General features: G+C 38.6%; 49 protein-coding genes (2 of these 49 cut by a window edge). 38 read left to right on the forward strand and 11 right to left on the reverse strand.

The annotated features are described in order from the left end of the window. The 3 genes in view from ACPWSO_RS11195 to ACPWSO_RS11205 are tightly spaced (at most 17 nt apart) and all read left to right on the forward strand, a layout consistent with a single transcriptional unit that may run on beyond the window. Positions 1–771, forward strand: partial view of a carbohydrate ABC transporter permease gene (locus tag ACPWSO_RS11195; protein WP_426083345.1) — the 3' portion only. Its footprint begins 144 nt before the window's first position; 771 of the gene's 915 nt are visible here — the last part of the coding sequence; its start codon lies off the left edge, out of view; it ends in the stop codon at positions 769–771. A gap of 2 nt (positions 772–773) precedes the next feature. Then, positions 774–1,610, forward strand: a complete 837-nt coding sequence (locus ACPWSO_RS11200) for a carbohydrate ABC transporter permease (protein WP_426083347.1) — start codon at positions 774–776, stop codon at positions 1,608–1,610. A gap of 17 nt (positions 1,611–1,627) precedes the next feature. Further along, a complete protein-coding gene (locus tag ACPWSO_RS11205; protein WP_426083349.1) occupies positions 1,628–2,953 on the forward strand; it encodes an ABC transporter substrate-binding protein in 1,326 nt (441 codons plus the stop codon). A gap of 139 nt (positions 2,954–3,092) precedes the next feature. Here ACPWSO_RS11205 and ACPWSO_RS11210 read toward each other — a convergent pair whose 3' ends face one another. Further along, complete coding sequence (locus ACPWSO_RS11210; protein ID WP_426083351.1) at positions 3,093–3,527, reverse strand: VOC family protein; 435 nt, start codon at positions 3,525–3,527, stop codon at positions 3,093–3,095. A gap of 359 nt (positions 3,528–3,886) precedes the next feature. Here ACPWSO_RS11210 and ACPWSO_RS11215 point away from each other — a divergent pair, with 359 nt between their 5' ends. Next, positions 3,887–4,432: a helix-turn-helix domain-containing protein gene (locus ACPWSO_RS11215; protein WP_426083353.1), complete on the forward strand. Its 546-nt coding sequence runs from the start codon at positions 3,887–3,889 to the stop codon at positions 4,430–4,432. A gap of 132 nt (positions 4,433–4,564) precedes the next feature. Here the strand turns inward: ACPWSO_RS11215 and ACPWSO_RS11220 are convergent, their stop codons facing one another. After that, positions 4,565–5,665: a mandelate racemase/muconate lactonizing enzyme family protein gene (locus ACPWSO_RS11220; RefSeq protein WP_426083355.1), complete on the reverse strand. Its 1,101-nt coding sequence runs from the start codon at positions 5,663–5,665 to the stop codon at positions 4,565–4,567. 152 nt (positions 5,666–5,817) lie between these two features. Next, the gene (locus tag ACPWSO_RS11225) at positions 5,818–6,249 is read right to left on the reverse strand and encodes a GNAT family N-acetyltransferase (RefSeq protein WP_426083357.1); all 432 of its coding nucleotides are present in this window, start codon (positions 6,247–6,249) and stop codon (positions 5,818–5,820) included. A 592-nt stretch (positions 6,250–6,841) separates the two neighbouring features. Here ACPWSO_RS11225 and ACPWSO_RS11230 point away from each other — a divergent pair. From ACPWSO_RS11230 to ACPWSO_RS11240, 3 genes are all read left to right on the forward strand, one after another. Continuing rightward, positions 6,842–8,140, forward strand: a complete 1,299-nt coding sequence (locus ACPWSO_RS11230; RefSeq protein ID WP_426083359.1) for a hypothetical protein — start codon at positions 6,842–6,844, stop codon at positions 8,138–8,140. A gap of 284 nt (positions 8,141–8,424) precedes the next feature. Continuing rightward, entirely contained in the window at positions 8,425–9,537 is a 1,113-nt protein-coding gene (locus tag ACPWSO_RS11235; RefSeq protein WP_426083491.1) for an AI-2E family transporter, read from the forward strand. A 361-nt stretch (positions 9,538–9,898) separates the two neighbouring features. Then, the gene (locus ACPWSO_RS11240) at positions 9,899–11,278 is read left to right on the forward strand and encodes a hemolysin family protein (RefSeq protein WP_426083361.1); all 1,380 of its coding nucleotides are present in this window, start codon (positions 9,899–9,901) and stop codon (positions 11,276–11,278) included. A 162-nt stretch (positions 11,279–11,440) separates the two neighbouring features. Here the strand turns inward: ACPWSO_RS11240 and ACPWSO_RS11245 are convergent, their stop codons facing one another. Next, positions 11,441–12,907 carry a helix-turn-helix domain-containing protein gene (locus ACPWSO_RS11245; protein ID WP_426083363.1) on the reverse strand — a complete coding sequence of 489 codons (1,467 nt, stop codon included), beginning with the start codon at positions 12,905–12,907 and terminating at the stop codon, positions 11,441–11,443. Between the two features lie 314 nt (positions 12,908–13,221). On the opposite strand from ACPWSO_RS11245, the gene ACPWSO_RS11250 reads away from it, so the two are divergent. Continuing rightward, positions 13,222–14,799 (forward strand): peptide chain release factor 3, encoded by a 1,578-nt coding sequence (locus ACPWSO_RS11250; RefSeq protein ID WP_426083365.1) that lies wholly within the window; start codon positions 13,222–13,224, stop codon positions 14,797–14,799. A 55-nt stretch (positions 14,800–14,854) separates the two neighbouring features. Here ACPWSO_RS11250 and ACPWSO_RS11255 read toward each other — a convergent pair whose 3' ends face one another. Both ACPWSO_RS11255 and ACPWSO_RS11260 read right to left on the reverse strand, forming a co-directional pair. Beyond that, positions 14,855–15,172, reverse strand: a complete 318-nt coding sequence (locus ACPWSO_RS11255; protein ID WP_426083367.1) for a DUF1827 family protein — start codon at positions 15,170–15,172, stop codon at positions 14,855–14,857. 263 nt (positions 15,173–15,435) lie between these two features. Then, positions 15,436–17,685 carry an AAA family ATPase gene (locus ACPWSO_RS11260; protein WP_426083369.1) on the reverse strand — a complete coding sequence of 750 codons (2,250 nt, stop codon included), beginning with the start codon at positions 17,683–17,685 and terminating at the stop codon, positions 15,436–15,438. A gap of 230 nt (positions 17,686–17,915) precedes the next feature. On the opposite strand from ACPWSO_RS11260, the gene ACPWSO_RS11265 reads away from it, so the two are divergent. The 11 genes from ACPWSO_RS11265 to ACPWSO_RS11315 all read left to right on the forward strand — a co-directional run bounded on the left by ACPWSO_RS11265 (position 17,916) and on the right by ACPWSO_RS11315 (position 28,801). Beyond that, complete coding sequence (locus ACPWSO_RS11265; RefSeq protein ID WP_426083371.1) at positions 17,916–18,098, forward strand: hypothetical protein; 183 nt, start codon at positions 17,916–17,918, stop codon at positions 18,096–18,098. Between the two features lie 167 nt (positions 18,099–18,265). Next, positions 18,266–18,532: a phosphocarrier protein HPr gene (locus ACPWSO_RS11270; RefSeq protein ID WP_086349025.1), complete on the forward strand. Its 267-nt coding sequence runs from the start codon at positions 18,266–18,268 to the stop codon at positions 18,530–18,532. Next, complete coding sequence (gene ptsP / locus ACPWSO_RS11275) at positions 18,532–20,259, forward strand: phosphoenolpyruvate--protein phosphotransferase (RefSeq protein WP_426083373.1); 1,728 nt, start codon at positions 18,532–18,534, stop codon at positions 20,257–20,259. Before ACPWSO_RS11270 ends, ptsP begins: the two co-directional genes overlap by 1 nt. Positions 20,260–20,439: 180 nt before the next feature. Beyond that, positions 20,440–21,408: a DUF1002 domain-containing protein gene (locus tag ACPWSO_RS11280; RefSeq protein WP_426083375.1), complete on the forward strand. Its 969-nt coding sequence runs from the start codon at positions 20,440–20,442 to the stop codon at positions 21,406–21,408. 264 nt (positions 21,409–21,672) lie between these two features. Beyond that, the gene (locus ACPWSO_RS11285; RefSeq protein ID WP_426083376.1) at positions 21,673–22,074 is read left to right on the forward strand and encodes a DUF1398 family protein; all 402 of its coding nucleotides are present in this window, start codon (positions 21,673–21,675) and stop codon (positions 22,072–22,074) included. 149 nt (positions 22,075–22,223) lie between these two features. Beyond that, positions 22,224–23,507 (forward strand): trigger factor, encoded by a 1,284-nt coding sequence (gene tig / locus ACPWSO_RS11290; protein ID WP_426083378.1) that lies wholly within the window; start codon positions 22,224–22,226, stop codon positions 23,505–23,507. A 274-nt stretch (positions 23,508–23,781) separates the two neighbouring features. Continuing rightward, on the forward strand, positions 23,782–25,116 hold the full coding sequence (locus tag ACPWSO_RS11295; protein ID WP_426083380.1) for a hypothetical protein: 1,335 nt from the start codon (positions 23,782–23,784) through the stop codon (positions 25,114–25,116). A gap of 360 nt (positions 25,117–25,476) precedes the next feature. After that, the gene (locus tag ACPWSO_RS11300) at positions 25,477–26,169 is read left to right on the forward strand and encodes a response regulator transcription factor (RefSeq protein ID WP_426083382.1); all 693 of its coding nucleotides are present in this window, start codon (positions 25,477–25,479) and stop codon (positions 26,167–26,169) included. Positions 26,170–26,171: 2 nt separating this feature from the next. Next, positions 26,172–27,089 carry a sensor histidine kinase gene (locus ACPWSO_RS11305; RefSeq protein WP_426083384.1) on the forward strand — a complete coding sequence of 306 codons (918 nt, stop codon included), beginning with the start codon at positions 26,172–26,174 and terminating at the stop codon, positions 27,087–27,089. Between the two features lie 61 nt (positions 27,090–27,150). Further along, positions 27,151–28,077, forward strand: coding sequence for an ATP-binding cassette domain-containing protein (locus tag ACPWSO_RS11310; RefSeq protein WP_426083386.1), 927 nt, complete (start codon positions 27,151–27,153; stop codon positions 28,075–28,077). Beyond that, on the forward strand, positions 28,070–28,801 hold the full coding sequence (locus ACPWSO_RS11315; RefSeq protein ID WP_426083388.1) for an ABC transporter permease: 732 nt from the start codon (positions 28,070–28,072) through the stop codon (positions 28,799–28,801). Before ACPWSO_RS11310 ends, ACPWSO_RS11315 begins: the two co-directional genes overlap by 8 nt. 440 nt (positions 28,802–29,241) lie before the next feature. Here ACPWSO_RS11315 and ACPWSO_RS11320 read toward each other — a convergent pair whose 3' ends face one another. The 3 genes from ACPWSO_RS11320 to ACPWSO_RS11330 are packed head-to-tail and all read right to left on the reverse strand — an operon-like array spanning position 29,242 to position 32,840. After that, entirely contained in the window at positions 29,242–31,167 is a 1,926-nt protein-coding gene (locus tag ACPWSO_RS11320) for a PTS fructose transporter subunit IIABC (protein WP_426083390.1), read from the reverse strand. A gap of 12 nt (positions 31,168–31,179) precedes the next feature. Further along, positions 31,180–32,091 carry a 1-phosphofructokinase gene (gene pfkB / locus ACPWSO_RS11325; protein ID WP_426083391.1) on the reverse strand — a complete coding sequence of 304 codons (912 nt, stop codon included), beginning with the start codon at positions 32,089–32,091 and terminating at the stop codon, positions 31,180–31,182. After that, positions 32,088–32,840, reverse strand: coding sequence for a DeoR/GlpR family DNA-binding transcription regulator (locus ACPWSO_RS11330; RefSeq protein ID WP_426083393.1), 753 nt, complete (start codon positions 32,838–32,840; stop codon positions 32,088–32,090). The genes pfkB and ACPWSO_RS11330 overlap by 4 nt, the downstream gene beginning before the upstream one ends. A gap of 310 nt (positions 32,841–33,150) precedes the next feature. Here ACPWSO_RS11330 and ACPWSO_RS11335 point away from each other — a divergent pair, with 310 nt between their 5' ends. From ACPWSO_RS11335 to ACPWSO_RS11425, 19 genes are all read left to right on the forward strand, one after another. Next, a complete protein-coding gene (locus ACPWSO_RS11335) occupies positions 33,151–34,347 on the forward strand; it encodes an EpaQ family protein (RefSeq protein WP_426083395.1) in 1,197 nt (398 codons plus the stop codon). A 183-nt stretch (positions 34,348–34,530) separates the two neighbouring features. Continuing rightward, the gene (gene pcrA / locus ACPWSO_RS11340; RefSeq protein ID WP_426083396.1) at positions 34,531–36,774 is read left to right on the forward strand and encodes a DNA helicase PcrA; all 2,244 of its coding nucleotides are present in this window, start codon (positions 34,531–34,533) and stop codon (positions 36,772–36,774) included. 12 nt (positions 36,775–36,786) lie between these two features. Continuing rightward, positions 36,787–38,823, forward strand: coding sequence for an NAD-dependent DNA ligase LigA (gene ligA, locus ACPWSO_RS11345; RefSeq protein WP_426083398.1), 2,037 nt, complete (start codon positions 36,787–36,789; stop codon positions 38,821–38,823). Between the two features lie 174 nt (positions 38,824–38,997). Continuing rightward, complete coding sequence (gatC, locus tag ACPWSO_RS11350) at positions 38,998–39,303, forward strand: Asp-tRNA(Asn)/Glu-tRNA(Gln) amidotransferase subunit GatC (protein WP_426083400.1); 306 nt, start codon at positions 38,998–39,000, stop codon at positions 39,301–39,303. Then, positions 39,303–40,772: an Asp-tRNA(Asn)/Glu-tRNA(Gln) amidotransferase subunit GatA gene (gatA, locus tag ACPWSO_RS11355; RefSeq protein WP_426083402.1), complete on the forward strand. Its 1,470-nt coding sequence runs from the start codon at positions 39,303–39,305 to the stop codon at positions 40,770–40,772. The genes gatC and gatA overlap by 1 nt, the downstream gene beginning before the upstream one ends. Continuing rightward, positions 40,772–42,202 carry an Asp-tRNA(Asn)/Glu-tRNA(Gln) amidotransferase subunit GatB gene (gatB, locus tag ACPWSO_RS11360; protein ID WP_426083404.1) on the forward strand — a complete coding sequence of 477 codons (1,431 nt, stop codon included), beginning with the start codon at positions 40,772–40,774 and terminating at the stop codon, positions 42,200–42,202. The genes gatA and gatB overlap by 1 nt, the downstream gene beginning before the upstream one ends. Before the next feature lie 18 nt (positions 42,203–42,220). Next, positions 42,221–43,294 (forward strand): diacylglycerol kinase, encoded by a 1,074-nt coding sequence (locus tag ACPWSO_RS11365; RefSeq protein ID WP_426083406.1) that lies wholly within the window; start codon positions 42,221–42,223, stop codon positions 43,292–43,294. 463 nt (positions 43,295–43,757) lie between these two features. Further along, positions 43,758–45,122: a 23S rRNA (uracil(1939)-C(5))-methyltransferase RlmD gene (rlmD, locus tag ACPWSO_RS11370; protein WP_426083408.1), complete on the forward strand. Its 1,365-nt coding sequence runs from the start codon at positions 43,758–43,760 to the stop codon at positions 45,120–45,122. 368 nt (positions 45,123–45,490) lie between these two features. Continuing rightward, on the forward strand, positions 45,491–46,165 hold the full coding sequence (locus tag ACPWSO_RS11375) for a response regulator transcription factor (protein ID WP_426083410.1): 675 nt from the start codon (positions 45,491–45,493) through the stop codon (positions 46,163–46,165). Beyond that, a complete protein-coding gene (locus tag ACPWSO_RS11380) occupies positions 46,150–47,061 on the forward strand; it encodes a sensor histidine kinase (RefSeq protein ID WP_426083412.1) in 912 nt (303 codons plus the stop codon). The genes ACPWSO_RS11375 and ACPWSO_RS11380 overlap by 16 nt, the downstream gene beginning before the upstream one ends. A 115-nt stretch (positions 47,062–47,176) precedes the next feature. After that, complete coding sequence (locus ACPWSO_RS11385) at positions 47,177–47,887, forward strand: ABC transporter ATP-binding protein (protein WP_426083414.1); 711 nt, start codon at positions 47,177–47,179, stop codon at positions 47,885–47,887. Then, positions 47,868–50,456: an ABC transporter permease gene (locus tag ACPWSO_RS11390; RefSeq protein ID WP_426083416.1), complete on the forward strand. Its 2,589-nt coding sequence runs from the start codon at positions 47,868–47,870 to the stop codon at positions 50,454–50,456. Before ACPWSO_RS11385 ends, ACPWSO_RS11390 begins: the two co-directional genes overlap by 20 nt. 213 nt (positions 50,457–50,669) lie before the next feature. Next, positions 50,670–51,074: an SRPBCC family protein gene (locus ACPWSO_RS11395; RefSeq protein WP_426083418.1), complete on the forward strand. Its 405-nt coding sequence runs from the start codon at positions 50,670–50,672 to the stop codon at positions 51,072–51,074. A 557-nt stretch (positions 51,075–51,631) separates the two neighbouring features. Further along, positions 51,632–52,456 carry an HAD-IIB family hydrolase gene (locus ACPWSO_RS11400; RefSeq protein WP_426083420.1) on the forward strand — a complete coding sequence of 275 codons (825 nt, stop codon included), beginning with the start codon at positions 51,632–51,634 and terminating at the stop codon, positions 52,454–52,456. A gap of 112 nt (positions 52,457–52,568) precedes the next feature. Beyond that, positions 52,569–53,651 (forward strand): endonuclease/exonuclease/phosphatase family protein, encoded by a 1,083-nt coding sequence (locus ACPWSO_RS11405; protein WP_426083422.1) that lies wholly within the window; start codon positions 52,569–52,571, stop codon positions 53,649–53,651. A 148-nt stretch (positions 53,652–53,799) separates the two neighbouring features. Continuing rightward, the gene (locus ACPWSO_RS11410; RefSeq protein WP_426083424.1) at positions 53,800–54,114 is read left to right on the forward strand and encodes a rhodanese-like domain-containing protein; all 315 of its coding nucleotides are present in this window, start codon (positions 53,800–53,802) and stop codon (positions 54,112–54,114) included. Continuing rightward, entirely contained in the window at positions 54,114–55,766 is a 1,653-nt protein-coding gene (locus tag ACPWSO_RS11415; RefSeq protein ID WP_426083426.1) for an FAD-dependent oxidoreductase, read from the forward strand. The genes ACPWSO_RS11410 and ACPWSO_RS11415 overlap by 1 nt, the downstream gene beginning before the upstream one ends. Then, on the forward strand, positions 55,766–56,065 hold the full coding sequence (locus tag ACPWSO_RS11420; RefSeq protein WP_426083428.1) for a rhodanese-like domain-containing protein: 300 nt from the start codon (positions 55,766–55,768) through the stop codon (positions 56,063–56,065). The genes ACPWSO_RS11415 and ACPWSO_RS11420 overlap by 1 nt, the downstream gene beginning before the upstream one ends. Then, complete coding sequence (locus ACPWSO_RS11425) at positions 56,062–56,316, forward strand: metal-sensitive transcriptional regulator (RefSeq protein WP_426083430.1); 255 nt, start codon at positions 56,062–56,064, stop codon at positions 56,314–56,316. Before ACPWSO_RS11420 ends, ACPWSO_RS11425 begins: the two co-directional genes overlap by 4 nt. A gap of 399 nt (positions 56,317–56,715) precedes the next feature. On the opposite strand, the gene ACPWSO_RS11430 is transcribed toward ACPWSO_RS11425, so the two are convergent. Beyond that, positions 56,716–57,510, reverse strand: coding sequence for an ABC-2 family transporter protein (locus ACPWSO_RS11430; RefSeq protein WP_426083432.1), 795 nt, complete (start codon positions 57,508–57,510; stop codon positions 56,716–56,718). Next, positions 57,510–57,671, reverse strand: the 3' portion of a protein-coding gene (locus tag ACPWSO_RS11435; RefSeq protein WP_426083433.1) for an ABC transporter permease. Its footprint extends 624 nt past the window's final position; the window shows 162 of its 786 coding nt (coding positions 625–786); its start codon lies off the right edge, out of view; its stop codon occupies positions 57,510–57,512. The genes ACPWSO_RS11430 and ACPWSO_RS11435 overlap by 1 nt, the downstream gene beginning before the upstream one ends.

Here is a 57,671-nt window from a genome sequence, read left to right on the forward strand (position 1 = left end):
CAAAATTATGATATTTCGGCACCTTTTTACGATTCATTTGCCGGTTTCGATAATTTTGTGAAGATTTTTACAGAAGACAAATATTTTATTCCCAGTTTGATTAATAGCTTGAAATGGGTTGTATCTCAGGTAGCCTTGCAGTTAGGTCTGGGAATGGGTGTTGCCTTGCTTTTAAACAAAAAATTTAAGTTTAGAGGACTGACAAGAGGGTTTGTCTTTGTGCCTTGGGCAATTTCCGGAGTACTTACCTCTGTAATGTGGAGTTTGATGTACAACGAGCATATGGGGGTTTTCAACGATATACTGATGAATTTGGGAATCATTAGTGAACCTCATGCTTTTCTGGCTAGTACCAATAGTGCGTTTATTTCAGTAGTTGTTGCAGAGCTGTGGCGGGGGGTTCCGTTCTTCGCTGTTACTATTCTGGCTTCCCTGCAAAGTATTCCAGATGAGCTTTATGAAGCAGCCGCAATGGATGGATCAAACCGCTGGACATCATTTTTAAACATCACTTTACCCCAGCTGAAAAGAACTATCGTACTAACGACGCTGTTGAGAACAGTTTGGGAATTCAACAATGTGGATTTGATGTACAACTTGACTAACGGCGGACCAGCCAATTCGACAATGACCTATGCCATGTATATCGCAAAAACAGCGGTACATGGAAGTGATTTCGGTTACGGTTCTGCATTAACTGTTGTTGCATTTCTGATTTTAACCATCATTGCCTTAGTTTATCTGAAAATTTCTAAATTCGAGGAGGAATAGTCTTGTATAATAGACAGGGGAAACTAGACAAAACATTAACTTTTTATATTCCATTGGCCTTGATGTTGGTATGGACATTATTTCCAATCTATTGGACATTGAATACTGCATTGAAGCCAGAGGGCGATATCATCAAAACACCACTGCAGTATCTGCCTTCCAGTCCGACTTTCCAGAATTTTATTAATGCTTGGAATGATGTTGGTTTTGAAAAGTACTTTTCAAATAGTGTGCTGGTTGGTGTAGGAACAGTTCTGCTAACGCTGGTCTTGTCTGTATTAGCAGGCTATGCATTAGCTCGATATAATTTTAAAGGAAAAAGAATTTTCATGTTGATTCTTTTAATGACACAATTTATTCCACGCTCTATGCTGATTATCCCATTGTTCGTTATGTTTAGTAATATTGGGATGATTAGTAATCCGATTTCTTTAATGCTGGTATATTCAGCAGTGCAGATTCCGTTTTCAGCTATTTTGATGAGCGGATTCATCTCGGGAATTCCTTCGGAGCTGGAGGAAGCGGCTGCGATTGATGGGGCAACAAGAATGCAGGCGATTCGCCAGGTAATCGTTCCATTGCTGCTGCCGGGAGTAGTAGCTACAGGAATTAATATCTTTGTATATGCATGGAATGAGTTTTTGTTAGCGCTGATGTTGACAAATAATCAGGCGAAGTTTACTTTGCCGGTTGGATTGAGTTTCATGATGGGTGAGTTTAACGTTAATTACGGAGCATTGGCGGCAGGCAGTATTATTGCTTTGATTCCATCAATTATTCTCTTTATGTTTGCACAAAAACATTTAGTGAACGGTATGGGCGGAGCTGTTAAAGGATAAATTAGGAGGAATAGAAAATGTCAAAGAAGTTTCTTAAAGTGGCAAGTGCGCTGGCACTTACTGGACTATTGGTTGCTGGATGCGGTTCAGGAAAAAGCTCTTCAGGAGCAGCGAAAAGTGGATCATCCGAAGGAAAAGAAGTTAAATTAATCTTCTGGGATGAAAACTCAGGACCAGATAGAACACCGATATGGGAAAAACTAATCGATGATTTTGAAAAGGAAAATCCTACTATTAAAGTTGAATATGTAGGATTGCCAAAAGATGAAGCGAAATCAAAACTCGATGCAGCGATTGCAGCCAATGATACACCGGATGTAGCCTCCCTTCAGTCAAGCTGGCTGCCAGAGTTTTCAATTCGCGGAGCACTGCTGCCGCTGGATGATTATTTAAAAGATTCTGATTTAAATGATTTAATCAACGAAGGAGCTATTGAGTTCAATAAAGAAATTGTACAAGATGGGAAGCTATATGGTATTCCGTATACACAAAATTTAGACATTCTATGGATTAGAGAAGATGTATTTGCAGAAAAAAACTTGAACGCACCTGAGACATGGGATGATTTCTTTACAGATGTGGATAAACTGACAACTGATGACATGTATGGTTATACAATTCGTGGTGGGGCGGGCGGCTCACTACAGCTGCAGCGTTTAATGTATGCGTACTCAGGTCTGACAGAGTATGTGGATAAGGATGGCAAAGCAACTGTAAATGATCCAAAGCACGTTGAATTTTTAGAAAAATACTTTGCATTGTATCAAAATAATACACCGAAGAGTGATATCACGAACGGCTATAAAGAAATGGTTGCTGTATTTGATACAGGAAAAGCGGCAATCCTGCACCATAACATTGGTTCTTTTGGGGAACACAGTAAATCGTTGGAGGCAGATCAATTTGAAGCAGTACCGCTGCCTAAATCAGAAAACGGAAACTATGTTGCAGAAGGCGGTAATACGATTGGTATCTCAGCATTTGCTAATTCTGATCATCCAGAAGAAGCATGGAAGCTGGTTGAATATTTGAATTCTGCATCCAGTCAAAGCTACTGGAATCAAAATATCGGACAAATTCCAACGAACTCCGATGTTTTAAACGAAGATTGGATTAAGGATGCGCAGCACATTAAAGCCGCCTTCGAAGTATATGACAACCCGGAAACAGAACTGTATCAACCACCATTCTACTTACCTGATTATCGTTCAATTCTGGATAATAAAGTGGATCCTGGAATTCAGGCAGTAATGAGCGGGGATACAACAGTTAAGGCATTTCTTGATGAATGGGCAAAGGCCATTGAAGATTCTAAAGTGAAGTATGACGAGGCTATGAATTAAGCCAAATCAGGAAATGAAGAGTGAGCTATAGTTTGACAAAATATATGGTGAAGTGAAGATAAAAAGCTGCTGGCTATCTGTAAGAAGATGGCCAGCAGCTTTTTAAGCCTCTTATAGAGCGGGGACTTGATAAATTAACTTATTCATTTGGATAATGAAATATTTCAAAGCGAATACCATCTGGGGCTTCAAAAAATAGTGCATAATAGTTTGGTGCAATTCTTTCTGTATATTCTTTAGGTTTGCCATGAAGTATTTTAACGTCTAAATGACTAATTTTATTGAATATTTCGTCAACCTCTGCTCTAGAATCTGCTTTGAAAGCGATGTGCTGTATAGCACCTGGTTTTCGTGGATGTATTTCTTCGTTTTGAAAAGCGGCGGCTGGGGAGCAGATACCAAAATCAAAGCCATCACCAAGATACTCCACAACATGCATATTCGCATGTTCCAAATACCCTTTGTACTTTTTCTTAAGATCATAGCCAAGAAAAGAAAATAACTGATCATAAAATATTTCTGATTCTGCAATATTAGCAACAGTGACTTGAACATGATGAAAATGATAACTCACTGACGCCCCCTCCTTTCGATAAATTTATTCTACTATATCAAGCTGTTCAAAGAAACTATCTGTTGGTTCATACTATTTAGAGCAACGAAAGTAAACATATTTTGTTTTAGCTTCAAAGCTGTCGAACGGCTACGTGCTATACTAATGGTACCAGTCAGAACTGTCAGGGCTCGATTGCTGATTTTCACAGGATTTAAAAAGTAGCTGTTATTTCTTGAAAAGCTTTAATTCTACTGCAATGCAACGATAAGTTGCTTTTGAAAAGGCAAGCGGGCAACGAAAAAGTGACAAGAAATTTAGATTTTACAATTGATAAAAAATAAAAAAAAGTTATGGTTGATTTATGGGAGGAAGCTATTATGACAGATATTGGCGCCAATATCCAAGTATATCGAAAATTGAAAAAAATGACTCAAAATGATTTAGCGGAGAAAATGCATGTCTCAAGACAAACGATTTCCAAATGGGAGTTAAACAAAAGTACCCCAACTATCGATTATCTTATCCAGCTAAGTCAGGAGCTGAAGGTTACTTTGGATCAGCTGATTACGAGTCAAAAAATAGTTGAAAAAGATAGGAAGGAGAATATCATGAAAAAAGGACTTCTATTCGTTCAAAATTATACACCGTCTAATGACACTACCTGGGGAAATGAAGCGAAAGACTATGGAACCAGGGACTTTCTTGCCAATCTGGCACATGATTACCCTGAAATTTCCTGGCGTCCGGTAAGATTCAATGAGCTGGATGCCGTTTTAGCAAAGGCGCAAATAGACTTTATTGTTGTTACTCCTGCAGTAGAAAGATTATTAAACCAGCTGCAAGAAAAATATTCAGGAAAAATTAGAGTACTAAAACCAAATGAATATGCTCAAATCACACTAAACCGTATTTTAGAGAAATAATTTTAGAAAAGATAGGTAGACATTGGGGAATAACGAAGTAGCATCTGTGAATATAAACAAACTAATTGAATAGTTAAACAAGCTAGAAAGCGGCAGTAATACCAGTTTTCTAGCTTGTTCAGCAGTCTGTAATTAGAAGTTCATTTTATGAGGAGCCAGCTTCTCCCAGTCAAAGGTCACACCAATACCTGCCTCTTCTGATGCAACAGCAAGTCCGTCTGCCTTATCAATGACCAGAGGGCGCATAGTATACTGATCGATTGGGAAGCTGTGCATTTCGAGATAGCCTGCATTAGGCATAGCTGCTAAAAGACTTACATGAAGCTCCTGCATACCATGAGTGGACACACTAAGATTGTGAGCCTGAGCTAAATAAGCCACCTTTAGCCAGCCGGTAATACCACCAACATTCGAAGCATCCGGTTGTGGAAAGTCTACATGACCATACTGTAGCATGTGTCGAAATTCAGTCAGGGTCCTTAGATTTTCTCCTCCGGCTACAGCAATATGCCCTTCTTCTGCAATTCGCGCGTACCCTTCATAGTCTTCAGGGATTGTCGGTTCTTCCAAGAAGAAAATATCATAGGGCGCCATTGCCTTAGCTGCTTTAATGGCTTTTTCGACTGACCAGCTCATATTGGCATCTACCATAAATGTTGTTTCGGCACCAATCAAGTTGCGGACCGCAGCGATTCGTTCAATATCTTCTGTCAGTGTTGGCTGTCCCAATTTGATTTTGACAGCTTTTAGTCCCATATCCAAATACTTTTGATTATTACTTAGCAGCTTTGTCAAAGGAAAATTTAAATCAATCGCTCCTCCATAGCACTTCACTTTGTTGCTGATACCGCCCAGCAGCTTGTAAAGAGGTTCGTCTGCTTTTTTTGTACGTAAGTCCCATAAGGCAATATCACAGGCTGCAATGGCGAAGCTTGCCAATCCTCCCCGGGCGACATAGTGAATTCCCCAGTTCATCTCATCCCAAAGAGCCTCCACACAGCTAGCATCTTTTCCGAGAAGAATCGGTTTTAGTTCGTTTTCAATCAGCGAGCAGATTGCCCGGCCGCCAAATCCGCCTGTATATGTGTAGCCAACACCTTCACGACCATCATTTGCCTGGATTTTGACGATAGGTACCTCAAAATGAGTATGCAGACCATGTTTCGCATCTTCCATCAGTTCAGGTAAAGGGATACGATAATATTCAGTAGTAACAGCAGCAATTTTGGACATGATAATTCCTCCTAATTCAATAAATGTTAACGTGTGCATTTTTTCGTGTAAAAAGAATTCGCTTACATATAGTGTAACAGAATCTAGAAAAGGGGTCAACAGAACACGATAAGGCTTTGGTATTCTGTTGACTAAAAGACTAAAAATAACGTCTAAAAATGTTTTTCCATCTGGAAATGGGGAATATTTGCGTCCATGAATTGTTCGCCATGTTTGATATAGCCAAGTTTTTGATAAAATTCTACAGCGGTGAGCTGTGCCCCCAGCGTAATCGTATTATAGCCCTGCTTTTTAGCTAAATCCTCTACAGCATCAATTAGTAGTTTGCCATAATTTTTCCCTCTATATTGACTTAAAACAGCCATTCTCTGCAGTTTGAACACACCATCAGTTAATGGCAGCAGTCTACAGGTTGCTACGGGATCCTTATTCTCATAGAGCACAAAATGAATACAGGCGGCTTCATTTTTATCGATTTCGATATCTTTTGGAACGCCCTGTTCAATCATAAATACTTGATGACGAATACGAAGAGCATCCAAATAAATATCACTCATTGTGTCTTTTGTATGAACAATTTTCATATAATTCCTCCTAATGCAATTTCTATGTGATTGATTAATTATACTATAAATTTAAGTAACAACTAAAAGCAAACAATTAGTGTTGTTTTAAATAGTTTTCGAATTGTCATTTTCACTGTTAAACAGAGCAGATAATTTCAGAAATTAGTAAAAATATAAAATTTTTATTTAGAATAATTGTAATTTGTCTGAATTTTCTATTTTCAGAATAAAGAACAGAAGTAAATAATTAATTTGATGGTATAAATAAAAATAAATTAGGTAGAAATATAATTAAAAAAATATAACGAATGTAATTTTATGCGTATATCATTCTATAGATATGAATTTTGGAAAGTATATATATTAAGATTTTAACGATATAGAACAAGTGAAAATAATAATTTTAAATGCTCTTTTGTCCATAAAATAAAGATTGAAAGTGTAGATATTATCTGTTTGATATCTGTTTTTTATAGAGTTTACACCTTCTATCATTTTTTTAAGATTCTACATGAAAAAGTTGATAAAAAGAAAAAAATAAAGGTGGTATCATTAGTAGTGACCAATCAAATAAAAAACAAATAAAGAAAGAAAAGAGGGCTTAGGAAAAATGAAAACTTGGACAAAGACAGTGATGTTTTCTGCAGCAGTTTTAGGATTTAGTTTATTGGGCGCTGTTGAAGGAGAGGCTGCATCAGTTTTGACGTCTAGTACAGACTTGAAGGGCTACGATACAAAGATTACAACAAAGAGCGATGGAACGAATGTTTTGACGAACAAATTAGGTGAGTTCATTTTAAATGAGGATTCAGCAATTTATAGTTCAAAGTCAATCAAAGTTACGCTTAACAATTCTGTACCAGTGACAATCAATTCCATTAATGCTAAAAAGTCATTAGAGTTTGTTGGTAAAGGTGAAATAAACGTTGAAACAAATGGCGATGTCGGAATTAATGTGGGAAATCATTTTAAAGCTTTTAAAACAACAAAATACGGTGTTGGTAAAGTAACAACAGAAGGGTCTAAAATTGGACTACGTGTTCATAACGAGATTCAAATGGAAGGCGGTTCTGTGGAAGCAGAGGGAGCTGAGTACGGTATTTATTGTGAAAATGATATCAAACCTTACTACAGTTCTGTTTTGAGAGGGATTAGTTCTAATGGTACTGGTATCTGGGCATACCGTGATATTTATTCTTGCAAAGGCGCTACAGTATACGGTGAAGGAAAAGTTTCTGGTGCCCGTTCAATCATTGCGCATATTCAGGCGGATGGTGCTGGAAGTTCTATTACAGGAGTTTCATATGATATTAACAGTTCATTGTCTGCATTACATGCCGATAAGGAAATGCTAAGAGCATATTCAGGTGCTGTAGTACGTGAAGAATACAAAAACCCTGGTTTTGTAGTTACAGATGACGACCCGCTAAACCTAGTTAAAAACTATAAGACAGTTGCCCGTAATATGAGCAACATGGCAAATTACTCTTGGTCATCTAATCCGGAAAGCGTATTTTATGGTAATAATGGATTACTGGGTAATGTTGAAAATCCATTTAAAGATGGAACAATCAGAGGGGTACGTGTTGATAAATCTGTCAGAAAAGATGAAGTAACACAGCTGAAGAAAAATGGCATGCATGAAGTTCTTTTCTCTGGCGTAGACAGCTACTTTATGGTTCCAGTTATTACTCGTCACTATGTAAATAACTACGAAGGTAATGAGTATCCATTGTATGAAGAAAAAATTCATATGATCGAAGTTGGTAGCTTACTGAAAGTGGATGACTTGCAAATTGATTTGTCATTTACAGAATATGAGTACAAAGGCGCTGATAAAGAAGATTTTGTAGTTGTAAAAGATGGAAACGACATTGTTATTAATTACTACTACAGAGCAGATATCTAATATCTAATTAAATTAGTAGAGCATTACAAGGCTAGTGAAGCAGTGGTCTTGTAGTGCTCTTTTATTTTGAAAAGTGAAAATAGATATTTCTGCATCAAGTGTAGATAATAAACAAGTAAGACAATAGCCATACATAGGAATAATTGGAGTAATTATTCAGTATTTTATAACATAGTCAAAATGATATTGCTATCCTTAGGAATAAAAGATATGCTAAAATCTAAAAACAAGCTTTATTGTAGGGAGGGAATGTATTGTTTGATAAATTAAAGGAGTCAAAATTGATGTTCTGGTCTGTTGAGCTATTGGTTTTAGCAACGTTGATTTTTGTTTCCACAAAGATAAATTTTCTGTTTGAGCCAATCGGGACGTTTTTCTCAACGCTGTTTGCACCAGTTTTAGTTGCAGGTTTTCTTTATTATATTTTGAACCCGTTAGTTAAACTGCTGACCAAACTGAAACTCAAAAGAATTTATGCTATTATGCTGGTTTTCATATTATTGATAGCTTCATTAATTCTAATTTTAGTTAGTGTGATACCAAGCTTAGCAAATCAGCTGGCTAGTTTGGCAGCCAGTATGCCTACCGTGTTCAAAAATATCGAAACATGGGTATACCAAATGGCTGAGCTACCAATTTTTAAAGATTTAGATTTAACAAGCTATGTTGATCAGCTGGATATTTCATATGGCAATATCATTCAGCAGTTTCTGAGCGGGCTGTCAAGCAGTTTGGGCTCATTAGTGTCTACGGTTGCTTCAACAACAATTGTGATTGTTACAGCACCGTTTATTCTGTTCTATATGTTAAAGGATGGAGACCGGCTGGTTCCGGGAATTCAACGCTTTATGCCGGAAAAACGTAAAGCGGATATTGTTACACTGCTGGATAAGCTGGATAAAACCTTATCGAATTACATTAGCGGACAGGCAATTGAGTGTTTATTCGTCGGCACATTTACAATTATCGGCTATTCATTAATTGGTGTACGCTATGCCTTCCTTTTCGGTGTTATCGCTGGATTGACCAACCTTATTCCATATTTGGGACCCTATCTTGGCTTGGCACCAGCAGTTTTAGTAACCGTTTTTGATGAACCATTCAAGGCGTTGCTATGCTGTGTGGTGGTTTTAATTGTACAGCAGCTGGATGGAAACATTATTTATCCTAATGTAATCGGGAAAACATTGAAGATTCATCCACTAACAATTATTTTGATTTTACTTGTTGCTGGAAATATCGCAGGTTTATTAGGAATTTTTCTAGGGGTACCTTTTTATGCGATTTGCCGGACAATTGTTCTGTATGTCATAGAAATGGTTCGAAAGAGCAAAACAGAAGAGCGGACAGCCTTAGTTTTGGAGAATTCAAATGAGACGAAAAACAGTGGACAATGATTGAAATAATTGTCCACTTATGATACGCTTTTATCGTGACTACTGGGAAAAGTAGTCACGTTTTTTATCATCTTTTCCAGGGTTGGTATTTTCAGTGAGTTGGACATAAACGACCTCGGAAATAGTGATAAGAAAGTAAGCCCTTATGATTGGAAGAAGTTTGGTATTCCGGTTGATTTCACAACCTAGGATTAACAAGCAGCGGACCAGGAAGAAGGAGAGCCGCTATTCTAGCTGCTTTAGCAGTATAGAGATAGAGGACATCGGACCACGAAGAAGAAGGAGAGCCGTTATTCTAGCTGCTTTAGCAGTGTAGAGATAAGGGACATCGGACCATGAAGAAGAAGGAGAGAACACAATTATGAACAATGCTGACCCCGAGAGTCAGTCGCTTATCGCACAAATTTTATTGCTTGTCGTACTAACATTAATCAATGCATTTCTAGCGGCGGCTGAAATTGCAGCGGTTTCTGTAAATAAGAACCGCTTGGAACAAAAATCAGAAGAAGGAGATACAAAGGCTAAGAAGCTGTTGAAAATTTTGGAAGATCCCAATAATTTTCTTTCAACAATTCAGGTAGGGATTACACTGGTAAACATTTTATCAGGGGCCTCTCTAGCAGATAACTTAGCAACCAAACTAGCACCAATTCTAGGTGGTGGTGCCTTTGCTAAAAATCTGGCGAGCATCATTGTTTTAGCTTTACTGACCTATGTATCGATTGTATTTGGTGAATTGTATCCGAAACGAATTGCCATGAATAAGTCGGAAGAAGTAGCGAAGTTTACTTCTGGACCCGTTCGTTTTCTGGGAATGATTGCCCGGCCATTTGTTTGGCTGCTTTCTGCTTCTACAGATTTAATTTCACGACTGACACCAATGAAATTTGATGATGGAGATTCTAAAATGACAAGGGACGAGATGCGCTATATGCTTGAAACAGAGGGCGTCTTGGAAAATGATGAGTTGGAAATGCTGCAGGGAGTTTTCTCATTGGATACAAAAGTAGCCCGTGAAGTAATGGTTCCCCGAACAGATGCGTTTATGATTAACATTGAAGACAGCGTAACTGACAACATCAACCTTATTCTTTCAGAGAATTACTCCAGAATACCTGTTTATAATGATGATAAAGATAAAATTGTTGGTGTCCTTCACACAAAGAATCTTTTAAAGGCTGCTCACAGCCAGGGGTTTGATCATCTTGATTTATTAGATATTGTGCAGGAGCCATTATTTGTCCCGGAAACTATTTTTATTGATGATCTACTGTATGAATTGAAGCGAACACAAAATCAAATGGCTATCTTATTGGATGAGTATGGTGGCGTTGTGGGTCTAGCAACATTGGAAGATTTGCTGGAAGAAATTGTTGGAGAAATCGATGATGAATCCGATGAGATTGAAAATCTCTATTCTAAAGTCAACGACCACGAATATCTGGTTCAGGGACGGATGCTGATTGATGAGTTTAATGAAGCCTTTGATACAGATCTTCACATGAGTGATGTAGACACGATGGCTGGTTATCTGATTACTGCTCTTGGAACAATTCCTGATGAAGGCGAGAAGCTTTCTTTTGACATTGGAAATATCACGCTTATTTCTGAAGAAATGGAAGGTGCAAGAATATTGATTCTGCGGGTGATTTTCCATGATGAAGAAGTGGTAGATGAAGAACCGGAAGAAGGGCGCCGTCTTTTCCGAAAAGATGTAGAAGACGATGAGCCAAGAAGATAAATAGGCATAAAAAGAGAGAGCCAGCAATTGTGGCTCTCTTTTCTTATGTAGTCAACGAGCATAGAAATAAAATGTTGCAAGACATGTGTGAAATAAACTGTTGCGCCAATAGATGTCACCGATTAAGGACTATAGCTTCTTCAACAAAAAAGATTACTTTGTTCATTCATTTTTTGTTTGCTGGACTTCTTTTAATGTTTGATACAGCTCAGTAAATTGCTTTTGATTATCAAGAGAGTATCTAAAAACAAAAGCTGGCAGTGAACAGTTTGGCGGCAAAAGATAAGAAGATGTGGCGATAATTAAATCAAAATCCGTACAATTATCGTTCAATGCATCTAGTTCAACAAATACCAGTTCATCAAGAAAATTAATCAGCTGCTGTGTTAGTAAATAATTGGACTCAGCAATCAAACCAATTTTTATAACTTTATTTTTCGTCATTGTTTCCCATGACGGGAATAAGAGCAGTGCAAGAGTGATTGATAAGGGTTTGACTTGCTCATTAAGCCAGCTAAAATGTTTTCTTTTGGCTATTTTTCTGAAAAAAGCTTTAAATGATTTATGCAGATCAAGAAAATATTTATTCTGCAGCAGACTGGAGCTCTTATTTAGTGTGAGAATTCCCGGCATTGATTTTTTTAAGACAGCAATTGGGAAGATGATATTTGCCACATTACCATAAAGAATTTTATGTTTTTTTTGAGTGAATCCGTAAACATCGGATAAATAGTCCCAGAACTCATTCAGCAATGTAGCAGCCTGATTATTTTCCCGCTTAAGATAATTTTCCAGAAACCTAAAACGTATATCCTCCTCATCATAATAATTTGGTGTGATTACAAGTAATAGTGCTGAAAACTGTGATTCTGCTTCAAGGACTTTTGCATCTGTAACAATTGGTTCTAGAAAGTCCTTTCCTAGTTCGACATCTGTGGGAACGTAAGAAGAGATTTTTGTTTTTTCCGTTAGGAAATAGCCATTAGTAATCCGCAAATAAATGATGTCCAGCATTAATTTAATTTGGATAGTGCCGGAATAGCTGTGGTGTTTTGGAAAGCATGAGCTTATATTATTTCGAATTTTTTCATAATCCAAGCGGATATCGGTATTCGGCAGATTCATACTTTGAGAGGTAAACCAAATTAGCGCATACAAAACAATGCGAATCAGCCGCTCTTCTCCAGTCAGCTTTAACTGAGAAATGTTTAGTTTAATATTGAACTGCTTAAAGTAGTCATTAAGCGGTTTCGCCTTTCTGATGACTGAGGCTTTACTCAAAAAATTTTTCCTGCAGAAATCATCCAAATTGTCTTTAGGATAGTAGACAACGGATAGAATGAGTAAATATGGAATACTTTGTGTTATTAAATACTGGTAATACTGATCGTAAGAAACTGAACGATCATAGTGAATCCCCTGATCAGTGATAAACTCGGCAGAGGTCTGTGTAAGATCATCAAGATCTTGTTGAATTAGTTCTAGAAGATACGAGACCCGGCTATAAGAATAATCCAGATTGCTTTCAAGGAAATTAATACTGTAATAATCATCCGGCAGCTTTGCCAGAAGATTAAACAAGGTCAGCTTCCTTTTCGTTATATCTTCCAGAATTAGCTCTTCAAACATGAAAAGTCCCTCCTTGTATTGTGTTATTCCAAAAATAATTCTGACAATTCGATTGGCTTTGTGTTGTCAAATAACTACTCCCCATACAAGTAACATGTCTAAAACAACTATGTGATATAACGATTATATATTATTTTGAAAGAAATTGCTTCACAAAATAAGTTTTTTATAATTTTGAAATTATGCCCTGTTCCATGATATACTACACTAGTTGAAATTTATTTATAGGAGAAACGCGATGTAAATCATAATTATTACTGCTGAAAAACAGAAAACATAGACAATTTTTGAAGAAGAATGGAGTTAAAATGTATATGAACAATCCAAATTTAGAAGAGCAGGTGGATAGCCGCCGTACGTTTGCGATTATTTCCCATCCGGATGCCGGAAAAACGACAATTACAGAGCAGCTGCTGCTCTTTGGCGGAGCGATTCGTCAAGCAGGAACAGTTAAAGGAAAGAAAACTGGGAATTTTGCGAAATCAGACTGGATGGAAATTGAAAAGCAGCGGGGAATTTCTGTAACAAGCTCTGTTATGCAGTTTGATTATGATGGAAAAAGAGTAAATATTTTGGATACACCTGGCCATGAGGACTTCTCTGAAGATACTTACCGGACATTGATGGCAGTGGATAGTGCAGTGATGGTTATTGATAGTGCGAAAGGGATTGAGGCACAGACCAAGAAGCTGTTTCAGGTTGTAAAAAAAAGAGGAATTCCGATTTTTACATTTATTAATAAGCTGGATAGAGATGGACGTGAACCTCTTGATTTGCTGGAAGAGCTTGAAGAAGTTTTGGAGATTGAATCTTACCCGATGAACTGGCCGATTGGCATGGGTAAAGGTCTAGAAGGACTGTATGATATCTATAATGAACGGGTAGAGCTGTACCGTTCAGAAGCACATGGGCAAGACAAATTTATCCCGCTAAAAGACGGTGAAATTCCTGATAATCACCCATTGAATGAAAATAATCTATATCATCAGGCATTAGAAGATGTGGAACTGCTTTTGGAAGCAGGGGATGCATTTGATGAAGGAAAAATCGCTCAGGGAAATCAAACGCCGGTTTTCTTTGGATCAGCCTTAACAAATTTTGGTGTTCAGACTTTCCTGGAAACATTTTTGCAGTTTGCGCCTGCACCCTATGCACATCGAACAGAGGATGGGGAAGAAGTCAGTCCTTATGAAGAAGAATTCTCTGGTTTTGTTTTTAAAATTCAGGCGAATATGAATCCGGCCCATCGGGATCGGATTGCTTTTGTACGTATTTGCTCAGGTACGTTTGAACGGGGAATGGATGTTACTCTTGAAAGAACCAGTAAAAAAATTAAGCTTAGCAATGTGACTCAGTTTATGGCAGATGCCAGAGAAAACGTTGAAGAAGCGGTTGCTGGAGACATCATTGGGGTCTATGACACTGGGAATTACCAGATTGGAGACAGTCTTTACGAAGGTAAGCTAAAGGTTAAGTACGAAGAACTGCCGTCATTTACGCCAGAGCTGTTTATGAAGGTTACAGCAAAAAATGTCATGAAGCAAAAATCATTTCATAAAGGCATGTATCAGCTTGTTCAAGAAGGAGCTATTCAGTTATACAAGACATATCTGACAGAAGAATATATCATCGGGGCAGTCGGACAACTGCAGTTTGAGGTTTTCCAGCATCGAATGATGAATGAATACAATTCTGAGGTGATAATGACACCAATGGGATCGAAAATCGCCCGGTGGATTAAACCAGAAGATTTGGATGAACGCATGAGCTCAAGTCGGAATATTCTGGCCAAGGACCGTTTTGATCAGCCGCTGTTCTTATTTGAAAATCAGTTTGCTATGCGTTGGTTTGCGGACAAATATCCAGAGGTCGAGTTAAGTAGTCTATTATAAGCAAAAACATCCGGCAGCTGTTGAGCTGCTGGATGCTTTTTTGTTTTAGTTCATTTCAGGAGCTTCTGATTAAAGCACCGGCTAAAGGAATTGAAATTTCTGTGATGCCCTTCAGTTCAATAACTTCTATCTTATCATTTTGAACCAATTCTTTCGGCAAGCGTTTCAAAAAGAATTTCAAGATTTCGTTGGCCTCGGCTTTTCTAATTGCCCGCTTTTGGTTCAAAATTAGAATCTCTACATGGCTTTCTGCTTCAGAGTAGACTACTGTAGTATTCCCTGCGGAATATACTTTGACAAATTGAGCGTCTGTATTTTCCAGCTGCTTATTTACCAAGTTTCTGTGACTGTTGGTAACATTAACTAATTTCATACATCTCACCTCTATTTCTTTCCTATTTTTCTTCGAAATATGTAAACTATAACGCACGTTAATTATAAATGGCTTTTTTTCAAATAAAAAGAATTATGCTTAAATTTTACCATAAAACTTGGGTCAGGTATAAAAAATTGGTTTATTTTTTTGTTTTTTTATCCATTTCCTTTAATTTGTAAAAAAACCCCAATCAGTCTTGTTTATGGACAGGTTGGGGCTTAGTATATTCTTTTCTAATAAACGGAGCTGTTATTCTTTATTTACTCAGTTTTTGTATCGACAGCATCATCTGCTTTAAGTTCTTCAGCAGCAGACTTTTGTGTTGTCACAATAATCTTGTCTTCATCTGTTAATTCAGCTGCTAGAGCTGTATCTTCGGGATGGTCCAAATAGTACTCTGCGATACCATCTTCTATTTGTTCCTGAATGGTCCGTCTTAATGGTCTAGCACCCATTGCAGGATCATAGCCAAGGTCAACGAGTTTTTCCTTCACCTCGATTGGCACCTCAATATGAAGCTTTTGCGGAGCCAATAGCTGGTTCACTTCGTTCAGCATTAATGTGACAATTTTCAACAGGTCTTCTTTGCTCAATGCACTGAATTCTACAATGCCGTCAAATCTGTTTAAAAATTCTGGTGTAAAGAAATTATTCAGCTGACCAAGAATAGAGCGGGTTACGCCTTCACGGGCAGCACCAAAACCGACATTAGCTTCAATTTTTCCGCTTCCGGCATTACTAGTCATAATGATGATAGTATCCTTGAAACTGACTGTTCGTCCCTGAGCATCTGTCAAACGGCCATCATCCAAAATCTGTAAGAACATATGCAGAACATCCGGATGGGCTTTTTCAATTTCATCCAATAGAATCAGACTGTAAGGATTCCGACGGACTTTTTCAGTCAGCTGACCGGCTTCATCATAGCCGACATAACCTGGAGGAGAACCAATCAGTTTTGATACACTGTGTTTCTCCATGTATTCACTCATGTCAAAGCGGACCATCGTATCTTCTGAACCGAATAATTCAAAGGCTAACTGTTTAGCCAGCTCAGTTTTACCCACACCAGTTGGTCCAACAAAAAGGAAGGAGCCAATTGGACGGTTCTTTTTGCCTAAGCCTACCCGATTTCTACGAATCGCTTTCGCTACTTTATCAACAGCCGCATCTTGCCCGATTACATTTGCTTTCAAATCATCAGACAGATTTTTCAGCTGTGTTTGCTCTTTTTCTTTCAGCTCGCCGACTGGAATTCCTGTCCGCTGCTCAACAATCGCTTCAATAACTTTTTCTGTGATAACCGGCATTTCATCATCGCTGACTTGTTTTTCCTTCATAACCTGCAGCTTGTTAATCTGATCACGGTAGTAAGCAGCTTTTTCAAAATCTTCTTCGGCAGAGGCTTGTTGTTTTTGCTGTTCTGCTTCCGCTAATTTCCGCTCAATGGTTTTTGGATCAGCAATCTGAATTGTTAGGTTCATTTTTGAACCAGACTCATCAAGCAAGTCAATTGCTTTATCAGGTAGAAAACGATCTTGAATGTAACGGTTGGAAAGATAAGCAGCAGCCTTAATCGCTTCATCAGTGTATTTCACATGATGATAATCTTCATAGCGCTTTTGAAGTCCTTGCAAAATTGCAATAGTTTCCTCTACTGAAGGCTCGTCTACACGAACTGGCTGCATTCTACGTTCTAATGCGGCATCTTTTTCAATAATCCGATATTCGGTTAATGTAGTAGCTCCGACCATCTGCAGCTCACCTCTAGCAAGTGCCGGCTTCAGGATATTTCCTGCATCCATATTTCCATCACCAGCTGCTCCGGCACCAACTAATTCATGAACTTCATCAATAAACAGGATAACATTTTCCGCTTGTTTGATTTCCTCAATCAATTTTTGCATTCTTTCTTCAAACTGACCTCTGATACCTGTTCCTTGAACAAGAGAAGCAACATCTAAGCGAATCACTTCTTTTTCAAGCAGCTTTTGAGGAACATCGCCATCGATTATTTTTTGGGCTAGTCCTTCTACAACTGCAGTTTTACCAACACCAGGCTCACCAATCAAAACAGGGTTATTTTTGGTTCTTCTGTTTAGGATTTCAATTACACGTTTGATTTCGTCATCACGTCCGACTACGGGGTCGATGTCGCCTTTTCTGGCAGCTTCAGTTATATTGATGCCATACTCGCCTAGTAAGCCGGAAGCTTGTCCTCCTCCTCGCGGCGGTTGTCCGTTAAAGCCGTTGCCATCGCCAAATTGTGTTGGCGGCGTCTGCTGACCTAAGCGGTCTCCCTGCTGCATTTGCTGAGAAAGAGAGCGGTATAAATCATCTAAGCTTCCAAAGCCAAACGGGTCCTGAGACATCGTAGGGGAAGTATTATTTGCTTGTGCTTTTAATTTTTGATAGCAGCTTTGGCAATAGTCCAGCTGTTTCCTTTGACCATTGACATTTGCATATAAGTGAATCGTAGCTTCATTTTGCTTACAGTTTTGACAAATCATCTACTAAAACACGTCCTTTCACTTTTAAAAGAAATCAGTCAAATAAAAGGTCAAAAAAACAACTGACCTTTATTGACCTTTGAGATTATTATAGCATGTTTTATTGAAGAATCAAGTATTTCAACTCGTTATGTATAAGTAATAAACCTTGCTAGAATCTCAAGTTTAGACAAATCAGCGGCTTTCATTTAAAATAATAGAGATTTCAAAAAGGGAGGTGGAAATTTCCTATGTTCGAAAACCCGTTTGAGGAACGAATTCAGCAGCTGAAAGAGGGGGAAATCAGCGAAATAGTCGTTGAGAGAAACGATTTCAATCTATTCAGAGAGGCCTGGAAAGTTCTTCCTGATCGGACTAAAATTATCGGGGAAGCTGGGCTGAACGGAGAAATTATTTACCGATTCGTTAAATAGTTTGAAAAGGTTTACGTGATTCCTTAAAAAATCGTTGAAAACAGTTGTAACAATATCAAAAAAATGGTAATCTTAAAAATTGAAAGGGTTGTTCCAAAGGCGCTTTTGTGTTGTTAAGAAAACCCTAACATAAAAAAATATTTTACTTACGAAGGAGACCGATTCATATGGAAAAGAAAGACTTTCACGTTGTAGCAGAAACAGGGATTCACGCACGTCCAGCTACATTACTAGTACAAACTGCAAGCAAATTTAACTCTGATATTAACTTAGAGTACAAAGGTAAATCAGTTAACCTTAAGTCAATCATGGGAGTTATGTCTCTTGGTGTAGGCCAAGGCTCTGACGTAACTATCACTGTAGACGGTGTTGACGAAGCGGACGCAATTGCTGCAATCGTTGAAACAATGAAAAAAGAAGGATTGTCTGAATAATGTCTGAGATGCTTAAGGGAATTGCCGCAAGTGATGGTGTTGCAATTGCTAAAGCCTATCTTCTTGTACAACCAGACCTTTCTTTCAGCAAAACTTCTGTAGAAGATACTGCAGCTGAAGAAGCTCGTTTAGATGATGCATTAGCAAAATCTACAGTAGAACTTCAGGCTATCAGAGAAAAGGCAGCACAAAGTCTTGGTGAAGAAGAAGCACAGGTTTTTGATGCACACTTAATGGTTTTGGCTGATCCGGAAATGATCGGACAGATCAAACAAAATATTCAAGATAACAAAGTAAATGCTGAAGCCGGTTTGAAAGAAGTTACTGATATGTATATCGGTATGTTCGAAGCAATGGACGATAATGCGTACATGCAGGAACGTGCTGCTGATATCCGCGACGTAGCAAAACGTGTTTTAGCACATTTACTAGGGGTAACTTTACCAAACCCTTCAATGATCAACGAAGAAGTAATCGTCGTTGCTCATGACTTAACTCCAAGTGATACAGCTCAGTTGGATAGAACGTATGTAAAAGCCTTTGTTACCGACATTGGCGGACGTACATCGCATTCAGCGATTATGGCTCGTTCACTGGAAATCCCTGCAATCGTGGGAACAATGGAAATCACTGCTAAAGTTAAAGCCGGCGACATTTTAGCTGTTAACGGTATTGATGGAGATGTGATTTTAGATCCTACAGATGCAGAAAAGGCTGACTTTGAAGCTAAAGGGAAAGCATACGCTGACCTGAAAGCCGAGTGGGAAAAGCTGAAAAATGCAAAAACAGAAACTGCTGACGGCAAACATTTTGAGTTAGCTGCCAACATTGGTACACCAAAAGATTTAGAAGGTGTTCATAATAATGGCGGTGAAGCGATTGGTTTATACCGTACAGAATTCTTGTATATGGATTCACCTGATTTCCCAACAGAGGAGGATCAGTACGAAGCATATAAAGCTGTTCTTGAAGGCATGGATGGCAAGCCAGTTGTTGTTCGTACGATGGATATCGGCGGAGACAAAGAGCTTCCTTACCTGCAGCTGCCTCATGAAATGAATCCATTCTTAGGTTACCGTGCATTGCGTATCAGCTTATCTGAACAAGGAGACGATATGTTCCGTACACAAATGCGTGCGTTGCTTCGTGCTTCAGTTCATGGTAATCTGCGAATCATGTTCCCAATGGTTGCTACTCTGAAAGAATTCAGAGCAGCGAAAAAAATCTTTGATGAAGAAAAACAAAAATTAGTAAGTGAAGGAAGCACAGTTTCTGATACGATTCAAGTTGGTATCATGATTGAGATTCCTGCAGCAGCAGTGATTGCTGACAAATTTGCTAAAGAAGTTGACTTCTTCAGTGTTGGAACAAATGATTTGATTCAGTATACAATGGCTGCTGACCGTATGAATGAACGAGTTTCTTACTTGTACCAACCATATAACCCATCAATTCTACGTTTGATTAAAAACGTTATTGATGCAGCACACGCTGAAGGAAAATGGGCTGGTATGTGTGGAGAGATGGCAGGAGATCAAACAGCTGTACCTCTATTAGTTGGTATGGGACTGGATGAATTCTCTATGAGCGCAACATCAATCCTGAAAACTCGCAGTTTGATGAAACGTTTGGATACTACTAAGATGGCTGAACTAGCGGATCGTGCTCTTAACGAGTGTGATACTATGGAAGAAGTCGTTGAATTGGTTGAAGAATACACAAAATAAGTCATATTTAAATCATTACCTAGACAGATTCACTCTGACTAGGTAATGATTTTTTGTATTCAATTAGAGCGATTTTTAAGATTCAACACAATAAAATTTTATTAAAATGATTTATTCTTAACAAATAACTAATCTTCTTGCTGTATAGTGAAAGCCAGTAAAATTTTTAGGAGGACTACTATGAAACGTAAACAAAAAATCAGTGCAATCGCTTTGGCGATGCTTTTATTATCTGTCGGTTTATATAACGGAAAAACGGCTTTAGCAACAGAAGAAAGTACTGGAGCAGCAACAGAGAGCTCAAGTACGACTGAGACCTCCAGCAGCTCTGAAGAAGCGCTGCAGATTAATGCTGTTGCATTGGGAAATGCTCTGACAAAGGAACAGCAGGACTACACACTGGAGAAGCTTGGTATAAAAGGAGAAACCCCAATCTATACAACTAATGGTCAGGATTTGATGAGCTTTATTCCCGATGGGGGATTCAATGCGGAATGGGCTGTTTATAGTTCTGTGCGTATGGAGACGGAGCAGAAGGGCTCGGGGATTACTGTGGATATTGCCACACCTGAGAATATCACTAGAATTACTGCTGCACAGTATCAAAATGCCGCTTTAACAGCAGGAATTTCTGATGCGAAACTGACAGTTGCTTCGGCCGTGCCAATCGACGGTTCCGGCGCGTTAGCCGGCGTCTATAAGATTGTTGAAGAATCAGGCGGAATAATCAACAGAGACCGTGTAGAGGTCGCTCAGGACGAAATGGACGTACTCTCTAAAATCACTGAAGAAAATAAAGAAAAGGACGGCTATACAGATGAAGCGTTAAATGCTGCACAGGAACAAGCCAAAACGGAATTGGCAGCTAAAACAGCCGATGGTCAGACGTTAACTCAAAAAGATATCCAGGAAGCTGTAGAAAAGGCTTTGAAGAGTCAAGGAATAGAAGATGTGATGACCTCAGATCAGGTAACTGAGTTGACTACCTTAATGAGCGACATGAAAGACAAGAATATTTTTGAGGATTTCGTAGGAGAACTGGACTTAACCAAAGCTAAGGAACAGCTCCAAGAGAAATCAAAAGGTGTGTGGGAGCATATTAAGAGCTTCTTTACTGGGATTTGGAACGCTATTACTGGCGGGGAATAGCAAGCCTAATTAAGCTCAATGAAGTGAAGAACAAAGTAGATATATGGCTGCAGAGGTTGTTACAAAAGTGTTCAGCTCCGAGAAAGCTGCTTTTGGAATACCGTTTATTCGGTTTTAGGGATGTCAAAAGTCTGGGATTTTGTTTATGTCCCGGACTCTTTTTTTCGGATAAAACGGCAGCTGGATAATTGGTTTTAATACGGAATAATTGCTGACAAAATCAAAATATGCTTCAATAGGATGAAAAGCATCGGAGGAGTAGCAATGACATTGAATTATCAAGATATTGAAAATGCTGTGAATCAAGAGGAAAATGCAGGAGGTTTTGCTTTGTTGATTCAGCGCTTTAAGAATCTAGGGGTCAAGCGATATGATTACTTTGTAGAAGAAGGAGTCTACCGCTACTATGATGAAAATTCAACTATTGATTTGCGAATGAACGGTGTTGCTAAAACTGTTGCAGAACAGCCTTCAGCTTCAGGCATAAAGGCAGCTGTGACAAAGGCTCAGGCAGGTATGATTGATTTTGAGGGCTTCTGTCAGCTCGCCGGAAAAGCGGGGATTAGTTATTGGATAACTGATTTAGAGCAGATGGTAGTTTCTTATCGGGATGTTAAAAAAAATGAGATACTAGCTGAGCCGATTCCGCTGATTACTGAACAATAATTGAAGAATTGTCTTGAATCATAAAAAAACAGAAATTCTTCTGATGGATATCATCTAAAATATTTACATTTATCCAGTGATAGTGTACTATTTAAAGGTATGCATAAAGCAAATATGATGTATAAATAATGTTATTCGGAGGGAATTTAATGTCTGCGAAATGGGAAAAAAAGGGCACGAATGATGGTGTGTTAACTTTTTCAATCGATAGCCAAACAATCGAAAAAGGCTTAGTACAAGCTTTTAACAAAGTAAAGAAAAACCTGAATGTTCCAGGTTTCCGTAAAGGGAAAGTATCTCGTCAAGTATTTAACCGTATGTATGGTGAAGAAGCATTGTACGAAGATGCATTGAATGCTGTTTTACCAGAGTCATATGAAGCAGCGGTAAAAGAAGCAGCTATCGAACCAGTTTCTCAACCTAAAATTGACGTTGAAAGCATGAATAAAGGTGAAGACTGGGTTATCACTGCAGAAGTAACTGTAAAACCAGAAGTAAAACTTGGTGAATACAAAAATCTGACAGTTGAAAAACAAGACCGTGAAGTAACAGAGGAAGATGTTGATGCACGTTTGAAGCGTGAACAGGAATCTTTAGCTGAACTGGTTATTAAAGAAGATGAAGCAGCTGTAGACGGCGATACTGTAGTTATTGACTTTGAAGGCTTCAAAGATGGTGAAGCATTTGAAGGCGGAAAAGGTGAAAATTACGCTCTTGAGTTGGGTTCAAACTCATTTATTCCTGGCTTTGAAGCACAGCTGGTAGGTAAAAAAGCCGGTGAAGAAACAGAAGTAAAGGTTACTTTCCCAGAAGATTACCAAGCTGAAGATTTAGCTGGTCAAGATGCTGTATTCAATGTTAAAATCCATGAAGTGAAAGCAAAAGAATTACCTGAACTGGATGATGATTTTGCAAAAGATGTAGATGATTCAATTGAAACATTAGCTGAGTTGAAAGAAAAATACCGTACAGAGCTGACTGATGCTAAAGTAGCAGCTGCTGAAGAAGCGAAAGATGAAGCAGCTATTCGTTTAGCCGTTGAAAATGCTGAAATCGTTGATTTACCACATGTGATGGTGCACGATGAAGTTCACCGTTCGATGGATGAATTCCTAAACAACATGCAGCGTCAAGGAATCGCTCCTGATATGTACTACCAGTTAACTGGTACAACTGAAGCAGACCTGCATAAGCAGTTTGAAGGGGAAGCGGAAACTCGTACAAAAACCAATCTTGTGATTGAAGCAATTGCAGATGCAGAAGCTATTGAAGTATCTGAAGCAGATATTGAAGCTGAAATCAAAGATTTGGCTGAACAATACAATATGCCGGAAGATCAAGTTCGCCGTGTGCTGACTGAAGATATGCTGAAACATGATATCCGCATGAAGAAGGCTGTTGAAGTAGTAACTGAAACAGCGACTGAAAAATAAACCAGGTATGCTGAATTGAAAATGAGGTCGGGCTTCGTCCGGTCTCATTTTTTGTTTCATTCATACAAGTCAGCATAAATAGCATAATCGATAACCGTATGCTATAGTTTAATTATGTAGTTTTGCTTGTACAAGTTGTTTCGGCACATTTAATTATTTGTTATAGTACTTTTTTGAAACAGATTGATAGACTAAACAAAACCAATGAGATAGTCACTGTCTGATAGAGATTGCTATCGATAATTTACTAACTAATGATGAAGGAGGGGATAGAATGAAAAAAACTGGAAAAATGTACATGATGGCTCAATTGAGAAGCAGCTCTTCTGAAGAATTAACAGAGCTGTTGAAAGACTGGCTAAGTTTTATAAGAATTCTGACAGATCCCCAATACTATCGGATAGACGATGATGATACACAGCCGTTTGATTTATTCGCAATCAAGGATCGATTTGAACAATTGACAGAAAAGGATAATCTCTGGCTGAAGCTCCACGCAGATGGTGGAGAATTTCAAATACATGTTTCCGGTTTATCTATCATGGAGCGAAATATTCTTGATGCTGAGGTATTCTCAAAGTATCAAGGAATGATAGAGAACTATTGTGACACTAGAATGGAAAAATGTGGTATTTACGGGTATGTACGCTCTTTGGATGAGTATCTTTACAATAATGTAGAACGTCCGGATAAACGTGATTTTGAGACTGCAGACGAGCTTAGGCAGCTGCCGAAAAGATACAACAATAACAAAGAAGTGGTTGTTGACTGCAATCAGCTAGCCGGCTATGATATATTTTTTAAAGGTCTTTGTCTGACTTCTTGTTGGAAAATGTATTACTCCAGCTTGTATTATCAGATTATTCCCAAACAAATTTTTCAGGAAGTACAACGTGTCCAGACGATTGAAGAATTGAAAAACGATGTAGTGAAAATCTCATTGTTTATCAATCCGTTCAAATGGGATGCAGAGGTCAATCAAGATTTTCAGCAATTCTATAGAGAACAGATTGGCGTGGATCAGCTGGTTTGGAATAACGGCGTAGGAATCCTGAAGGCACCGGTTATTGAATTTGCTTTTATTGACCAGGTTGTTCAGACTGTTCAATATCAGAACGATCAGCTCCAGCCTGTTGAAAAGAAGAAGGCTACTTTTTTTGTAACACGCAGCAGCGATTACCTGCGGAATCTTTATTCAGAAAATCGAACAAAGGGGATTTTAAATGTTCAGGCATACTTCCCTTGGATTGATCATCCTGGTAAGAAAATGATGAATTATCGTGTAGTTAATCCTGAATTGGCTCTAGATAGAGGCGTTTCAGCGTATGAATTCTACATAAGACAATATCTGGAAATCAAGGTAGTAGATGAGAAATATGAATCTTACTTAGCAGTTTTACGCTTTTACTTGCCGGATGATGCACTTAAAGAGCTTCCGTTGGATGAGCTTCAGCATAGATTGTTTGATGCGAATATCAGTAATATGAATCAGAAAGAAGAAGCTGTGTATTTTGATTTGAAAAAAGCAGAAAATCATCTGAGAGTAGCGTTTTTAAGCGCAGATCAGTTAGATCCGGATGAGTTAAGTCTTGTACACAGAGAAGAATAATTGCATGATTAGAGATAAAAGGCTAGGATAAAAGTGCTTTATTTTAAGAAATAGACCGTTTATTTGGATTTAGGCAGACTAAGGGTTTGGGAATTTGTTATTATCCCAAACTCTTATTTTTTTATTTATTTATATTATGAGTATTTTATTTGGGAGGTTTCCCAAGTTGGTTTCGTGATTTGGCTAAGGTCAATTTGAGTTTACTAAGCAGACTTTATATAATAAAAGTGAGCTTGTCTGAGAAAATTTTGTAAAGCAGCATTTTTATCGATTATTATGAATGAGGCTGGTTGCTAAAACTTGCAAATATGGCAAGAATGTTAAAAACTTGATAATTTAAAACAGGAAGAAGAGGATTTGATGACAAAGAACATTTTGATAGTAGACGATGATAAAGAACTTTGTCAGCTCTTGAAAAGGCAGCTACAGCTGGAAGGCTACCATGCAGTCGTTAGTTATGCTGGTCAAGAAGGTTTGACTGCGTTTCGTAAAGGTCGTTTTTCTCTAGTTTTACTGGACGTAATGCTGCCGGATAAAAGTGGTTTTGAACTGTTGACAGAGATTAGAAAAACCAGTACAGTTCCAGTTTTGATGCTTACAGCAAGGGATTCCGAGATAGATAAGGTATCTGGACTACGCATGGGGGCTGATGATTATTTAACGAAGCCTTTTCTGCTTAACGAGCTGATTGCCAGAGTTCAGTCGATGATTCGCAGGTATACAGTTTTCAGTCAGCCGGATGAAGGAGAACAGCTGCATTTTCCTGGTCTTATACTAGATTATTCTAAGCGGCAGGCCAAGCTGAATGATTCTCTGCTGCGGCTCACTGCAAAAGAGTTCGAGCTGCTCTATTTTCTCGCCTCTGAACAGGGACGGGTTTACACAAAAGAACAAATCTATACCTATGTGTGGAAGGGGACTTATGCTTACGACGACAGCAATATTATGTCGTTCATTAGTAAACTGAGGAAGAAAATTAGAAATGAACAGCTTCAGCTTGATTATATTGAAACGGTGCATGGTATTGGCTACAGATTTAACCCGGAGGTATAAGGATGATTTTATATACTATGTTGATTGGCTTGTGCGCAATTATCGTGCTTCAGTACCTGGCAGCTGGAAAAACGAAGAAACAGCTAGCGGCTATTTCTGAAACACTGGATGATGTGGCAGCTGGTAATCTTGACCGCAGATTATACGCTTGTGAAGGGGATATAACGAGTGAAGTCGTTTATAAAATCAACGAAGTTGTTATTCAAGCTAAGATACGGGCGGTAGAACTAGACAAAGCGGAAGCAGCTTATAAAAAGCTGGTTACAGGTCTATCTCATGATATTCGGACACCGTTGACTTCATTAATGGCTTATTTGGATGTTTTAAGCAGTGAACCTCTTTCACATGAACAGCAGCAGCTTTTTGAAACTGCTAAAAATAAGGCGATACATTTAAGCAAGTATGTAGAGACACTGTTTGAATGGTCCAAGTTGGAATCTGGCGAAGAGGTTTACACGTTTGAAAAGGAAAATTTGAGTGAATACACCAGACAGGTAGTAGCGGATTGGCTGGCAGATTTTGAGGCTGGAGGACTGCAGCTGCAGTTTGACATTCCTGAAGAGCCCATTTTCATATGGACAGACAAGACAGCATATCATCGGATTTTGAGCAATATTTTTTCCAACATCCTTCATCACAGCGAAGCAAGCTGCTTGTCTCTATCAATCGGCAATCGTTCCGATTCAGTTGTAATAAAAATATCAGATAATGGAGTAGGTATAGCGGCAGAAGAACTGCCGCATATTTTTCAAAGATTATATAAATGCGATAATGCCCGCTCCGTTCATAGTAACGGCTTGGGACTTTCAATTGCGCAGGAGCTTGTTTATAAATTAGCTGGGCAGCTTTCTGTCGAGAGTGAGCAGGGGACAGGGACGACCTTTAGTATCGTATTTTCAAAAAGTATGATTAAGTCATGATTTCAGCAAGGTTTTAACAAGGTGTGTTTGCTATGATTTGATTGAAGGGAGGAAAAACAATATGGAAAAACCTCTTGTACTATCAACAAGTCGTCTTACCAAAAAATATGGAGATCAGGTAGTTATAGGCGGTATTGACATGTCTGTGAAAAAAGGTAGAATTTATGGTCTCATAGGAAGGAACGGTGCAGGAAAAACAACAATAATGAAAATGATTCTAGGCTTGACGGCTGTTTCATCGGGGGATATCTGGTTGTTTAACCAGCCACTTAAACAGAATGAAGAAAAACTGTATCCAAGAGTTGGTTCAATCATTGAGACGCCTTGCTTTTACGCACATCTAACAGGCACAGAGAATCTGAAAATATTTGCCCGGCTTCGTGGAACGATTAGCAAATCTGCAGTAGAACAGGCATTGACAGTGGTGGGACTGCCTTTCGAGGACCAAAAACCCTTTTCAGCGTATTCTATGGGGATGAAGCAGCGGTTAGGAATTGCTAATGCTATACTGAATGACCCAGAGCTTTTGATTCTTGATGAACCGACCAATGGACTTGATCCAATTGGAATTGCTGAGATGCGCGTCTTTTTAAAAGACTTGAGCCGAGAACAGGGCAAAACTATTATTATCTCCAGTCATATTCTTTCAGAAATTACTTTGCTTGCGGACGATATAGGGATTGTTCATAACGGTGTTTTACTGGAAGAATGCTCAGTTGCTGAGTTAGAAGAACGGGCAGTAGAGTATATCTTGCTAAAGACAGAAGATATAAAGAGGACTGTTTATCAGTTGGAAAACGAGCTTGGCATCGAGAAATATACTGTTGAAGAATCTGGTTTTATCAAAATATATGATAAAAAAGTCTCTATTTCTTTTATTGGGAAAGCGTTGATTGATAATGGGATAGGTATCACCCATCTGGAGCAGAAAATCAGTAATTTAGAAGATCATTTTAAGCTGCTTACAGGAGGTGGTATTAGTGGATAATGTACTAGCTGCTGAACTGCGAAAGGTTAAGAAAAATAGAATGATAGGTATTGGGTTTCTGATTGTTTGTGCAGTTCCTGTACTGTTTATATTGAAAAGCCTGTTGATAGATGAAACCCTCTTTTCATATCAAGAATGGATGCAAGGCATTTCGATGTTCCTCTACATGATTTTTCCAGTGATAAGCGGACTCGTCATCACTCAGCTGATTCAAAAAGAATATGAAGAAAAGACAGTGATTAATAATTTGACTGCTCCAGTGAAGCGTAGTTATTTTATTGCAGCGAAGCTTATTGTTTGGGCTATCTGGTATCTTTTGACGCTGGCATCAACCGTTTTAATTACCATAATCGGCAGCTTTTTATTCTATGACTCAAGTATAGTTAGTCAAGGCATATCTTTAGTTTGGACAGGTCTTGTAAAAACTGGGACTTTTAGTTTTGTAGCTTTCATGCCGGTATTGTGGATAGCTGTCAAACAAAGAACACTTTTTTATCCAGCGATTCTGTTCACCTTACTGTTTACCGGACTTCAGGTAGCTGGATCACAAATATCTCTGGAGATGCTTCCATTAGGAAGTGTAGTTCCTTGGTCAGCTGTCAGTATCTTACAATTGATAGACGACGGAAGTATTTACTGGTATGTGTGTCTGGCTTCAATTGTGATATCAGGACTTTTAGGCTGTCTGCTGGCTATTTGGACATTTAAAAGGCAGGATTTATGAGTAGGGAGGATTTGGGATGAGAGAGGAAAATGCTGATAAGCAGACACCCCTCATAGAAAAGGATAGTTCTTTCCTTTTCGGAAAAAAAACGAAGATAGATGAAACTATGTTTTCTCTTTTCTAAAAAGAAAAGATCATCGCTGTTTTATCTCTACGCTACTTTTCTTTACTTAAAGCTGCGTTCTTCAAGGTTTTTCTTTAGTTTTTTCCTTTTAACGATACTTATTAAAATAGGGGCTGTGACATTAGTATGCCTCAGTCCCTTAAATCCGGATAAACGGTGTTTCAGAAGTAACTTCTTCGACAATAAGGCGGAAATTCGCAAAAATTTGTGGAACAATTTTCGGAATTTCCGCCTTATTGCTTGAAGCTGAACACTTCTGTCACAACCTCTATTTTAGACAGTTCATTCATTCACTAATTTTATCAAAATTTTGTAATTAAACCGCTGTTTTAGCTACAGGCTTTTTTATTAAACCGACGATTACTGCTGATACTGCTGCACCAATCGCAATAAAGAGTAAATACATCACGGGGTTGGATAATAATAATGCAACGAAGATTCCGCCGTGAGGAGCTAAGAGACGAATCCCCATTCCGCCAACTAAAGCACCAGTTAGTGCAGAGCCGGCAACAAAACCAGGGATGACACGCAGCGGGTCAGCAGCAGCAAAAGGAATCGCTCCTTCTGTAACAAAGGATAGACCCATAACTAGATTTGTCAAACCGGCATCTTTTTGATCTTGTGTAAACTTATTTTTAAATAGCAGAGTAGCAATAAAGATTGCCAATGGAGGAACCATGCCACCAGCCATTACAGCTGCCATGATGACACTGCCGCCTTCTGTCAGAGAAGCTGCAATAGAGGCTGTCCCAAAGACATAAGCTGCTTTATTAATTGGACCACCTAGGTCAATTGCCATCATGCCGGCCAACAAAGCTCCCAGTAAAGCAGCATTGGTTCCGTCAAGACTCAGTAGGAAACTATTTAGGCTGTCATTGATAAATTTCATTGGAATATTAAGTAATAGCATGGCACCACCAGTAATCAGCAAACCAAATACTGGGTAGAACAAAATTGCTTTAATCCCATCTAATGATTTTGGCAGATAGCTAAATAGTTTTTTCAGACCAATAATAATATAGCCGGCCAGGAAACCGCCGATTAAAGCGCCTAGAAACCCAGCACCGCCAGTATTTGCTAACGCTCCAGCAGCAAAGCCGACAATCAATCCGGGGCGATCTGCAATACTTGATGCGATAAAACCAGCCAAAACAGGAAGCATAAAACCAAAGGCAGCACTACCGATTTGATTGAACCAACTGGCTATTTCGTTATAATTTCCCAAACTAGAAAGCTGATCCTGAGGAACGCCAAAAAACTGGTCAATCATGAAGGATAGGGCAATAGCAATTCCGCCGCCGATAACAAATGGCAGCATATGAGAAACTCCATTCATCAAATCTTTGTAAATACGTGAACCGATAGAACCATCAGCTGCAGAGTCTTCAGAGGAAGAGTCTGATCCGTGGCCGTGAAAGACCGGAGCGCTGCCATTAAGAGCTGTTTCAATTAGTTCCTGCGGTTTCCGAATGCCATCGCTAACTGGACGATTGACTAGTTTTTTTCCATCAAACCGATTCATTTCTACTTTCTTATCAGCCGCAACAATCACACCTTCTGCACGTTTAATGTCTTCGGCGGTTAGTCGATGTTTGATTCCTTCAGAACCGTTTGTCTCTACCTTGATATCGACACCCATTTCCTTCGCCATTTTCTTTAAAGCGTCTTCTGCCATATAGGTGTGGGCAATTCCAGTAGGACAAGCCGTAACAGCAACGATAAATTTCCGATTGCTGTTCGTTGCTGCTTGTTCCTGTTCCAACTCCAGCTGTTCTTCTTTTGCTTTTTGCTGTTCAGCCTCCTGAAACAGGTTTTGAACTTCTTCAGGTGTCTGTGTTTCTTTTAGCTGAGCTACAAATTCAGGATTAACAAGCAATCTTGATAATGCAGCAAGAGCCTGCAGATGAGTATCGTTTGCCCCTTCCGGTGCAGCAATCATGAAGAACAGATAGGTCGGTTGTCCATCTAAAGCCTCGTAATCCACGCCGGCACTACTTTTTGCAAAAAGGACAGTAGCTTCTTTGACTGCTTTGTTTTTGGCATGGGGCATGGCAATGCCGTCTCCTAAGCCGGTAGAGGTTTGGGCTTCACGATCGAGTATACCTTGTTTGTAGGTTTCGATATCTGAAATACGACCGCCTGCATACATCTTTGCAACCATCTCATTAATAGCTCCCTGCTTATCCGTAGCTTGAAGGTCCATAATCATTACGTCTTTGACAAGTAAATCTTTGATATTCACATTAATTCCCCCTTATAATTGTTCAATTTCTACTTCATGCAGCAGTTCATTTATAAAATCGCCAGAAGCCAAATCGTCTGAGAAAGCTGTGGCACTGCCGGAGGCAACACTCCATTTAAATGCTTCAACTGGATCATTGGTTTCTACAAATTTTCCTACAAAGCCGGCAATCATCGAATCTCCGGCACCAACAGAGTTTTTCAAAGGCCGTTTTAAGATATTGGAGCGGTAAACAGCTTGATTAGTAAATAAGAGTGCCCCGTCTCCAGCCATTGAAACGATTGCATACTGAGCACCAGTCTTTAGCAAGGATTTTCCGTAAGGTAGAATGTCATCCACCGTTTGAAAGGATGTCTGATATAGCTCAGCTAATTCATGATTATTAGGTTTAACCAATAGTGGTTTATGAGGAAGAGCATTTTTTAAATCCGCTCCAGTTGTATCAATAACAAATTGAGCGTTGCATTGCTTAATCAATGCAATTAATTCGCCGTAAAAACCTTTTTCAAGAGCAGCTGGCGTACTGCCGGATAGGATGACAACATCTTCAGCGGTTAAGTGGGACAGTTGGTTTTTCAGCTGTGTCATTTCTGCTTCAAGGATGATTGGTCCCGCTCCGTTTATCTCGGTTTCAACAGTGGATTTTAGCTTGATGTTAATTCGGGTATCCGCTGCAATAGAAACAAAGTCTGTTGCTACTTTTTCTTTGTGGAGCCAGTCGTTGATGAAGTTTCCTGTGAAGCCGCCTATGAATCCCAGAGCAGTAGACTCAATTCCTATTCTTTTTAGAATTCTAGAAACGTTGATTCCTTTTCCACCTGGAAGCTTCAAATCGGATTTCATTCGATTCAATTTTCCAAGATTGACTTCATCTATATGGACAATATAGTCAATTGAAGGATTTAAAGTTATGGTATAAATCATTTTTCTACCTCCTGGATAATCGTTTTCTTTTGAAATTCAGGTAATAAATCTTTCGGACAGTGATCTACAAGTAAAATGACCTGTTCGATGTCTGCAACCTTAGTAAAAGTAACTTTATTCAGCTTGGTATGATCTGCCAGGATAAATGCCTGCTCGCCATGCTGAATGGCTAGTCTTTTTACAGAGGCCTCTTCCGGATCAGGAGTGGTCAAGCCAAACTCTGAATGGATGCCGTTCATGCCCATAAATACTTTGCTGAAACGAAACTGTCTTAATTGCTCTAAGCTGGTTGCACCGACAATTGCTTTAGTTGAAAGCTTCAATGTTCCACCTAAGATGATTGTGTTGATATTTAAATCAATGAGCTTGGCTGCATGATGTACAGAGTTGGTCACAGCTGTAATTTTCTTTTCAGCTAGATAAGGAATCATTTCAAGGGTAGTTGAACCAGCATCAAGATAGATAACATCACCATCCGTTACCTTTTCAGCAGCTAGTTTAGCGATTAATTGTTTTTCTTGAATGTTTTTGATTGTTTTTTCGTTCATCGTCTGTTCAGTACCCAAATCTGAGCGAAGCTTGGCGCCTCCGTGAATTCGTTCCAATAAATCAGCGGCTTCCAGTTCTTGTAAATCTCGTCTTATTGTTGATTCTGACGCGTTTAAAACTAAGGAAAGTTCCTGGGATTTAACGATTGAGTGCTTGTTCAGCAGCTCCATTATTTTTTGATGACGCTCTTCTGTAAGCATTTACATCCCTCTTTTCATTTGCTATCATATCATGATGCTTTATCTAAATCAATCAAAAACGTTCATTTAATTTCAAAAACATTCATTTGAGAAGAAATTATAAATGTTTTTTTGTTTTGAAATTTATTTGCGATTTTTTACAAAAAAATCTTTTTTGGTCTGGTGTGTTGGATGATTGTTTGTTAAGCTAGATAAGGAAAAAAGGTAATAAATCAGAAATACATAGCTCTATTTTTTATTTTTAAATGTTTGATAAATGAAAACTGGTTTATAACCGAATTAACAAAATAAGGATGTTAGGATGTTGAAAATGAAAGAAGAAATACGTGTCAAAGAGATTGCGAAGCTTGTGTCGCTGTTCCTCATGGTGGCCACCTGTGCAGTAGTCTGGAGCGGCTACGGTATACTGACTAGTGCAGCTAGTCAGCATATAGGGACAATTTTTACTATTGCCTTTTTAGTTATACTAGGGACCTCTCTGTCTGACTTTACTAAAAAAGATTGGTTATGGACTGGATTTATTACTATATTGATGGCAGTGCCTATTATTTTTTATCAAGACAATATGGGTTACCTCCGTTTTTATTCACAAATTCCATTTGTTTTAGCTTTCATATTTTTTGGCAGCAAAGTAAAAATGGATAAGAAATATTGTTTTACTTTTTTAGGTTTTAGTAGTTTGTATTCGGTTATTGCTTTGGTAAAAATGATTTTGGCAACATTTGAAATTGGCAGCAGTTCTTTGTGGATGAATGTAAATCTAATAGCTGGTTCAGTACTCTTTGTAACAATGCTGGGAATTATTATGCTGGATAAATTGGAAACAGAATATACCGTGATTTTTCAATTGATACTTGCTGTTGTTGCTATGATGACTGTTTTACTTTGTAAATCATGGACTTCGATGATTGCCCTCTTCATTTTTGTTGCTCTTATGTTTATAATCAAATTTGTACCGGCTATTCAAAAAATCGCAAAAAAAAGAAATTTTTGGCTAAGTATCTATAGTGGTCTGTTTATTTTTGCTCCAGTAATTTCCTATGTTGTTGTCGCTTTTGATGGATTTGGAACATCATTTAGCGGACGTGTAGATATTTGGATGTACTTTTTCAGAGCATGGAAGAACTCTACTAGTAGCATACTTATTGGAATGAAAGGAACATTTCACGATCCTGTACTCAATTTACCTGCACACAATGCGTATCTTGATGTTTTAGGTGCCTATGGCTTAATCGGCTATATTCTTCTTTTTGGCGGTATCTTAGGTCTCTTGTTTTGGCGAAAGCAGAAAGAATATTCGATAAATCAGGTTATTAGCTTATCCGCTTTTCTGATGGTGGGTCTTCATGCGTTTATGGAAAACTACCTAAATTCTTTCCATTGGATATCTCTTCTGTTTATTTTCTTAGCTGTCTTTATCAGCCAATCAAATGAAGCTGAATTACCAGTTTCAAATGAGCGTGTAGCTGAAGCGGCAAAAGCAGAAAGTACTGACATCGAAATTTAATGGTTCATTTATAATGTAAGTCTGGACAGCGGCTGTTTTACGCGCTGTCTTTTTTGTTTTCTTAGCTAATTTGGTATTTAAGCGTTTTTAGAATAAAATCCTATCAGAGTAATTGTTTTTAGAGAATTTCAGGGCTACTTTTGGTATAATAGTAAGGATTGAAATTAAAGGGAGGACGTTGAAATGGCTCCAAAGAATACCTTGGTTCAGGGAATGAATCCTAGACAAGCAGAAGCTGTTCTTCATACGGAAGGACCTCTTTTAGTGATGGCCGGCGCCGGCAGCGGCAAAACCAGAGTGCTGACACATCGAATTGCTTACTTGATAGAAGAAAAAGGAGTGAATCCCTGGAATATTCTGGCGATTACCTTTACGAATAAAGCTGCAAAAGAAATGAAGGAACGGGTTGTACGCCTTATGGAGCATGGAGGAGAAGATGTTTGGATTTCGACTTTTCACTCGATGTGTGTGCGGATTCTTCGTCGGGATATTGATCAGATTGGTTATAATCGAAATTTTACGATTATTGATTCTTCAGAACAACGGACACTGATGAAGCGGGTACTGGCAGAATTGAATATTGACCCAAAGAAGTACGATCCGCGGACAATTCTTGGGACCATCAGCAATGCGAAAAATGCCTTGCAGACACCGGAAAAAATGGCGAAGCTTCAGGGGAGTCTTTATGAGGAAATCGCAGCCAAATGTTATGCTTTTTATCAAAGAGAGCTTCGAAACAATCAGTGTATGGATTTTGATGATTTGATTATGAATACGATTCGGTTGTTTGAAGAACATCCAGATACGCTAGCATACTATCAAAACAAGTTTCACTATATTCATGTAGACGAGTATCAAGATACGAACCATGCGCAGTACATGCTTGTTAATATGCTGGCGGAACGTTTTCGCAATCTTTGTGTTGTAGGAGATGCGGATCAAAGCATTTATGGCTGGCGGGGAGCTGATATGCAGAACATTCTTGATTTTGAAACTGACTACCCCAACGCCTCTGTCATTCTTTTAGAACAGAACTACCGTTCAACCAAGAAAATTTTGGCAGCAGCAAACAACGTGATACAAAATAATAGAAACCGTAAAGATAAAAACTTATGGACTGACAATCTGGACGGGGAAAAAATTGTATATTACCGAGGGAACAGCGAGCGGGATGAGACTCAGTTCATTGTCCAGCAGATACAAAAAGAAATACAGGAAAACGAACGGATTTATGGTGATTTTGCAGTCTTGTATAGAACCAATGCTCAGTCACGTGTAATGGAAGAAATGCTGTTGAAATCAAATATTCCGTATACAATGGTCGGCGGGCATAAATTCTATGACCGGAAAGAAATTAAGGATATTCTTGGTTATTTAAATATCCTTTCTAATCCTATGGATTCGCTAAGCTTTGAACGGATTGTCAATTCTCCAAAACGGGGAATTGGAAAAACCTCGATTGAAAAGCTTCGACAATTTGCAGATATGCACGGCTGGCCAATGCTGGAAGCTGCTCAAAATGTTGAGCTTGCAAACATTTCTGGAAAGGCAGGCAAGGAGTTAGGCGGGTTTGGATTGATGATTCAAGAATTAACTCAAATGATTCCTTACTTGACAATTACGGAGCTGGTTAAAGAAATATTAGACCGCAGCGGCTACAAGGATGACTTGATTAGACAGAATAATTTGGAATCTCAGTCACGTCTGGAAAACTTGGATGAGTTTCTGACAGTTACACAGGAGTTCGATAAGCGTTATGCTCAGCAGGACGAGGAAAATGCTGAAGCACCGGAAGAAAAATTAGCGGTTTTTCTAAACGATTTAGCACTGGTATCAGATATTGATGACTTAGAAGAAAGTTCTTCTCAAGTAACACTGATGACTCTTCATGCAGCCAAGGGTTTGGAATTTCCAGTGGTGTTCCTAATTGGTATGGAAGAAGGGATTTTCCCGCTATCTCGTGCGATGCTTGAGGAAAGCGAGCTGGAGGAAGAACGGCGTCTGGCTTATGTAGGCATTACAAGAGCAGAAGAAGTATTGTTTATGACTAACGCTTACTCCCGGACTCTATATGGAAAAACACAGTATAATCGACCAAGCCGATTTTTAGAGGAAATTGAAGAGGAACTGTTTGATCGTCGGGGAATTGATTTCGCTGCGCAGCAGAGAGCAGTGCCTGCACGTGATCCTAAAATATTTAAGCCGATTTATAACCAACCGGTACAGAAATCGGTTTCTGCAAAAACAGCCAGTGGGGGCGAAGCACTGGATTGGAATGCCGGAGATAAGGTGAAGCATAAAGCCTGGGGAACAGGAACCATTGTCAGAGTTGGCGGCACAGGCAAAGACTTAGAGCTGGATATTGCTTTTCCAGAAAAGGGAATCAAGCGTTTACTGGCAGCTTTTGCTCCAATAGAGAAAATCTAGGAGGTTAGTTAGATGGAAAAAAATCAGCCGTTGACTTTAAGTGATGCAACAGAACGCGCAAAGGAATTACGGGTACAGCTGAACAATTATTCCCATGAATATTATGTAGAAGATCAGCCAACAGTAGAAGACTATGTTTATGATCGGCTGTATCAGGAGCTGGTAGACATAGAAGAAGCCTTCCCGGATTTGATTACCTCTGATTCGCCTACTCAGCGGGTTGGAGGCAAGATTCTTGCCGGCTTTGAAAAAGTAACTCATGAGGTACCGATGTACAGCTTGAACGATGGTTTTTCAAAAGAAGATATCTATGCATTTGATGAACGGGTTCAGAAACTGGCTGGCAAACAAGTCAGCTACTGCTGTGAACTGAAAATCGATGGTTTAGCTATTTCTCTCAAATATGAAAATGGGAATTTCGTTCAAGGAGCAACGAGGGGAGACGGGACAGTAGGTGAAAACATTACTGAAAATTTGAAAACCGTTAAATCGATTCCTTTAAAGCTGAAGCGTCCCATCTCTATTGAAGTCCGTGGAGAGTGCTACATGCCTAAGAAATCATTCGTTAACCTTAACAAAGAACGGGAAGAAGCCGGACAGGATATTTTTGCTAATCCAAGAAATGCGGCAGCAGGTAGTCTACGGCAGCTGGATTCGGCTATTACAGCAAAGCGAAACTTGAGTACATTTTTATATACAGTGGCTGATTTCGGACCTATGGAGGCTGAAACACAGTTTGATGCGCTAAATGAGCTGGGAGAAATTGGTTTGCGGACAAATCCGGAGCGAACGTTATGCAAGGATATCGATGAGGTATGGCGGTATATCGAAGAATATCATGAAAAACGGGAACAGCTGCCCTATGAGATTGATGGTATTGTTATTAAGGTTAATGATTTTGCCGTTCAGGATGAACTAGGCTTCACTGTAAAAGCACCACGCTGGGCAATCGCTTATAAGTTTCCGCCAGAAGAGGCCGAAACAGTTATTGAGGATATCGAATGGACGATTGGCCGAACAGGAGTGGTGACGCCAACAGCAGTAATGACCCCTGTACGTGTCGCTGGAACTACTGTTAGCCGGGCTAGCCTTCATAATGTTGATTTCATCAACATGAAGGGCATTCGCTTAAAGGATCATGTGATTATCTACAAAGCCGGAGATATTATACCAGAGGTTTCTCAGGTACTTGTAGACAAGCGTCCAGCAGACAGCAAGGCATTTGAAGCGCCTACTCATTGTCCTATCTGTGACAGCGAGCTGGTACATTTAGATGAAGAGGTTGCTTTACGTTGTATCAATCCAAAATGTCCGGCTCAAATTAAAGAAGGTCTTAGTCACTTTGTCTCAAGAAATGCCATGAATATTGATGGTCTGGGTCCTCGTGTTTTAGAGCAGATGTACGATAAGGAATTAGTTGCAGATGTTGCCGACTTATATTTTCTGACAGAAGAACAGTTAATGACTTTGGACAAAATTAAGGAGAAAGCAGCACATAATATCTACACAGCAATTATGGCAAGTAAAGGTAACTCTGTAGAGCGGTTAATCTTTGGATTAGGAATTCGTCATGTTGGTGCGAAAGCTGCGAAAGTACTAGCTGAACATTTTGGTGATTTACGTACAATAGCTGCAGCTGGGAAAGAAGAGGTGGTTGCTCTTGATTCTATTGGTGAAATTATTGCCGATAGTCTAGTAACTTACTTCGAAAATGAAGAAGTTCATGAGCTGATGAGCGAACTGGAACAGGCTGGAGTAAATCTGGAATATAAAGGGCTGCGTGCTGCACAGCTGGAAGCAGTTGAGTCTCCTTTTAAGGATAAAACGGTTGTACTGACTGGCAAGCTGGAAAAATATAATCGAGAAGAAGCAAAAGAAAAAATTGAAAGTTTAGGCGGGAAGGTCACGGGTAGCGTATCGAAAAAAACAGATATCGTTGTGGCTGGAGCAGAAGCTGGAAGCAAGCTTGCTAAAGCAGAGAGTCTAGGTGTGGAAGTCTGGTCGGAAGCTCAGATGGTAGAAGCATTGGATAACAGCCATGTAGAATAAAAATTGGCTTCGGCACTTCAGCAGCCAGCTAAATAGAAGTAAGAAATAAAGAAATCAGAAGATTTTCATGTTTTTCTGTATCTCTTTCAAATATCAGATATTTTTTATGATAGAATATAAAAAAATGTCTTTTTAAGACGAACACTCGCACTTATAGAGGAAAGAAGGGTATTTATGGCAATCAGTGAAGAACAAGTAAAGCATGTGGCCAAGCTGGCAAAGCTGTCATTTTCACCAGAAGAACTGACAGGTTTTACTGAACAGTTAGGGAAAATAATCGATATGGTTGAACTTCTTGAGGAAGTGGATACGGAAGGCGTTCCTTTTACGTCAAATGTTGTTGAAACAATTAATGTGATGAGAGAAGATCAGTCAGTGCCGGGAACAGATAGAACTGATTTGATGAGAAATGTACCTGATTCACAGGACGGTTATATTAAAGTGCCGGCAATCATGGACAACGGGGAGGCTGGTGCATAATGGCGAAATTACATGATAAATCATTAACAGAGCTGCATGATCTGCTTGTATCAAGGGAGATTACAGCAGTCGATTTGACAAAAACTACATTAGACCGCATCAAAGAGACTGAAAAAGACGTCGATGCTTTTATTACCCTTAATGAAGAAAAGGCAATGAACTTGGCTGAGGCAATTGACCGCAAAGGAATTACTGAGTCAAATCCTCTTGCCGGAATTCCAATTGGTATTAAGGATAATATTGTAACGAAAGATATCAGAACAACCGCAGCATCTAAAATACTGCATAACTTTAATCCTATTTATAATGCTACAGTTATGGATAAAGTGTATCAGGCTGATTTGATTCCTGTTGGAAAACTAAACATGGATGAATTTGCTATGGGCGGAAGTACAGAAAATTCTGCTTTCAAGAAAACTAAAAATGCTTGGGATGCGACTAAGGTTCCCGGCGGTTCATCCGGCGGTTCAGCAGCAGCAGTAGCAGCCGGCCAGATTCCTGTTTCTTTGGGGAGTGATACAGGCGGAAGTATCCGTCAACCAGCTGCGTTTAATGGTATTGTAGGAATGAAGCCCACTTATGGCCGGGTTTCCCGTTATGGACTGATTGCATTTTCTTCCAGTCTCGATCAAATTGGACCACTGACTAGAAACGTTAAAGATAATGCATTGGCATTAAATGCAATTAGCGGATTTGATCCAAAAGACGGCACGTCCGCCGGCGCTTCTGTTCCTGATTTTACAGAAGGATTAACAGGAGACATCAAGGGAATGAAAATTGCTCTTCCAAAAGAGTACTTAGGCGAAGGCGTTGCTCCAGATGTTCGGGAAGCAATAATGAAAGCCGTCGATACCTTCAAAGCTTTAGGAGCAACAATTGATGAAGTTAGCCTGCCGCACTCTAAATATGGTGTAGCTGTATACTATATTATTGCTTCTTCAGAAGCCAGCTCTAACCTGCAGCGTTTTGACGGCATCCGCTATGGCTACCGTTCAGAAAATGTCCAGAATTTAGAAGATGTCTATGTTAACTCACGGACAGAAGGCTTCGGTATGGAAGTGAAACGCCGGATTATGCTTGGTACCTTCTCGCTAAGTGCAGGTTATTATGATGCACACTTTAAGAAAGCGGGTCAGGTTCGGACACTGATTATGCGTGATTTTGACAAGGTATTTGCAGATTATGATTTAATCATTGGACCAGCAGCTCCTACGGTGGCTTATGGACTTGGTGAAAACATCAATGATCCGATTACAATGTATATGAATGATATTTTGACTATCCCTGTTAATTTGGCTGGTCTGCCTGGGATGTCTATTCCAGCGGGATTTTCAGAAGGTCTGCCGGTTGGTCTGCAGCTGATTGGGAAAGCCTTTGATGAACAAACAATGTACAAGGCTGCCTATGCATTTGAACAGGCAACCGATTTTCATAAAAAGAAACCAGTGATTTTAGGGGGGAACGATTAATGAATTTTGAAACAGTTATTGGTTTAGAAGTCCATGTAGAATTGAAAACAAACTCTAAAATCTTTTCACCGGCTCCAGCTCATTTTGGCGCTGAACCAAATAGTAACACAACTGTCATCGACTGGGGATATCCTGGGGTATTGCCTGTTATGAATAAAACAGCTTTAGAGTTCGGAATGAAAGCTGCACTGGCATTAAATTGTCAAATTTCCAAAGATACTCATTTTGACCGTAAAAATTATTTTTATCCGGATAATCCGAAAGCTTATCAGATTTCTCAATTTGATCAGCCTATCGGTCATGACGGCTGGATTGAAATTGAAGTCGAAGGCGAAAAGAAAATTATTCGTATTGAACGCGTACATTTAGAAGAAGACGCTGGGAAAAATATCCATGGAACAGACGGGTACTCTTATGTGGATTTAAATCGTCAGGGAACACCACTGATTGAAATTGTTTCTGAAGCTGACATGCGTTCTCCTGGGGAAGCTTATGCTTATTTGGAAGCACTACGTTCAATTATTCTGTTTACGGAAGTATCTGATGTGAAGATGGAAGAAGGCTCTATGCGTTGTGATGCCAATATTTCTCTACGTCCATATGGTCAGGAAGAATTTGGTACAAAAGCAGAGTTGAAAAATCTGAACTCCATGAGCTTTGTAAAAAAAGGATTGGCTTTTGAAGAGAAACGTCAGGCAAAGGTTTTACTTTCCGGCGGAGAAATCCAACAGGAGACACGCCGTTTTGACGAAGCAACCAACAAAACTCTATTAATGCGTGTAAAAGAAGGATCAAGCGATTATCGTTATTTCCCTGAGCCTGATATTCCTCGTTTTGTCATTGATGATGCATGGATTGAAAAGGTGCGGGAAAGTCTGCCTGAACTACCGGCTTCTCGACGTCAACGTTATGTTGAAGAGCTGGGCTTACCGGAATATGATGCAATGGTCTTAACACTAACAAAAGAAATGTCTGACTTTTTCGAAGACACATTAGCTGCTGGAGCCGATTCAAAGCAAGCCTCCAACTGGTTAATGGGTGAGGTTTCGGCTTATCTGAACAGTGAAAAGATGGAGCTGCTTGATACAAAACTGACACCGGAAAATCTCGCTGAAATGATTCAGCTGATTGCTGATGGTACAATCAGTTCAAAAATTGCGAAAACAGTCTTTAAAGAACTGATTGAAAACGGCGGAGCTGCAAAAGAAGTCGTTGAAGCAAAAGGTTTGGTTCAATTATCTGATCCTGCACAACTTCTGCCAATCATCAATGAAGTACTGGATAACAATCAACAGTCTGTTGATGACTTTAAAAATGGAAAAGACCGTGCGGTTGGTTTCCTTGTTGGACAAATTATGAAAGCGACCAAAGGCAAGGCTAATCCGGGCATCGTGAATAAGCTATTGCAAGAAGAGTTAGCCAAACGATAAGAAAGCAGCTGACAGCATATGAAAAAAGCAAGAGTCATTTATAATCCAAAATCAGGAAAAGAGCTGGTGAAAAGAAATCTGGCGGATATTCTGAATGTATTGGAGGAATCTGGATACGAAGCAAGCTCTTTTGCGACAACACCAGAACCGGATTCCGCAAAAAATGAAGCTAGAAGGGCCGCTTTACAAGGATTTGATTTGATTGTGGCTGCTGGTGGAGATGGAACGATTAATGAGGTTGTGAACGGGATTGCACCTCTTGATAACCGTCCGCTGATGGCAGTCATTCCCGCCGGCACCACCAATGATTACGCCCGGGCACTAAAAATTCCAAGAAACAACATTTTGGAAGCAGCCAAGGTTATTAAGAAAAACCAGACAGTTAAGATGGATATAGGCAAAGCAGCAGAGAACTATTTCATCAATATTGCTGCTGGCGGTCATCTAACTGAATTAACTTATGAGGTTCCTTCAGAGTTGAAAAGCATCTTTGGCTATCTTGCTTATCTTGTAAAGGGAGCGGAAATGCTGCCTAGAGTCAAGCCAATTCGGATGCGGATGACCTATGATGAAGGAGTTTATGAAGGAAATGCTTCAATGTTCTTTCTAGGATTGACTAACTCTGTGGGCGGTTTTGAGCAAATTGCTCCGGACGCAAAGCTGGACGATGGAAAGTTCTCTCTTATTATTGTTAAAACAGCCAATATCTTTGAAATTGTTCATCTGGTTGCTCTGATGATGAATGGCGGGAAGCATGTAGAGGATAATCGGGTAATCTATACAAAAACAAATTATCTTCATGCGGAAACATTGGATGAAGAAAACCGTATGCTGATTAATCTTGACGGTGAATATGGCGGCGAAGCACCGATGACCTTTAAGAATCTGCATCAGCATATTGAGATGTTTGCCAATTTAGATGATATTCCTTCGGAAGCTGTGATTGGCGCTGAAGATGATACGTCGGAGGATGACGGTGATTATCAGGAAATCACGAAGGATTTCGTTAAAGAGGTAGAACGGTTAACTGACCAGGATATTGATGGAGACGGAAAAATAGCTGGTAAAGAAGATGAAACAGTTGAAAAGTAATAGCCTATTGCTGATTGAAATAACCAGCACACAAACATAATTGATTGCGTTCCGAGACATTTTTTAGAAAATGTCTCGGTTTTTTTTTCTGTAAGAAAGAGTTAGAAAAGCAGAACGAGATTATCAAAAAAGTATTCAACTCTGAGAACCGAGTTGCTGTTGCTTGAGATATACTTGGAGTTTTTCCTATTTTGGGACTTATTCGGCTTATTTCCAAAGACTTCATTTAGCAAAGAGATAGGTTCCTGCAAGCGCGTCTAACGTTCTCGCTACGTTCCAGTCATCGAAGCATGCAAAGACTGGGATACTGTTTATTCGGTTTTAGAGTAAAGGAAGAAGTGAAAACTGATTATCTCCTGTCCTATTTATATGATGAGAAACTTTCAGACTTAATTGAAAGCTGGTTGCTTTTCTGATACTTTTTCATTAGAATGAAACAAGCGATAAAAAGAAGGGGCTAATTATGAAGACATATCCTGTAAAAAAGAATGAGACAATTGAAATAGAAATTATTGACCTGACCCATGAAGGGCTTGGTGTTGGAAAAGTAGATCATTATCCATTATTTATTGAAAATAGCTTACCGGGAGAAAAAGTAAAAGTACTGGTGCTGAAAGTAGGAAACAAGTTTGGCTATGGAAAAGTTTTGGAACGTCTGACAGAAAGTCCGGATCGAGTTGCGTTAACCGATGAGAGCTTGCTGCGGACAGGAATTGCACCTTTACAGCATATGACCTATGAGGCACAGCTTTTATTCAAACAGAGACAACTGGAAAATGTTTTAAGCAAAATCAGTAAATTGCCGGACGTACCTGTGCTTCCAACGATTGGGATGGCCGAGCCGAAAGGCTATCGTAATAAAGCCCAGATTCCTGTTCGGAAAATTGATGGACAGCTGGAAACAGGTTTTTACAGAAAAAATAGCCATGATTTAGTGCCGATTCAGGATTTCTATATTCAGGATCCGGTAATCGATCAGGCCATATTAACCATTCGTGATATTTTGGGACGTTTCAGCGTGAAAATTTATGACGAAAAATCACACGTAGGAAACCTGCGGCACATTATTATTCGCCGTGGACATTATTCTCATCAGATGATGGTGGTACTAGTAACCAGAACTGGAAAAATCTTTAAGCATGAGCAAATTGTCGAAGAGATTCTTAAAGAGCTTCCGGAAGTAGTTTCAATTATTCAAAATATTAATCCAGATCAGACAAATGTTATTTTAGGTAAAGAGTCTAAAGTGCTGTACGGCAAAGAATACATCGAAGATCAGCTGCTTGGAAAAACCTACCGTATTTCGGCTCCTTCATTTTATCAGGTGAATACTGAGCAGACTGAGTACCTTTATCAGACAGCAATGGACTTTGCCGGTTTGACAAAAGAGGATATCGTAATTGATGCTTACTGCGGTATTGGAACCATTGGGTTGTCAATGGCTGACCGTGTGAAGCAGGTTTATGGTGTAGAAATCGTTAAAGAAGCGATTGATGATGCGAAAATTAATGCCTTTACCAATGGCATCGAAAACGCGACATTCAAAGTTGGTGCTGCTGAGAAGGTGATGCAGAAATTGAAAGAAACTGGAATTCATCCGACTGTATTGGTCGTTGACCCGCCAAGAAAAGGTCTAACAACTGCTTTTATTGAAACATCAATGGAAATGAAGCCGGAACGAATTATCTATATCTCTTGTAATCCGGCAACCCTGGCAAGAGATTTAAAACAGTTTAATGAAGAGTACGAAGTGAAAAAGATTCAGCCGGTGGATCTCTTCCCACAAACGCACCATGTAGAATCTGTAACACTGTTGGAAAGAAAATAGAAAAATGAAAATGAGGAGCCTGTAAACCCAGGTTCCTTTTTTTGATTAGTTCAGATGAAAGATGCAAGTAGAGTGTGATTATTTAAAGATTTAAGAAAGGAATTATAAAAGCAAGCTTAAATCGATATAGCTCAGTATGATGGATTCATGTAAAATAGAGTTATTTAGTAATAGTTAAAGGAGAGCTAAGAGAGTCTTTAGCATTTCCATAAAAGCCTAACGAGTGGTTTACCTTATACTGGGCGAAAATGCTGCTTTTATTCAATATATTAGTTTTTACAGTCTTATCAAAAAAGATAATAAATTAATCAAATAAACTTAAAATGAACTATACTACCATAGTTAAATTAAACGGATGGAGTTTAAAAATGAATACAATTCTAATTATCGAGGATGACAGAAAATTAAATGATGGAATCAGGTTGTCTTTAAAAAAAGATAGCATCAGCTTTATTCAGTGCCAAACGATAAAATCAGCTAGAGAAGTATTAAATAAAAATAGTATACAGCTGATTTTGCTGGACGTTCACTTACCAGATGGGAATGGTTTAGATTTTCTCAAGGAGCTACGGCAAAAATATGATATGCCAATAATAATTATTACCTCAAATAACTCGGAATTAGATATCGTAGTGGGATTGGAGTTAGGAGCCAATGACTACATCACAAAACCGTTTAGTTTGATGGTACTGCGTGCACGTGTTGAGGTACAGTTGAGACAACAAAATTTGTCTCCTGCCCAGTACGTTACAGATACATTCAATTTTAATTTTGATAAAATGCTGTTTTTTGTTCAGGGCATTTCTGTAGAACTAAGTAAAACTGAGCAAAAATTATTAAGAATTTTGATAGAAAATAAGGGCGCAACAGTGAAGAGAGAATACTTAATAGATAAAATTTGGGATGGAGACAGTGAATATGTGGATGAACATGCATTAACAGTAAGTATAAAAAGATTGAGAGATAAACTTGAATATGAAGCAAAAAATCGGGAATATATCAAAACAGTATATGGAGTTGGCTATACATGGACAATAATGTAATAAGGATAGCTTTAATCTTAATACTTTCGGCAATAACAGTTTTGTTTTTTATGATGAGGTTATATTATAGAAAACGGGAAAACAAATTGATAGATGTATTGCAGGAGATGGTCGATTCATCCATGAATGGGAAATTTTCGGATATAACATTCGATGAAACGAAATGCTCATATTTAGAAAATTCTTTGAAGCATTATGTTTTAGCAAAAGAGGCCTCTGTTTTAAAACTTGAAAAGCAAAAAGAAGCTGTTCACATGCTGATTACAGATATTTCCCATCAAAGTGCAGTTCCGATTTCTAACATATTGCTGTATACAGAATTAATAACTGAACAAGTCGACAGCTGTTCTAATGAGTTATCCATTGTAAAAGAACAAGCCCAAAAATTAGATTTTCTTATTCAGTCATTAGTAAAAACAGCACGGCTGGAAACTGACATGATTACTATTAACAGCAAAAAAGAGAATATCAATCTTATTCTTCAAGCAATAGGTCAGCAGTTCACTTCATCCGCAAAGAAAAAAGCGGTTAAATTAACGATAGAACCGACTTCTGTATCTGCAGAATTTGATTTGAAATGGACAATTGAAGCAGTTTCTAATATTGTAGACAATGCCATAAAGTATACGCCAAAAGGTGGGAATGTAACCATTCGTGTTATTCCATACCAAATGTTTGCCCGGATAGATGTAATTGATACAGGGATAGGGATATCAGAAGAGGAGCAAGGAAAGATTTTCTCACGCTTTTACCGCTCTCTAGATGTTGAAAACAGTGATGGTATTGGTGTTGGATTATATTTAGCACGAAAAATAATTCAAATGGAACAAGGCTATATAAAAGTGAAATCGGCTAAAGGAAGTGGAAGTACGTTCTCAATTTTTTTATTATTATGAAGTTAAATATTTCAATACTGTGATTTTTTCGAAACGAACTGAACACTTTTATATGATAGCCTATATTGTAAGAAGAGCAATATGGGCTATTTTTTAGTGAGGAGATGGGGACCCAATGGAGATGTTAAAAACGGAAAAGCTGAAGAAAATATATGGAAAGGGGGAGACTGAGGTTCAGGCACTGAAAGGAGTTGATTTAACGGTAGCTAAGGGTGAATTTCTAGCCATTGTTGGAACCAGCGGATCTGGTAAATCTACGCTGCTGCACATTATTGGCGGATTAGATACGCCGACAAGCGGAACCGTTACTGTTGATGATAAAAAAATTAATCAGCTAGCAGATGAAGAGCTGACGATTTTTAGAAGAAGAAGTATTGGATTTGTTTTTCAAAAATTTAACTTAATTTCAATGCTGACTGTTCAGGAAAATATTATACTGCCAATCAAATTAGACGGTCAAAAGGTAGATATGGAGTATGTTGGACAAATCATAAAAATGTTAGGGCTTGAATCAAAAACGAATAGCTTTCCTAATACGTTATCGGGAGGTCAGCAGCAAAGAGTAGCGATTGCTCGTGCATTAGCAGCAAAGCCTGCTGTTATATTAGCTGATGAGCCCACAGGTAATTTAGATTCACAGACTAGTCAAGATGTGATTGGTCTTTTAAAAATAACTGCCAAGCAGTTTACTCAAACAATAATTATGATCACGCATAATGAAGAAATTGCTCAGCTAGCTGATCGCATCATTCGAATTGAGGATGGACAGATTGTCAGGTCAACTAAAAAAGATTGGGGTGATTCTAATGGTGAAGGTAGAGAATGATAAAACAATTCAAGCCCTAACGAAGCGTTTTATTAAAAGCTACAAAAAAAATACGATAACAATTCTACTTGCAGTTACCTTGATTATTACGTTGATAGTTAGTTTACTAACCCTTTTTCATACGAATCATAGAATTGAAGCAAAGCAAAATCTTTTTATATACACAGATATTGACTATCAAATCAGCAATCTTAAAAATTCTCAATTACGTGAATTAGAAGGTGATAAAGCAATTGCTAAACTGGGAATCAGGCGTTTTCAGGCGACAATAAAAACCGATTATCAGAGCGCTGCTCTTATTTCCGCAAATGAACCTTCGATACTTGCAACATCAAAACTATTATCCGGCGCTATGCCTACAGCGGAAAACGAAATTGTTGCTGAAAAATGGGCATTATTAAATTTAGGTATAAATCCTGTCGTTGGTACAGATGTTCAGCTAGAAACAATAGCTACTGAATCAACTGATTCAGAGCTGAAAACCTATACTATTGTGGGAATAATTAATGATGTATCATTAAATAAATTATCTGGGAGTCTTAACCTTTATACTAGCTTAAATGAAGACGTAGCGGATGATTATTACGCTGAGGTAAAATTTAAAAATAATGTGGATAGTCGGCAAATAATCCAGAATAAAAAAAAACATCTAGGAATAGCACAAAAAGATATTTCCCTCAATCCTTGGAAAGAAAATAAGCAGGAGTTGCTTATTTTGGATATCCAAATCACTACTTTACTACTAATTGTCTGTTTTGTTATTATCTGGGGAATTTATAGGATTTCATTATTAGCAAGAGAAAACCAATACGGCATACTTCGCGCAGTGGGAGTGACAAAGCGACAAATTAGAAAAATGATAGTCTCTGAATTACTTGATATATATGTTATTAGTATTCCTTTAGGAATCATATTTGGACAGCTGTGTTCTTATCTGGTTACGTATATTTCAAAAAATAATGAGAGTGACATCTTTTTTTGGGGAGAAAGGGAGCCCTTTGAAATGGTAGTTCCCATACTTCCAATTATTTTATGTATAGCAGGAGTGGGCGTGGTACTATTTATTATTTCATTATTAGGTGCTCGAAAAATAAATAAGCAAACAATTATGGAAGTTATTATAGGTGAAAAAGAAGATGACAACAAAAATACGGCTGTTTTTACTATTAGTGACAAATCAGAGCGGTTTCTATATGTAAAATTAGGATGTAGGTATATTTTTGCTAAGTTCAGAACATCAATTGTCATTGTTGTCTCTTTAATTATTGGCGGAAGTTTATTTTACGGACTTGCCTATAAAGGAATATTAGCATCACACGAGACAGTTATACAAAAAGAAGCAAATTTTTATAATAGCGATTATATACTCACAGCAACAAATGATAGGACAGCGAACCAAGGAATTACAATTGAAACAGTAAAACAAGCGCAACAGATTGAGGAAATAGTCAAGACTGAAACACAAATGGCTATGCCTATCAAAGTACTAAACGATGAAACCAAAAGAAATAATAAGTATTTTGAAGAGATGGAAAAGAGAGTAGAAAATATTTATGGATTTTCTTTGAGAGGAAAATTAGGCTCTAACTCTATTTATCAAACGAAGTTAAAAGGTTACAATACAGAAACTTTAAAAAAGTTGAAAAACTATTTAGTTGTCGGCAACTTCAATCCTGATAATATGGAAGCAAATGAGATTATTATTGCAATGCCTAGAATAAGTGAATATGGGAAGTCAAAAGGTACGGTAGGATTCTTTAAAAAAGGAACAGCAATTATGGATTATCAGTTGGGGCAGACAATAAAGATTAGCTACCGTTCAGACTTTGATACAACTTCTAATAAGTATTGGCAAAGTGAGGATGATGAACAATACTATTCGAAGCTAGATTATAAAATTGTGGCGATTGTTTATTATCCTTATATGAAGGAGGTCTCTGTACTTGAACAGGTATACCCTTTATTAATTACAAGTGAAACGAATTACAGTAAAATAAATCCTTCTGGTGTATATGAAACTGCCAACTTTACTGTTACAGATAGTAGTTCGAAAAAAAGGAAAGAAGAAATTGAACAAGAATTAATTCGGTTAGCTGTAAAAAATCAACAAGTGACCGCAAGAAGCTTAATTGAAGAAAACTCGAAGTTGGATATGCTATATCAAAAAGAACTAGTTTATATATATGGAATTGCAGTTGTTGCTTTCACGTTATTGCTAATAAATTTAGTAAATAGTCTCAAGTATAGAGTGGAAACAAGAAAAAGAGAACTATATATTTATAGAGCAATTGGGATGAGTTTGCATTCGCAATCCAAGATGATCCAAATAGAGAACATGATTTTTGGATTAGTATCTGTAGGTATAGTATTCCTAGCTTCACATGCTATTGCTCAATTTCTATATGTAGAGTCGGAAATATATATTTATGGTCAATCATATGAATACGATTATTTCATCTATCTGCTTTTAGCTGCTGCAATATTGGTAATTTGTTATGTGGTTTCAATATTACTAAATCGCCGGCTAAAAGATGAAAGCATTCTTAATGAATTGAATAAAATAGAATAAAAAGTAGAAACACTAGGCTGGGATGTTAGTTGGAATGAGACACTTAACATTCTAGCCTTTAAACAGGTAAAAATCCTACGGAAAATGTGAGGTTAGAAGAATTTAGATAGTATATAATTGAACTGTAGAAAAAATTGTTTCTTATTAGACTAAACCAGTTTTACAGTTAATTTGTGTGTAGAAAATTAACTGGTAGGAAAGGACAGAAAAAGTATGACGATAGCAACGATTAAAGCTGTTTTTGATCAGGAGCTGCCGCTTGTTTGGCAAATAGTTACCTCTTTAGAGGAGTACAGCTGGAGGAGTGATTTAAGTAGAATAGAAATTTTAGAACCAGGAAAAACCTTTGTGGAATACACGAAAGATAACTATGGAACAACCTTTACAATCACTGCGTTGGAACAGTATTCATGCTATGCTTTTGATATGGACAATGACAAGATGAGGGGACATTGGATAGGCCGCTTTGAAGAACAAGGTGGGAAGACAGCAGTAGAATTTACAGAAGATATTCAGGCAAAGAAATTTTTTCTGAAGCCTTTTGTTTCAACCTATTTAAAAAAGCAGCAGAAGACCTATATTCAGGATTTGAAAAAATATCTTGAAAAAGTTAAATAGAATAACCAGTTCTTTATTAGAACCTGTCAGAGGATGCTGGAGGCAAATATTGGAGTGGCTTTTCAATCAAGCAGTCTCATAATTTTTTGCAAGTGTTCTTTAGCCGGTAATGCTGGATCTTACTGAAAAATTGATTTTTTTTAAGCTGTTATTACTCTTTGATTGTCATAAGCCTATTGTTGTTTGAAGGCAGAAAAAAGCTATTGAAAATGAATTTTAGCTTTTTAAAAGACGTTAACTAACTATTTATCTGTTAAAATGAGTAGGAATAAGTAAACAAAGTTTCATAGATAAAGGAAGAAAAGTTTATACTGGGGAACAAGCTTGGAATAACCAATCAAATAGAATGGACGATCGCCAAAGTAAAGCTTAGTAACCAACAAGCTGAGCAGCTCTAAATGAACATTCAGGATACTGTTCAAAAGTGCAGATGAGGCATTTCATTTATTGATTTAACTTTGTGACAAAAAAAATCAATCCGGCATTCCGTTTTAGACTGATTTCGTAAAATATGATACAGATTTAGTGGAAAAAGCTGCGAGAGGGAGCGTTGTGTAGTGAAGCAAAAGCAAGGATTTAAAGTACTAGTATGCGACATGGATGGAACATTAACGTATGAGGAGAGCGAGAGCTCTACCTATACACCGTCAAAAAAAGGATTGCCGGTTCGCAACCATGAACAAATTACACAATTTATTGATGACGGCGGATTTTTCTGTGTAGCAACAGGACGTCTAGCTGCGGATGTTCAAGGCGTCATTGGAGCTGAGCTGTTTGGGAGAAGCTATAAGATTGTGCAGAATGGTTCGTTTACAATTGATCCGGAGGGCAATATTTTAGGGCAGGATCAGTTTTCAAAAGAACAGTCAGACAGAATTTATCAAAAGCTGCGTGCGCTTCAGCTGCCATTTGCCTGTTCAGTTGCTGATCAGCATACATATGAGGCTGAGATAGCTTTGGAATTGATGGAGAGTGTCTTTGGCGATGTTGTTGAAAAAGTTCAGGTATCTGAACAAGCTGCTCATCCGGAAAATCCGGCAAATATCTGTATTGTTCGTGAGGATAATCAGGCGTTGCGTCAGGATTTGCTAAAGCTTCAAAAGGCTTTAGCTGATGAAGCTGTTAACTTTCAAATAACTAGTCCTTATACAATTGATATAAATCCAGTATCGGTGAACAAAGGCGCTGCTGTAAAGAAACTAGTGGAACAGCTGGCTGTACCCATACAACAGGTAGCGGTTGTTGGGGATTCCTATAATGATATTAGCATGTTTAAGGTTTTTCCTGAGTCTTATGTCATGAGTCACGCAGAAGCACCAGTTAAAAAACAAGCGAAGTATCAGGTAGCAATGGTGGCAGATGTATTTGAAGGCGAGCGTTAGTTCAGAAACGTGCAGACAAGCTGCACTGCAGAGAGAAACAGGCGGTAAACTAGCCCCTGTTTCCTTTTTTTGTTATGATTTGTAGGTAAGAATAAACTAAAGGAGTTTGGGAATGAAAAAATCAATCAAAGTAATTGGTGCGGTTATCGGGCTGATTTTGTTAATCGTCTTAATTTATGTAGGATACGTTTTTTTCAGCTATTCAAGAATTGAAGATGACTTGAAAATTGATGTAGAGCAAAAGGCAGAGCATCAGTCAGTTGAAATAGGAAAAGACTACAAAGCTGTCACCTTTAATATTGGCTATGGAGCTTATCCGCCGGACTATACATTTTTTATGGATGGCGGCAAAGAATCCAAAGCACGGAGTAAAGAAGCTGTTAATAAAAATATCGATGGCGTAGTAGACACATTGGGCAAAATTGACGCCGATTTTGCAGTTCTTCAAGAGGTGGATGAAAAAGCCACACGAAGCTTCGGTGTGAATGAAGTGAAGAAAATCAGCGACAGCTTCAGTACCTATTCAGCAGCAAGTGCAACGAACTATGATTCTGCTTATTTAATGTATCCGGTTTTTGACCCGATTGGAAAATCCAAGTCCAGCATTTTAACATTGAGCAGCACGTCGATTGATGAGAGCATCCGCTACAGTCTGCCAATTGAAACCAGCTTTAATAAATTTTTCGATCTGGATCGGGCATTTACTGTTTCTGAGCTTTCGGTAGAAAATGGTAAGAAGCTAATGCTCTACAATGTACATTTATCCGCATATATGAAGGATCAGGCTGTACAGAAAAAGCAAATCATGACGCTATTTAATCATATGAAGGCTGAGTATGAGAAAGGCAATTATGTAGTGTGCGGCGGCGACTTTAACCATGATTTATTGCCTTCGTCCTCAGATACATTCGGCAATGATACAAGTAAAGACTATTCATGGCTGCAGGCCTTTCCTAAAGAAGAATTGCCGAAAGGGTTAACAGTCACAGACTTTTCTAATGATGGCGAGGCCGTTCCATCTACTCGGAATCTTGACACGCCATATAAAAAAGGTAAATCTTTTGTAGCTTTAATTGATGGTTTTATTGTCTCTGACAATGTGAAAGCCTTGGAGACGAAGGTGTCGGATGAAGCCTTCCAATACTCTGATCATAATCCGGTAATATTAAGCTTCCGTTTGCAGGAAGAAAAATAATTTTTTGAAGAACGAGCGTTTTAAAGACTGCACTACAGCAGCTTTAGAGCGCTTTTTTTATAAAAAAACAAAGTATCTGCTTTACAAAAGAATAAGAATCGTTTATGATTAATTTTGTAAATACCCTACAGGGTATAAAGGAGGAGTTATGTTTTTATTTAATAGAGTATCAGCTATTTCAACAAAAGATTTAAACGGAAAATTATCAGAAAAGCCCACAATTTTGGATGTTCGTGAGAAATCAGAATTCATCGGCGGACATATACCTGGAGCAGTTAACGTCCCCCTTAGTAAAATTCGTCAGTATAAGACGAAAAATACCCATGGGGTGTATGTGATTTGCCAATCTGGAATTAGAAGTAAGCAGGCTGTGAAGATGCTTGAAAAGAAAAATATTGAAGCCGTGCATGTTAAAGGCGGAATGAATCGTTGGCAAGGAGAAATCAGAGGAGGAATTTACTAATGAGAGTAGTAATTGTCGGTGGAGTTGCCGGAGGAATGTCAGCTGCAACCAGATTAAGACGGTTATCTGAGGAGATAGAAATCGTTGTTTTGGAAAAAGGACCCTATGTGTCATTTGCAAATTGCGGTCTGCCTTACTATGTTTCAGGAGAAATCAGTGAACGTGAAGAGCTGATTCTGCAAACGCCAGAACAGTTGAAAAATAGATTCAATATCGACGTGGTAACCGAAACCGAAGCAACAATGATTCAGCGTGAAAAGAAAACCGTTCAGATTAGCCAAAAAGGGGAGAGAAAGGAACTAGCTTATGATAAATTGATTCTTTCACCTGGAGCAGAGCCGGTAATACCGCCAATTCCTGGTCTCAACGAGGCAAAAAACAGCTATACACTTAGAAATGTTCCTGATGTGGATAAGATTACTGCAGCCGTTAAAGAAATAAAACCGAAAAATGCAGTAGTGATTGGTGCCGGCTTTATTGGCTTGGAGATGGCTGAAAATTTGAAGCAATTAGGGATTGAGGTAACCATTGTGGAAGCTGCTCCTCAGCTTTTGCCTCCTCTCGATATTGAAATGGCTCAGATTGTAGAAAATCGGCTGATAGAGGCTGGTATAAAGGTCTATAAAAATGCTGGAGCTCAATCTTTTGAGAATCAGGGAGAAATCATTCATTTGAGTACTGGTGAACGTATTCCTAGTGATTTTACAGTTTTATCTATTGGAGTAAAGCCAGCTAGCAGTTTAGCAGCAGACGCTGCTTTAGAAACAGGAATTAGAGGAGGAATCGTGGTCGATGAAAAGTACCAGACCACCGATCCTGATATTTTTGCGGTAGGAGATGCGATCATTGTTAAACAGCAGATCACTGGAGCAGATGCTCTGATTTCATTGGCATCACCAGCTAATCGTCAAGGGCGTCAAGTAGCTGATGTGATTTTAGGAGCGGAAAGGAAAAACCTAGGCAGCATTGGTACTGCTATTGTTAGAGTATTTGATCTTGCTGCAGCGAGTACAGGCTTGAATGAGCGTCAGCTGAAGGAGCTGCAGCTGGATTACAGTGCAGTTCATATCACGGCTAAAAGTCATGCAGGGTATTTTCCCGGAAGTCAGCCAATTGCTTTCAAGCTGCTTTTCAATCCGGTTAATGGTAAAATTTATGGGGCGCAGGCAGTTGGAAAAGATGGGGTTGATAAACGAATCGATGTACTGGCGACAGCAATCAAAGCTGATTTAACTGTAATGGATTTACCCGAGCTGGAATTAACTTACGCACCCCCATTTGGTTCAGCTAAAGACCCTGTCAATATGATAGGCTACGCTGCGTTGAACATTGTAGAAGGCTTTTCTGATAATATTCAGTTTTATGAGCTCGCACAAGCCAGAGAAAGTGGTGCTGTCCTTTTAGATGTGCGTAGTTCGGAAGAATTAAAAACAGCTGGAAGTATTGGTGAAGATATCAATATACCGTTGGATGAGTTGCGGAATCGTCTTAGTGAGCTGCCGCAGGACAAGCTAATAATTGTCAGCTGTCAAAGTGGTCAGCGGAGCTATCTGGCTGAAAGAATTTTAAAGAATCATAATTTTAATGTGAAGAATCTGGATGGAGCATTCCAGCTATACAGTACGATGTACCCTGAGGAGGTAAAAAAATAATGTATCATACAGTAATGATTCCTGAGTTTGAGCAGCTGCTGAAGCAGCAGAGCTTAACTATTTTGGATGTCAGAGAGTTAGACGAGTTTGAGGCAGGACATATTGAAGGTGCAGTACACCTGCCTTTAAGCAGTTTTCCAGAAGGGGTATCGGAATTGAAGCAGGAGCAGGAATACTACATCATCTGTCATTCCGGCAGCCGATCGCAAATGGCCTGCAGTTATCTAGGCGGGGAAGGGTTTACAACGACAAATGTTATGGGCGGCATGTCTGCTTGGCGAGGTGAAATCGTACGATGAAATGTGATAAGAAAATAGGCAACCGTCTTAAACGCTCTGAAGGACAAATTCGGGGTGTCCTCAAAATGATGGAGGAAGGCAAGGATTGCCGAGAAGTAGTAACTCAGTTAATGGCAGTTCGTTCAAGCATAGATAAGGTTATCGGGCTAGTAGTTACTGAGAATCTGGTTCAATGTATGCAGGAAAAAGAAGTTGATCTTTCTAGTGAAGAAATTGAGAAAGCATTGGAAATGATTGTTAAAACAAGATGATTTGCAGTTTTTGAAATGTTAAGAAAAGCAATGAAGTAAAAAGGTTGGCTGATATCGAGGCGGTGACAAAGTCTATCGACTCGAGAAATAAAGTGAACCAGTCAAAAACAGCTTCATGAAGAGGTTGTGACAGAAGTGTTCAGCTTCAAGCAATAAGGCGGAAATTCCGAAAATTGTTCCACAAATTTTTGCGAATTTCCGCCTTATTGTCGAAGAAGTTACTTCTGAAACACCGTTTATCCGGGTTTAAGGGACTGAGGCATACTAATGTCACAGCCCCGCATTTTTTATTTTCAATATTGCTCAATTTATTTGTAAAGACGCAGACGTACCATTGTTCTCGTCTCTTTAACTCCAAGCCTTGTATGGTCTATAAAATAGGCAAGTAGTCATTTATTATTAACTGCTGACGCTGTCATATTGCCGGCAGCCAATGCGCCAAATCCGTAGAGATAGAAATGAGAAAGCAGAAGGCACAGTAAAACACAGTAGCCAGTGCTGCCAGCTGAGTGTTCCAAATAAAGCCATAGCCGGCATATTGGCAATTAAACCGTAAGGCAGAACAATCAGTAAAATTAATTTCCAAAAACTGGTAATTGCTGGATATGGAAGCCGGAAAGAAGTTTCCAAGATAGTATTTTCCAGTGTATTGATAGCGGAGATTCTAGTTAGCCAAAATGCAGCAGACCGCAGCAGCAGCATAAGTGAAAACATCAGCCAGTACATTAAGAGAAAGAGAATAATGTATTGAAATAATTGAACAGCAGTTATGGCTTCTAAATGACTGGCTCCATAGCTGACAATCCCAATACCTAATAAAAATAAAAGAAACGAACTGATATTAATATTCCCAAAAGCGATATAAAGCAAAGCATTAACAGGCTTTACAAAGATTTGATCTAGTCCGCCGGTTCGAATTTTTTCCGGCAAAGAGAGAATACCAAAAAAATAAGTGGCCATATATAAGGCGTCTAATGTAATAAAAGTGCCAATAAAAACAGTGATTTGATGAATGTTCCAGGTACCGACCATGCCATCCTCAGCAATAACATGAAAGAAAAGCAGCTGTATACCAAAGAAGATTGAGTCAATCAGAAATGCTCCCCAGAAGTTAAAGCGATAGATCATCGCAGACGAAAGCTGAACTTTCATTAAGGTGTATAGGATTTTTACTGTGTAAACGATTGTTTTCATTAAATACCCACTCCTTCAAAGTTATGTTGAACTTTGTGTTGTAAAAATCTGGCTGTACAATATAAAAGCGCTATCCAGAGGATTAATACGAAAAGAACAGATGAATAAGGCTCTTCATTTTTTCCTAAACAGAGAGCTGCCGGATAGTAAAGGGTGTAAGA

The sequence above is a fragment of the Enterococcus sp. LJL51 genome, assembly GCF_049894025.1.
Taxonomy (GTDB): Bacteria; Bacillota; Bacilli; order Lactobacillales; family Enterococcaceae; genus Enterococcus_L.

Excerpts from the sequence above, each read along its gene's own strand:
- ACPWSO_RS11375 (WP_426083410.1), top strand. The coding sequence starts at position 45,491 with ATGAATACAATTCTAATTATCGAGGATGACAGAAAATTAAATGATGGA.
- ACPWSO_RS11425 (WP_426083430.1), top strand. The coding sequence starts at position 56,062 with ATGAAATGTGATAAGAAAATAGGCAACCGTCTTAAACGCTCTGAAGGA.
- ACPWSO_RS11280 (WP_426083375.1), top strand. The coding sequence starts at position 20,440 with ATGAAACGTAAACAAAAAATCAGTGCAATCGCTTTGGCGATGCTTTTA.
- ACPWSO_RS11260 (WP_426083369.1), bottom strand. The coding sequence starts at position 17,685 with ATGATTTGTCAAAACTGTAAGCAAAATGAAGCTACGATTCACTTATAT.
- rlmD (WP_426083408.1), top strand. The coding sequence starts at position 43,758 with ATGAAGACATATCCTGTAAAAAAGAATGAGACAATTGAAATAGAAATT.
- ACPWSO_RS11305 (WP_426083384.1), top strand. The coding sequence starts at position 26,172 with ATGATTTTATATACTATGTTGATTGGCTTGTGCGCAATTATCGTGCTT.
- ptsP (WP_426083373.1), top strand. The coding sequence starts at position 18,532 with ATGTCTGAGATGCTTAAGGGAATTGCCGCAAGTGATGGTGTTGCAATT.
- gatC (WP_426083400.1), top strand. The coding sequence starts at position 38,998 with ATGGCAATCAGTGAAGAACAAGTAAAGCATGTGGCCAAGCTGGCAAAG.
- pfkB (WP_426083391.1), bottom strand. The coding sequence starts at position 32,091 with ATGATTTATACCATAACTTTAAATCCTTCAATTGACTATATTGTCCAT.
- ligA (WP_426083398.1), top strand. The coding sequence starts at position 36,787 with ATGGAAAAAAATCAGCCGTTGACTTTAAGTGATGCAACAGAACGCGCA.
- tig (WP_426083378.1), top strand. The coding sequence starts at position 22,224 with ATGTCTGCGAAATGGGAAAAAAAGGGCACGAATGATGGTGTGTTAACT.
- ACPWSO_RS11215 (WP_426083353.1), top strand. The coding sequence starts at position 3,887 with ATGACAGATATTGGCGCCAATATCCAAGTATATCGAAAATTGAAAAAA.
- ACPWSO_RS11430 (WP_426083432.1), bottom strand. The coding sequence starts at position 57,510 with ATGAAAACAATCGTTTACACAGTAAAAATCCTATACACCTTAATGAAA.
- ACPWSO_RS11405 (WP_426083422.1), top strand. The coding sequence starts at position 52,569 with ATGAAAAAATCAATCAAAGTAATTGGTGCGGTTATCGGGCTGATTTTG.
- ACPWSO_RS11285 (WP_426083376.1), top strand. The coding sequence starts at position 21,673 with ATGACATTGAATTATCAAGATATTGAAAATGCTGTGAATCAAGAGGAA.
- ACPWSO_RS11265 (WP_426083371.1), top strand. The coding sequence starts at position 17,916 with ATGTTCGAAAACCCGTTTGAGGAACGAATTCAGCAGCTGAAAGAGGGG.
- ACPWSO_RS11205 (WP_426083349.1), top strand. The coding sequence starts at position 1,628 with ATGTCAAAGAAGTTTCTTAAAGTGGCAAGTGCGCTGGCACTTACTGGA.
- ACPWSO_RS11330 (WP_426083393.1), bottom strand. The coding sequence starts at position 32,840 with ATGCTTACAGAAGAGCGTCATCAAAAAATAATGGAGCTGCTGAACAAG.
- ACPWSO_RS11390 (WP_426083416.1), top strand. The coding sequence starts at position 47,868 with ATGGTGAAGGTAGAGAATGATAAAACAATTCAAGCCCTAACGAAGCGT.
- ACPWSO_RS11245 (WP_426083363.1), bottom strand. The coding sequence starts at position 12,907 with ATGTTTGAAGAGCTAATTCTGGAAGATATAACGAAAAGGAAGCTGACC.
- ACPWSO_RS11295 (WP_426083380.1), top strand. The coding sequence starts at position 23,782 with ATGAAAAAAACTGGAAAAATGTACATGATGGCTCAATTGAGAAGCAGC.
- ACPWSO_RS11250 (WP_426083365.1), top strand. The coding sequence starts at position 13,222 with ATGAACAATCCAAATTTAGAAGAGCAGGTGGATAGCCGCCGTACGTTT.
- ACPWSO_RS11410 (WP_426083424.1), top strand. The coding sequence starts at position 53,800 with ATGTTTTTATTTAATAGAGTATCAGCTATTTCAACAAAAGATTTAAAC.
- ACPWSO_RS11240 (WP_426083361.1), top strand. The coding sequence starts at position 9,899 with ATGAACAATGCTGACCCCGAGAGTCAGTCGCTTATCGCACAAATTTTA.
- ACPWSO_RS11365 (WP_426083406.1), top strand. The coding sequence starts at position 42,221 with ATGAAAAAAGCAAGAGTCATTTATAATCCAAAATCAGGAAAAGAGCTG.
- gatB (WP_426083404.1), top strand. The coding sequence starts at position 40,772 with ATGAATTTTGAAACAGTTATTGGTTTAGAAGTCCATGTAGAATTGAAA.
- ACPWSO_RS11310 (WP_426083386.1), top strand. The coding sequence starts at position 27,151 with ATGGAAAAACCTCTTGTACTATCAACAAGTCGTCTTACCAAAAAATAT.
- ACPWSO_RS11420 (WP_426083428.1), top strand. The coding sequence starts at position 55,766 with ATGTATCATACAGTAATGATTCCTGAGTTTGAGCAGCTGCTGAAGCAG.
- pcrA (WP_426083396.1), top strand. The coding sequence starts at position 34,531 with ATGGCTCCAAAGAATACCTTGGTTCAGGGAATGAATCCTAGACAAGCA.
- ACPWSO_RS11255 (WP_426083367.1), bottom strand. The coding sequence starts at position 15,172 with ATGAAATTAGTTAATGTTACCAACAGTCACAGAAACTTGGTAAATAAG.
- ACPWSO_RS11270 (WP_086349025.1), top strand. The coding sequence starts at position 18,266 with ATGGAAAAGAAAGACTTTCACGTTGTAGCAGAAACAGGGATTCACGCA.
- ACPWSO_RS11415 (WP_426083426.1), top strand. The coding sequence starts at position 54,114 with ATGAGAGTAGTAATTGTCGGTGGAGTTGCCGGAGGAATGTCAGCTGCA.
- ACPWSO_RS11300 (WP_426083382.1), top strand. The coding sequence starts at position 25,477 with ATGACAAAGAACATTTTGATAGTAGACGATGATAAAGAACTTTGTCAG.
- gatA (WP_426083402.1), top strand. The coding sequence starts at position 39,303 with ATGGCGAAATTACATGATAAATCATTAACAGAGCTGCATGATCTGCTT.
- ACPWSO_RS11385 (WP_426083414.1), top strand. The coding sequence starts at position 47,177 with ATGGAGATGTTAAAAACGGAAAAGCTGAAGAAAATATATGGAAAGGGG.
- ACPWSO_RS11395 (WP_426083418.1), top strand. The coding sequence starts at position 50,670 with ATGACGATAGCAACGATTAAAGCTGTTTTTGATCAGGAGCTGCCGCTT.
- ACPWSO_RS11335 (WP_426083395.1), top strand. The coding sequence starts at position 33,151 with ATGAAAGAAGAAATACGTGTCAAAGAGATTGCGAAGCTTGTGTCGCTG.
- ACPWSO_RS11380 (WP_426083412.1), top strand. The coding sequence starts at position 46,150 with ATGGACAATAATGTAATAAGGATAGCTTTAATCTTAATACTTTCGGCA.
- ACPWSO_RS11235 (WP_426083491.1), top strand. The coding sequence starts at position 8,425 with ATGTTCTGGTCTGTTGAGCTATTGGTTTTAGCAACGTTGATTTTTGTT.
- ACPWSO_RS11225 (WP_426083357.1), bottom strand. The coding sequence starts at position 6,249 with ATGAAAATTGTTCATACAAAAGACACAATGAGTGATATTTATTTGGAT.
- ACPWSO_RS11230 (WP_426083359.1), top strand. The coding sequence starts at position 6,842 with ATGAAAACTTGGACAAAGACAGTGATGTTTTCTGCAGCAGTTTTAGGA.
- ACPWSO_RS11220 (WP_426083355.1), bottom strand. The coding sequence starts at position 5,665 with ATGTCCAAAATTGCTGCTGTTACTACTGAATATTATCGTATCCCTTTA.